Source organism: Pseudomonas sp. FYR_2 (genome assembly GCF_043106425.1).
Classification (GTDB): domain Bacteria; phylum Pseudomonadota; class Gammaproteobacteria; order Pseudomonadales; family Pseudomonadaceae; genus Aquipseudomonas; species Aquipseudomonas monteilii.
Map to the genome: position 1 here is coordinate 57,672 of NZ_JBICMM010000020.1, position 55,910 is coordinate 113,581.

Below are 55,910 nucleotides of genomic sequence, written 5' to 3' on the forward strand. Positions count from 1 at the left end.
TGTAGATTTTCGAGCCGTTGTCGTTCATCACGAAGAAGCCGTTGCCATCGATGGCCATGTCCAGCGCCTGGCCGGTGCCATTGATGTTGCCGGGGGTGAACAGCTGCGACACGGCGGCAGTCTTCACACCTGTACCCACTACGTTCTTGCCGGCACTGGTGCCGCGAATGGAGTTGGAGTACTGGTCGGCGAACTCGGCACGCGACGACTTGAAGCCGGTGGTGGCGACGTTGGCAATGTTGTTGCCGGTAACGTTCAGGGCCTTGTTTGCTGCATAGAGGCCGCTAAGGCCGATATTGAAAGACATGTGTAACTCCTGTCGTTTTGCTCAGGCCCTAGATGCCGATGCTTTGGATTTTGGAAAGTGCGACACTGCCCAGCCCAGCCAGGTTGAGTGTCATCTCCGAACCGTTGGTACCCATGGTCACACTGGTAACCGAGGCCGGCAGATTGGTGGTCATGGCCGTGGCCTTGCCGTCGATCGAAGCGGTAGCCTTGAAGGTGTAGGTACCTGCCGCCGCCACTTCGCCGTCTTCGTTCTTGCCATCCCAGGTAAAGTCGATCTTGCCGGCTTTCTGAGTACCCAGGTCGAGGGTGCGTACCAGCTTGTCGTCCTTGTCGTAGATGCCCACCGAGGTTGAGGTGCTGGACGACGTCAGGTTGACCGTGCCTTTCATATCCTTGCTGGTGTCGACCACAGCCTTGTCGGTCTGGACAATCACATTGCGCCCGACCAGTGATGAAGCCTGCAGGGCCTGGGAGGACTGCAGCCCTGCCGCGATATAGGTCACCGAATCATTCAGCGATTGCATGCTCTCGAGACTGCTGAACTGTGCCAGCTGGGCGACGAACTCGCCGTTTTCCTGCGGATCGAGCGGGTTCTGGTTTTTCATCTGGGTAACCAGCAACTGCAGGAAAGCATCCTTGCCCAGTGCACTGCCTGCAGCGCCGGTGCTGCTGTCGGTCTTCGACGTCTGCTTCTGCAGCGAGGTCAGGTACGCACTGCTGACGTCAGAGGTGGAATTGGTAGTGGTCATGTAGGCTCCCTATCACTGCCCCAGGGTCAGGACTTTCTGCATCATGTTCTTGGCCGTATTCATCAGCTCGGCGTTGGTCTGGAACGCGCGACTGGCGGAGATCATGTCAGCCATCTCCTCGACCACATTGACATTCGGGTAGTAGACGTAGCCGTCCTTGTTCGCCGCCGGGTGGTTTGGCTCGTAACGTGCCTCGAGGGTGCTCTGGTCTTCGACGATGCCTTTTACCTGCACGCCCTGCCCTGCTTCACCCTGGTCTTCGAACAGCGACTGGCTGCTGCCGGCCTGTGCGTCCTGGAAGGTGGTAGCGAACACCGGATGGCGGGCGCGGTAGGTCTGGTCAATGCTCGAGGACACGGTCTCGGCGTTGGCGATGTTCGACGCCACGGTGTTCAGGCGCGTGTTCTGCGCGCTCATGCCGCTACCGGCAATGTTGAAAACACTGGAAAGGGACATGGTCATTCTCCCCGCAGGGCGGAAACCAGCCCTTTGAATTTACTGTTGAGCAACGTGAAGCTGGCCTGGAAGCCAATGGCGTTTTCGGTGTAGTTCGATTGCTCGATCTGCGCGTCCACGGTGTTCTGGTCGATCGACGGCTGCAGCGGCGTGCGGTACTTGAGGGTATCGTCAGCGGCGATGGCGAGGCCTTCGGCTTCGATGTGCCGGCTGTTGGTACGGTCCATGGCGAAGCGGCCGCTTTGCTGCTTGCTGGTTTCGGCGGCGAGCACCGAAGAAAAGTCCATGTCACGCGCCTTGTAGTTGGGCGTGTCGGCGTTGGCAATGTTGTTGGCCAGCACTTCGGCGCGCTGGGCGCGGAAGCCGAGTGCCTTTTCGTGAATGCCAAGCGCCTTGTCGAAACTGATGCTCATGTCGGGGAAACCTTCAGAGGTTGACCGGAATGTCGTTGAGCAAGATATAGCAAGGGCTATGCCAACGCGTGCAAAGCCCGGAAACACGGGCTTTCTGGGTAGGGTGGGGTCAGGGTAATGCCAGAAAAGCGGCAAAGGCCTTCCGCCTTGGGCGGCGAAAGCGGCAATTGGTGGGTGGCAAAAGCGGCAAAACAAAAAATTGACGTCAGGGCTTGGCGGTAGAGGTGTTGCGCCTGCGAGATCGAGCGCCGCCCGCGCGGCGCATCGCGAGCTGCGCTCGCTCCTACGTTTGTTTCGGGCCAATTATTCCTGGGGGATTTGCGCGCGGACGCCTTGGCGCATGGCTCGATATCGCGTCGTACAAACAAGACGGTCGCGTGCGTCTGCTACAGGAATACTGGCCCGAAACAAACGTAGGAGCGAGCGCAGCTCGCGATGCGCCGCGCGGGCGGCGCTCGATTTCACTGCCACCACAACCCTTAAGGCAAACCCTACTTGGCCTGGTAAATGATCCCCGGACTGCACTGCACCATCTGGTAATGGTCCGGCAACCCGTTCAGGGCTTCCGAGGCGCCGAGGAACAGGTAGCCACCCGGTTTCAGGGTGCTGTGAATGCGCAGCAGGATGTCCTTCTTCACCTGGGCCGAGAAGTAGATCAGCACGTTACGACAGAACACGATGTCGAACTTGCCCAGGCTGGCATAGCTGTCGAGCAGGTTGAACGAGCGGAACTCGACGCGACTGCGAATGGCCGGTTTCACCGCCCAGCGTCCTGGCCCCTTGGGGTCGAAGTAGCGCTGCAGGCGCTCCTGCGACAGGCCGCGGGCAATCGCCAGGCTATCGTACTCACCGGTCTTGCAGTTGGTGAGCATGGTGCCGGACAGATCAGTGGCCACAATCTGCGCGCCCATCTTCAGCTGGCCCAGGTTGCTGCGCTCGAACTCGTCGATGGCCATCGAGATGGAATACGGCTCCTGCCCCGACGAACACGCCGCCGACCACATGCGCAGGCGCTGGCCGGGGTTGTTGCGGATGAACTCGGGAATCACCTTGTTCTTCAGCACTTCGAACGGGTAGGTATCGCGAAACCACAGGGTCTCGTTGGTGGTCATGGCATCCACCACCTGCTCGCGCAAACCGCCGCGCGGCTGGGCCTGGATACGCTGCACCAGCTCGCCCAGGCTCTTGATGCCCTGTTGCTCCATCAGCTTGTTGAGACGGCTGGAAACCAGGTACTGCTTATTCTCGCCCAGCAGGATGCCACAGGCTTTCTCCAGGAATACCCGGAACTGTTCGAAATCCAAATTACCCGTAGACACTACTGCCGCCTCTTTTCAATCACTGGTGCCGGGGGGCTGCCCCCGGCTGCTTCAATGCGCTGCCTTGATCCGGTCGACCACCCGCTGGGCCAGGTCGTCCGGCTTGAACTTGGCCAGGAAGTCATCGGCGCCGACCTTCTTGACCATTGCCTGGTTGAACACCCCGGAAAGCGAAGTATGAAGGCAGATGTGCAATTTTTGCATGCGCGGGTCGCTGCGGATCTCTGCCGTTAGCGTATAGCCGTCCATTTCCGGCATTTCAATGTCCGAGATCATCATCAGGAACTCTTCTTCCGGCTTTTTGCCCTCGTCCACCAGCTGACGCAGGTAGTTCAAGGCCTGACGGCCATCATTGAGCGCCACCACTTCCACCCCCACGGTCTGCAGGCAACGGCTGACCTGCTTGCGCGCCACCGACGAATCGTCGACGGTCAGCACCCGCATCAGTACGGCCTTGTCCTGCACTTCGGCGTCGATCACCCCGGCCGATACCGATTCCGACGATGGCGACACTTCGGCCAGTACCTTCTCTACATCGATGATCTCGACCATCCGGTTGTCCACCCGGGTAACCGCCGTCAGGTAGTGGTCACGGCCAGTACCCTTGGGTGGCGGATGGATCTCTTCCCAGTTCATGTTGACGATGCGCTCCACCGAGTGCACCAGGAAGCCCTGGGTCTTGGTGTTGTACTCGGTGATGATCACGAAGCTGTTGCGCGTGTCTTCCTGCAGCGGCCGCAACCCGGTGGCCATCGACAGGTCGAGAATCGGGATGGTCGCCCCGCGAATGTTGGCAACGCCACGCACCACCGGGTGCGCCTTGGGCAGCAGGGTCAGCGCAGGGCACTGCAGCACTTCCCTGACCTTGAACACGTTGATGCCGTAAAGCTGCTCGCCATTGAGGCGAAACAGCAGCAATTCCAGGCGATTCTGCCCCACCAGCTGCGTGCGCTGGTTGACCGAATCCATAACACCCGCCATGCCAGACTCCTTAATCTTTCAGCCTTTCGTTGCAACTCGGGTAGCGAGTCGGCACGGGCTTTGCTTTTTTGAGCGTCATGCACACGAAAACGACATTTTTCCGACGATTGACGCGCCTGCTGACCGGCTTACTGGCCACGCTGTGCCTGCTGGCGCCCGGCGTTCGTACGTTAGCGGACGCGTTCACCTTGCCTGAACAACTTATCGGTGTCACCCAAGGGTTTCTTGAATTCACCGTAGAAGATTACCTGGCCACCACCCAGACAGCCGGCCGTTACGAAATCCAGGTCAACCCGCTGGACCCGCGCCTGCGCATGCCGCTGTGCAGCCAGCCACTGGACGCCTCGCTGGAAAGCCCCGCGCAGCCACTGGGACGGGTGACGGTGCGGGTTCGCTGCGACAGCGCAGCCCCGTGGACAGTGTTTGTGCCGGCCACCGTGCGGCTGTTCCGCGACGTGGTTGTGGTAACCCGCCCGCTCAAGCGTGACAACACGGTTGGCGAGGGCGACGTGGCCCTGCGCGAGCGCGATGTCGGCACCCTTGGCCAGGGCTTTCTGACCGAGCTGGACCAGGCAGTAGGCATGAAGATGCTGCGCCCCACGGTGATCGACCAGGTGCTCACCCCGCAACACCTGGAACAGGCCGAGGTGGTCCGCAAGGGTGACCAGGTGGTGATCATTGCCCGCAGCGGCAGCCTGAGCGTGCGCATGCCGGGCGAGGCCCTGAGCAAGGGCGGGCTGAGCGAGCAGATCCGGGTACGCAACCTCAATTCCAAACGGGTGGTCAAGGCCAGGGTGACCGGCCCCGGCCAGGTCGAGGTCAGTATGTAGGCCTGCCACCAGATTGCGCTGGCAGAGAGGAACCGCTTTTCCTAAACTGTGTCAGAAAACGGGTTCGCGAGCTTGCTGACAGGCGGCAATGCATTTGTGCCTAAAGTTTCTATCGGGTTGGCCGAAAACAAGGCAAGCGTCCAAATACCCAGAGGTTTCTGATCATGGTCATCGACTTCAGTCGTGTAAATAACTCTCCGTCCGTCACGGGCGGCGTGCGCGGCAACACCGCGTCCGGCAGCGCCGAAAAGCCGGCAGCCAGCCAGGAAGCAGCCAGCGCCACCAGCACCAGCGGAGAAGCGGTACACCTCAGCCAAGAGGCACAGCAGTTGCAGAAGATCAGCGACAAGCTGCGCGACGAGCCGGTGGTCAACAGCGCCCGTGTGGCCCAGTTGAAACAGGCGATCGCCGACGGCAGCTACCAGGTCGATGCCGGCCGGGTCGCCAGCAAACTGCTCGATTTCGAAGCCCAGCGCTGACCGTACGGCGCGCTGACTTCACGGACGCTAGAAAAGCCAAGAGTTAGCCATGCACGACACGACCTTGCTGCAACTGATCGAAGATGACATTGCCCCGATGCAGGAACTGCTCGACCTTCTGCACAAGGAGGCGATCGCCCTGCATGGCCGCGACATGCCGCTGCTGGAGCAAATCCTGGCGCGCAAACAGTCGTTGATCATCTTGCTCGAGCAGCACGGCCAGCGCCGCAGCCAGTTGCTTGGAAGCCTGGGCCTGAGTGCCGATCGTGCCGGCGTGCAAGCAGTGGCCGCCCAATCGCCCCACGGCGAGGTGATGCTTCAGCGGCTCGATATGCTGTCGCAACTGATGGACGAGAGCCAGCAGGTCAACCAGACCAATGGCCGGATCATCCAGGTGCAGCAACACGTCACCAACAACCAGATCAGGATCCTCATGGGCGGCGACTCGCCGTCGCTCTATGACAGCCGCGGCAGCACCTCGCCGCTGGCCAAGCCGCGGGCCCTCAGCCAAGTGTGATTTTTCTATCAAGGCACAGAACATACTGGCAAAATGCCGTTACTTGCGTGTGTCGCTTTTGCCTGGAGAACGATAAGCCGTGTTCAATGAATCCGATGCCCCGCAACCGCCAAAGGTGCTGAGCACCCCCTTGGAGATTGCGGCCAACTTGCGGCAGCTGCAGGAAAGCCACGACCCCCTCATCATCACCTTCCACGACCGTAGCCAGCGCTTCCAGAGCTATGTGGTGCACGTGGACCGTGAAAGCAACACCCTGGCCCTGGACGAAATGATCCCCCGCGACGGCGAGAAGTTCATCGAGAACGGCGAGCACTTCCGCATCGAAGGTTTCCACGATGGCGTGCGCATCGCCTGGGAATGCAACCACGCGCTGAAGATTACCGAAGTCGACGGCCACCGCTGCTACAGCGGCCCCCTGCCAGAAGAGATGACCTACCACCAGCGCCGCAATGCCTTCCGCGCCGCGCTGAAGTTGTCGCAGCTGGTCGATATCATCCTCGACGGTGCCCACCTGAAGGGCAACGGCGCCCTGCGCGGCAAACTGCTGGATATCTCGGCTACCGGCTGCAAACTGCGCTTCGACGGCAATGTCGAAGACCGCCTGCAACTGGGCCAGGTGTACGAGCGTTTCAAGGCGGGTAACCCGCTGGGCCTGGTGGACACCATGGTCGAACTGCGCCACCTGCACTATGAAGAGCGCATCAACACCACCTTTGCCGGCGTACGCTTCCATAACCTGAGCGGGCAGGCACAGCGCAAGATCGAGAGTTTTGTGTACCAGCTGCAGCGTGAGGCGCGGCGGTTCGACAAAGACGACTATTGATCGTCGGCTGAATGAAAAAACGCCACCTATTGAGGTGGCGTTTTCATTTGTGTTCTTCCTGTGCCGGCCTCTTCGCGGGTAAACCCGCGAAGAGGCCGGTACAGGCTTACACCGACTTGCTGACTTCTTCCGGCTCAGCGGGCTGTGGCTCAGCCCCCTTCCCTTCATCCTCGGTATCCTCAGCCGCCACCGGTGCCTGCATCACCTCCTGCACGGTCTGCTCATCCACCCGCGGGTCCAGCGCCGCCGACAATGGCGAACCCGCCGCCGGCATCGCCACGTGGCCCAGCGGCGCATCCTGCACCTGATGCAGCCCGGTAACCGCTTTCGGCCGAATGCGCCACACCAGCACCAAGGCGAAGAACACAAAGAACGCATACAGCATCTGTGCGCCCAGCACATTCATCAGCACGCCCGCCGCCAGTGGCCCGATGCACGCACCCACACCGTAGGTCACCAGCAGCATGGCGGTCAGCGACACCCGCCGCTCGCTTTCCACATGGTCGTTGGAAAACGCCACCGCCAGCGGGTACAGACAGAACTGCAGCAACGAAATCAAAAAGCCGATACCGAACAGCAACTCAAGCGGCACACTGGGCAGTATTGCCAAGGGCGCAGCGGCCAACGCCAGGCCAATTGCCACGCTGCGGATCAGCACCGCCCGGTCGTAACGGTCAGACAACCAGCCCAGTGGCCACTGCACCAGCAGGCCAGCAAAAATACAGCTACCCATGAACAGACCGATCTGCTCGGTCGTCATCCCCTGGCTGGAGGCATACAAGGGCGCCAGGCCGTAGAACGAGCCGACGATCAATCCCGAACCCAACACCGTACTGAGCGATTGCGGCACACGCTTGATGAAGAACTTCGGCTCCATCGGCGCCGGGCGCAAGGGCGCCGGGTGAATGCGCCGGGTCATCGCCACCGGCACCAGGCACAAGGCAAAGCACATCGCCACCAGCATCAGCAGCTCCGGGCCGAGCGCGGGGTGCACCACCAGGATCAGCTGGCCAAGCACCAGCCCCAGGTACGATGCGATCATGTAGCCGCTGAACACCGCGCCACGGTGCTTCACGTCAGCCTGCTCGTTGAGCCAGCTCTCGATGACCATGTATTGGCACATCATGCCCAGGCCCACGATCATGCGCAGCCCGACCCAGGCCGGCAGCCAGCTGGTCAGGCCATGGCCGAGCACCGCCGCACCGACGATGCCGGCGCAGGTGGCGTAGGCGCGAATGTGCCCTACCCGGCCGATCAGCCGGTGGCCGACCTTGCCGCCCACCGCCAGGCCAAAATAGTTGGCCGCCATCAACGCCCCCACCCACAGGCTGTCGACGTGATCGGCCGCCAGGCGCAAGGCCAGGTAGGTACTGAGCAGGCCCGAACCGATCAACATCATCAGCGCGGCGAAATACAACGACTGAAACGGCTTCCATACATTTCGCATACGTCCCGCAATGCTCCCTGGTCAGGTGGCGGTAGGTGCTAGCAGCATAAGGGCAAACGACGATCCGTGCAGGCCCCCGACTGCAAAATGGTGCAACCGGGGCGTGTCCGGTGCAGGTCCTGTCGCGATCAGGCCTGTGCCGCCAGGACCCGGCGCTCCCACGGGGTGATTTCGTCGAAGAAGTCGGTCAGCTCCAGGGTCTTGCTGGCGATGTAGCCTTCGATGAACTCACTGCCGAACAGTTCCCGCGCCAGCGCGCTGCGCTTGAGCCGCTCCAGCGCCGCATGGAGGGTGCATGGCAAGCTCAAGTGCTCCGGCACTTCGAACTCGCCCTGGATGGCCGGCGAAGGTTGCAGGCGCTGCTCGATGCCGTGCAACCCCGCGGCCAGGCTGGCGGCGATGGCCAGGTAGGGGTTGGCGTCGGCGCCGGGCAAGCGGTTTTCCACCCGCCGCGCGACCGGCGCACTGGCCGGGATGCGCAGGCCCGCAGCGCGGTTATCCTCGGACCAGCAGGCGTTGTTCGGCGAAGCATAGGGGTGGCACAGCCGCTGGTACGAGTTGACGTTGGGCGCAAAGAGCGCAGTGAAGTCGGCCATGCATGCCTGCAGGCCGCCGATGAAATGGTGGAAGGTATCCGTTGGCTGCCCTTGCTCATCGCTAAACACGTTACGCCCGCTGCGGGTATCGACCAGGCTCTGGTGAATATGCATGGAACTGCCAGGCGTACGCGCCAGCGGTTTGGCCATGCACACCACGGTCAGCCCGTGCTTGAGTGCCACCTCCTTGAGCAGGTGTTTGAACAGGAAGGTATGGTCGGCCAGCAGCAGCGGGTCGCCGTGCAACAGGTTGATTTCGAACTGGCTGACACCCATTTCATGCATGAAGGTGTCGCGCGGCAGGCCGAGCGCGGCCATGCACTGGTACACCTCCTTGAAGAACGGGCGCAGGCCGTTGTTGGAACTGACACTGAATGCCGAGTGGCCAAGCTCACAGCGGCCATCGATGCCTACGGGTGGCTGGAACGGTTGCTGGGGGTCGCTGTTGGGGGCAAAGACGAAAAATTCGAGCTCGGTCGCCACCACTGGCGCCAGGCCCAGCGCCGCATAGCGGGCGATCACTGCCTTGAGCTGGCCACGGGTGGACAGCGCCGAGGAGCGACCATCCAGTTCATTGGCGTCGCAAATGGCCAGGGCGCGGCCGTCGTTGCTCCAGGGCAGGCGATGGACCTGGCTGGGTTCGGCGACCAGTGCCAGGTCGCCGTCGTCACTGCCGTAGAACTTCGCCGGCGGGTAACCGCCCATGATGCATTGCAGCAGCACCCCGCGTGCCATCTGCAGGCGGCGGCCTTCGAGGAAGCCCTCGGCGGTCATTACCTTGCCGCGCGGCACGCCGTTGAGGTCGGGGGTGACGCATTCGATTTCATCGATGCCCTGAAGCTGAGCGGTGCTCATGACGCTTGTCCTTGTTGTTGTGCGCTGACAACAACATAGGCTGGGGGTGTTTAAAATATCAAGCACCCTCTTTAGCACCTGTGCTGCCCGCTACTCCCGCAAGGTCATGCCATTGGCCGGCAAGGGCAAAGCAGTCTTGTACCGCACCTGCTTCAAGGCAAAACTCGACCGTATATTCGCCACCCCCGGCAACCGCGTGAGGTAATCGAGAAACCGCTCCAGCGCCTGGATGCTCGGCAGCAGCACCCGCAACAGGTAGTCCGGGTCGCCCGTCATCAGGTAGCACTCCATCACCTCGGGCCGTTCGGCAATTTCTTCCTCGAAGCGGTGCAACGACTGCTCTACCTGTTTTTCCAGGCTGACATGGATGAACACATTCACATCCAGCCCCAACGCTTCGGGCGACAACAAGGTCACCTGCTGGCGGATCACCCCCAGCTCTTCCATGGCCCGTACCCGGTTGAAACAGGGCGTAGGCGACAGGTTGACCGAGCGTGCCAGCTCGGCATTGGTGATGCGGGCGTTTTCCTGCAGGCTGTTGAGAATGCCGATATCGGTACGATCGAGTTTGCGCATGAGACAAAATCACCGGTTTTTTGTGTTTATGCGGAATGTTTATCTGCCCCGCTCGGCAAAGGCAATCAACTTGAGAGAAAAATTCTCCTGCCGGGCCACTAAGATGTAGGGGACGCTGACTTACCAGTCACAAGCCGGTACTCAGCGGCGGCCGCTTCAGAGCTCACAAAAACAAATACCCGAGCGAGCGTAAAAAGCATGAACGAGTACGCCCCCCTGCGTTTGCATGTGCCCGAGCCCACCGGCCGGCCAGGCTGCCAGACCGATTTTTCCTACCTGCGCCTGAACGATGCAGGTCAAGCCCGTAAACCCCCTGTCGATGTCGATGCTGCCGACACCGCCGACCTGTCCTACAGCCTGGTCCGCGTGCTCGACGAGCAAGGCGACGCCCAAGGCCCGTGGGCCGAAGACATCGACCCGCAGATCCTGCGCCAAGGCATGCGCGCCATGCTCAAGACGCGGATCTTCGACAGCCGCATGGTGGTTGCCCAGCGCCAGAAGAAGATGTCCTTCTACATGCAGAGCCTGGGCGAAGAAGCCATCGGCAGCGGCCAGGCGCTGGCGCTTAACCGCACCGACATGTGCTTCCCCACCTACCGTCAGCAAAGCATCCTGATGGCCCGCGATGTGTCGCTGGTGGAGATGATCTGCCAGTTGCTGTCCAACGAACGCGACCCCCTCAAGGGCCGCCAGCTGCCGATCATGTACTCGGTGCGCGAAGCCGGTTTCTTCACCATCAGCGGCAACCTGGCGACCCAGTTCGTACAGGCGGTCGGCTGGGCAATGGCCTCGGCCATCAAGGGCGATACCAAGATTGCCTCGGCCTGGATCGGTGACGGCGCCACCGCCGAGTCGGACTTCCACACCGCCCTCACATTTGCCCACGTTTACCGCGCCCCGGTGATCCTCAACGTGGTCAACAACCAGTGGGCCATCTCTACCTTCCAGGCCATTGCCGGTGGCGAGTCGACCACCTTCGCCGGCCGTGGCGTGGGCTGCGGCATCGCTTCGCTGCGGGTGGACGGCAACGACTTCGTCGCCGTTTACGCCGCTTCGCGCTGGGCTGCCGAGCGTGCCCGCCGTGGTTTGGGCCCGAGCCTGATCGAGTGGGTCACCTACCGTGCCGGTCCGCACTCGACCTCGGACGACCCGTCCAAGTACCGCCCTGCCGATGACTGGAGCCACTTCCCGCTGGGTGACCCGATCGCCCGCCTGAAGCAGCACCTAATCAAGATCGGCCACTGGTCCGAAGAAGAACACCAGGCCACCACGGCCGAGTTCGAAGCGGCCGTGATTGCTGCGCAAAAAGAAGCCGAGCAGTACGGCACCCTGGCCAACGGTCACATCCCGAGCGCCGCCTCGATGTTCGAGGACGTGTACAAGGAGATGCCCGACCACCTGCGCCGCCAACGCCAGGAACTGGGGGTTTGAGATGAACGACCACAACAACAGCATCAACCCGGAAACCGCCATGGCCACCACTACCATGACCATGATCCAGGCCCTGCGCTCGGCCATGGATGTCATGCTTGAGCGCGACGACAATGTGGTGGTGTACGGCCAGGACGTCGGCTACTTCGGCGGCGTGTTCCGCTGCACCGAAGGCCTGCAGACCAAGTACGGCAAGTCCCGCGTGTTCGACGCGCCCATCTCGGAAAGCGGCATCGTCGGCACCGCCGTGGGCATGGGTGCCTACGGCCTGCGCCCGGTGGTGGAAATCCAGTTCGCTGACTACTTCTACCCGGCCTCCGATCAGATCGTTTCTGAAATGGCCCGCCTGCGCTACCGTTCGGCCGGCGAGTTCATCGCCCCGCTGACCCTGCGCATGCCTTGCGGCGGCGGCATCTATGGCGGCCAGACCCACAGCCAGAGCCCGGAAGCGATGTTCACTCAGGTGTGCGGCCTGCGCACCGTGATGCCATCCAACCCGTACGACGCCAAAGGCCTGCTGATTGCCTCGATCGAATGCGACGACCCGGTAATCTTCCTGGAGCCCAAGCGCCTGTACAACGGCCCGTTCGACGGCCACCACGACCGCCCGGTTACGCCGTGGTCGAAACACCCGCACAGCGCCGTGCCCGATGGCTACTACACCGTGCCACTGGACAAGGCCGCCATCACCCGACCCGGCAATGACGTGACCGTGCTCACCTATGGCACCACCGTGTACGTGGCCCAGGTGGCCGCCGAAGAAAGTGGCGTGGACGCCGAAGTGATCGACCTGCGCAGCCTGTGGCCGCTAGACCTGGACACCATCGTCGAGTCGGTGAAAAAGACCGGCCGTTGCGTGGTGGTACACGAGGCCACCCGTACCTGTGGCTTTGGCGCAGAACTGGTGTCGCTGGTGCAGGAGCACTGCTTCCACCACCTGGAGGCGCCGATCGAGCGCGTCACCGGCTGGGACACCCCCTACCCCCACGCGCAGGAATGGGCTTACTTCCCAGGGCCCTCGCGGGTAGGTGCGGCATTGAAAAAGGTCATGGAGGTCTGAATGGGCACGCACGTCATCAAGATGCCGGACATTGGCGAAGGCATCGCGCAGGTCGAGTTGGTGGAATGGTTCGTCAAGGTCGGCGACATCATCGCCGAGGACCAGGTGGTAGCCGATGTCATGACCGACAAGGCCACCGTGGAAATCCCGTCGCCGGTCAGCGGCAAGGTACTGGCCCTGGGTGGCCAGCCTGGTGAAGTGATGGCGGTCGGCAGTGAGCTGATCCGCATCGAAGTGGAAGGCAGCGGCAACCATGTGGATGTGCCGCAAGCCAAGCCGGCCGAAGCGCTTGCGGCCCCGATAGCCGCTAAACCTGAACCACAGAAAGACGTTAAACCGGCGGCGTACCAGGCGCCTGCCAGCCACGAGGCAGCGCCTATCGTGCCGCGCCAGCCGGGCGACAAGCCACTGGCCTCGCCGGCAGTGCGCAAACGTGCGCTGGATGCCGGTATCGAACTGCGTTATGTGCATGGCAGCGGCCCGGCCGGGCGCATCCTGCACGAAGACCTCGACGCGTTCATGAGCAAACCGCAAAGCGCTGCCGGGCAAACCCTCAATGGCTATGCCAGGCGCACCGACAGTGAGCAGGTGCCGGTGATCGGCCTGCGCCGCAAGATCGCCCAGCGCATGCAGGACGCCAAGCGCCGGGTCGCGCACTTCAGCTATGTGGAAGAAATCGACGTCACCGCCCTGGAAGCCCTGCGCCAGCAGCTCAACAGCAAGCACGGCGACAGCCGCGGCAAGCTGACACTGCTGCCGTTTCTGGTGCGCGCCCTGGTCGTGGCGCTGCGTGACTTCCCGCAGATCAACGCCACCTACGATGACGAAGCGCAGATCATCACCCGCCATGGCGCGGTGCATGTGGGCATCGCCACCCAGGGTGACAACGGCCTGATGGTACCCGTGCTGCGCCACGCCGAAGCGGGCAGCCTGTGGACCAATGCCAGTGAGATTTCACGCCTGGCCAACGCTGCGCGCAACAACAAGGCCAGCCGCGAAGAGCTGTCCGGCTCGACCATCACCCTGACCAGCCTCGGCGCCCTGGGTGGCATCGTCAGCACGCCGGTGGTCAACACCCCGGAAGTGGCAATCGTCGGTGTCAACCGCATGGTTGAGCGGCCTGTGGTGATCGACGGCCAGATCGTCGTACGCAAGATGATGAACCTGTCCAGCTCGTTCGACCACCGCGTGGTCGATGGCATGGACGCCGCCCTGTTCATCCAGGCCGTGCGTGGCCTGCTCGAACAACCCGCCTGCCTGTTCGTGGAGTGAGCATGCAACAGACTATCCAGACAACCCTGTTGATCATCGGCGGCGGCCCTGGCGGCTATGTGGCTGCCATCCGCGCCGGGCAACTGGGCATCCCTACGGTGCTGGTGGAAGGCCAGGCGCTGGGCGGTACCTGCCTGAACATCGGTTGCATTCCATCCAAGGCGCTGATCCATGTGGCCGAGCAGTTCCACCAGGCCTCGCGCTTTACCGAAGCCTCGCCGCTGGGCATCAGCGTGGCTTCGCCGCGCCTGGACATCGGCCAGAGCGTGGCCTGGAAAGACGGCATCGTCGACCGCCTGACCACCGGTGTCGCCGCCCTGCTGAAAAAGCATGGGGTGAAGGTGGTGCACGGCTGGGCCAAGGTGCTTGATGGCAAGCAGGTCGAGGTGGATGGCCAGCGCATCCAGTGCGAGCACCTGTTGCTGGCCACGGGCTCCAGCAGTGTCGAACTGCCGATGCTGCCGCTGGGTGGGCCGGTGATTTCATCGACCGAGGCCCTGGCACCGAAAACCCTGCCGCAACACCTGGTGGTGGTGGGCGGTGGCTATATCGGCCTGGAGCTGGGCATCGCCTACCGCAAGCTCGGCGCCGAGGTCAGCGTGGTGGAAGCACGCGAGCGCATCCTGCCGACTTACGACAGCGAACTGACCGCCCCGGTGGCCGAGTCGCTGAAAAAGCTGGGTATCGCCCTGCACCTTGGCCACAGCGTCGAAGGTTACGAAAATGGCTGCCTGCTGGCCAACGATGGCAAGGGCGGACAACTGCGCCTGGAGGCCGACCAGGTGCTGGTGGCCGTGGGCCGCCGCCCACGCACCAAGGGCTTCAACCTGGAATGCCTGGACCTGAAGATGAATGGCGCCGCCATTGCCATCGACGAGCGCTGCCAGACCAGCATGCACAACGTCTGGGCCATCGGCGACGTGGCCGGCGAACCGATGCTGGCGCACCGGGCCATGGCCCAGGGCGAGATGGTGGCCGAGATCATCGCCGGCAAGGCACGCCGCTTCGAGCCCGCCGCGATAGCCGCCGTGTGCTTCACCGACCCGGAAGTGGTCGTGGTCGGCAAGACGCCGGAACAGGCCAGCCAGCAAGGCCTGGACTGCATCGTCGCGCAGTTTCCGTTCGCCGCCAACGGCCGCGCCATGAGCCTGGAGTCGAAAAGCGGTTTCGTGCGCGTGGTCGCGCGGCGTGACAACCACCTGATCCTGGGTTGGCAAGCGGTTGGCGTGGCGGTTTCCGAACTGTCCACGGCGTTTGCCCAGTCGCTGGAGATGGGTGCCTGCCTGGAGGATGTGGCCGGCACTATCCATGCCCACCCGACCCTGGGTGAAGCGGTACAGGAAGCGGCACTGCGCGCCCTGGGCCACGCCCTGCATATCTGACACTGAAGCGGCCGAGGCCGATTTGGCCCGCCGCGCCGAGAGGCGCTGCGGGTCTTTTTTCATTCATGCGGCCAGCACCGGTTACTCGGCAATGGCGTTCTTGCCAGCCCCCTTGGCCCGGTACAGCGCCTTGTCAGCCCGTGCCAGCAGTGCATGCTGGTCTTCCCCTTCCTGCCACTGCACCACGCCATAACTCATGGTCAGCCGGCAATCGCCCACCGGTTCCCGTTGCGCCATCACCTGACGCAAGCGCGCAGCCATTTCAAGCGACTCCCCCAACGTGGTCTGCGGCAGTACGATAACGAACTCATCCCCGCCCCAGCGCGCCAACAGGTCCAGTTCGCGCAGGCAGGTCCGCAGGCTGTCGACCACCCGCACCAGCGCTGCATCGCCCCGGGCATGCCCGTAGCGGTCGTTGATCGGTTTGAAATCATCCAGGTCCATGGCGATCAGCGACAACGGCTGGCGGAAACGCTGCGCCCGCTCACACTCCTGCTGCAGGGCTTTTTCCAACCGATAGCGGTTGGCAATACGGGTTAACGCATCGCGCTCGGCCAACTCACGGTTCTCGTCCAGTTGCCGCTGCAACTGCTGGTTCACCCAGGACAACTCACGGGTGCGCTCGGCCACTTGCCCTTCCAGCGACTGGTTCTTCTGCTCCAGCTGCGCTACCAGGCGTTTGCCGGCGTCGATGTTGCGGTGCGCACCGAGCATGCGCGCCACCGAACCGTCTTCGTTACGGTCGATGATGTAGCCGCTGTCCTCGATCCACAGGTAGCTGCCGTCGTGGCAACGGCAGCGGTATTCGATGAGGTAGCGCTCGTTGCGCTGGCTGATGTACGCCTCGAAATGCGCCATTACCCGTGGGTAGTCCTCCGGGTGAATCACGCTTTCCCAGGAGAGTACCGAGTTGGCCATGGAGTGGCTGGCGTAACCGAGCATCGCGTACCAGCCCGGGTTGCGGTAGACGTAGCCGGTGTTGGCATTCCAGTCCCAGATGCCATCGCTGATCAACTCGAACAATGTGTGCAACTGCTGTTCACTGAAGCCGGCGGGGGCCGGCCTGGTTTCCTGATTCATGGACGCTCTCCCTGATGCCCAGCAACTGCGCTCCGGTCAAGGGGCTGCCGACAATGTGTAATTTGCCGCAGGCGGCAAGGTCATGCCTCTGACGGGCAAGCATATGCCCGCCGTGTCACGACCGGAATAGCCCCAGCGCTCTATTTACGCGCCACCCCGGCTGGCATGGCATTTGCCCCTCCTCGCCTGCCACTCACATTTCCAAGGAGGATTTCATGACGATCGCCCTCAACGGCCTCGGCTGGCAGGCCGCAGTCCACCAGCAACAACGCACCAGCGGCGTCGACCCGGCGGCAGGCGATATGCTGCAGTTCCACCTACCGGTAGTGGCCAGCAACGCCACGGCGCAACAGGGTAGTGAGAATACCTCGCAGCAGGACGCCGAAGACGCCCGCGAAGAAGCGTTTGCCAAGCTCAAGCTGCAATTGCAGAACCCTGGCACCAGCATCGGCCCGTCCGCTGACGCAAGCACGGAAGTAACCAGCAGTGCTAGGCAGGCGTTTCACGACTTCATGTCCAAGTCGCCCGCTGAGATGATCAAGGAAAAGCTGTTGCGTGAACTGGGCCTGACCGAGGACGACTACAACGCCTTGCCACCTGAGAAGAAGGAGCTGGTCGACCAACAGATCGCCCAGCGCATGAAGGACGATGTCGAGGCCAAGACCCAGGCGAAGGTCGACGCCTTGGCCACCGGCAACGAGGAGGAAGCACTGACGACAAGCCAGGTGTAAACCACTGCAGGCACTGAGCTGCTTGCTCAAGAAGTAAGGCTCAAGCCAACTGCAACAGCGCCTCCTCCACCGCAGCCACCACCTGGTTGCCCTTGGCACCCGGCAGCCGCCACGCGGCAATGGTCATGCCCAAGGGCACCGCGCAGTCGATTGGCGCCACCAGTTCGCCGCTGTCCAGGTAGCGTTGCACCAGGCTTCTGCGCCCCATCAGTACACCCGCAGCGAGCAAGGCCTGCTGCAATGCAATCGAGTACAGGGAAAAACCCGGACCGCGAGCCACGAACTTGTGCCCGGGCATAGCTACGCCGGTCCACACCGCCCAGTCATTCCAGCCTACGTCAGCAATGCAACGGGCATTGGCAAGGTCCGCAGGGGTGATGATGCTCTCTGCCAGGGCCGGTACGCATACGGGCAGCACTTCTTCCGTGGCGATCCTGCGCTGCCAGCGCTCGGTTTTTTCGGTGTAGAACAGGCACAGGTCGAATGGGCTGCGTTTGAGGTTGGGCGGCTCATCCACCGCCGTAACCGAGATCTCGATGGGCGCCAACAAGCGGGTCAGTTCCGGCAGGCGTGGCCCTATCCACAACTGCGCCAGGGCCGGCGACGTCACAATGTGCACCCGCTGCGGCGCAGCCAGCCGCCGTAACGTGCGCGCGGCAGCTTCCACTGCATCGAACGCCTCGGTGAACTGGCTTTTCACGCTTTCACCCAAGGGCGTGAGGCGCACGCCCTTGGCATGGCGCTCGAACAACGCAGCGCCGTATTCGTTTTCCAGCGTCTTGACCAAAGCTGCGATGGCCCCTGGGGTGACCTTGAGTTCGAGTGCGGCACGTGCGAAACCACCCAGGCGCGCAGACGCCTCGAAGGCGCGCAAGGCATTGAGCTGGAGCGAGTGCCGGGTGGGGCTGTCGAGATACACGGTAGAAGACCTATATTTTTTAGGCCTACTATTCCAGAAATCTGACGTTGTGGCCAACTGTCAGGCGCATTAACGTGAGGGTGTCCATGCGCCTTCCGAACATATCCAAGGAACTCCCATGCAGTACCCAAGCGCGACCCAAGCATTCAAGCAGGGCGCACAAAGCGTTCTGCCGTTGACCTCCGGGATTGTGCCTTTTGGCCTGATCACCGGGGTTACGGCAATCGGCATGGGCCTGTCACCGGCCGACGCCATTGGCATGACCTTGCTGTTCTACTCCGGCTCTGCACAAATGGTGGTGATGCAGTTGATGCAAAACGCCGCCCTGCCAGTGACGATGGTGGTTACCGCACTGGTGATCAACCTGCGCTTTCTGATGTACAGCGCCAGCCTGGCCCCACACCTGGGCCACCTCCCGCGCCGCCACAAGTGGCCAATGGCGTTCATGCTCTCGGACCAGTCCTTTGCCCTGTGCACGCTGAAAATGGGCGCAGGCGGGCTAGGCCAGCAGGCCTACCCCTATTACGCCGGCACGGCGATCACCATGTGGTTCGGCTGGAACCTCTCGGTGCTGGCGGGCATGTACTTGGGCGCAGGCATTCCGGAAGACTGGTCATTGGGTTTTGCCATACCGTTGTCGTTCCTGGCCTTGCTGATACCCGGCATTCGCAATACCGCCATGCTCGGCGCCGCGCTGACCGGTGGCGTGCTTGCGGTGCTGGCCGTTGACCTGCCCTACAACCTTGGCCTGCTGACCGGCGCCGTGGGCGGGATCATTGCCGGGCTGGCCATCGAGAGCCGGCAAAAACAGCACGCCGTACCTGAAGCCCATACAGAGCAGAACGCATCATGAGCGAAACGACCCAGTGGATAACCTTCGTGCTGATTGGCCTGGGCACCTTCGCCATCCGGCTGTCGTTTATCGAACTGCACACGGTGTTGCGCATCCCGCCGCTGTTTCGCCGCGCACTGGCCTATGTGCCGGCCAGTGTACTGGCTGCGCTGGTTTTGCCGGCCGTGGTCTTCCCTGACCGACATGCCGGGTTCGACTGGACGAACCCGCAGCTACCCGCGGCAATACTGGCGGCGCTGGTAGCCTGGCGCACACGCAGCACGATGCTGACGCTGGTTGTGGGCATGGGAGTGTTGTGGGCGCTGAAGCACTGGGGGCTTTAGGGGAAAGTGTCAGCCACGCGGCATGAAGCGCAACAGCCCTTAGGAAAAATCCGCAGGATGTTGTGCACAGAATTCGTTTGAGGTCCTTGGCCTTATTGTCCATGGTGGCAGCCTGGTAGCTATTTGCCACGCGTGGACGCAGGCGCATGACAGTGCCTGCGTAGGGGGACGTTGTCGGCCCCCAATAATAAGAGAGGACAAGGAAATCCAATCCAACAGTTTGAAACAAAGCCTGAAGCAGCGGCACATCACCATGATTGCCCTGGGCGGGGTAATCGGTGCCGGGCTGTTCATGGGGTCTGGCGCGTTAATCGCCTCCGCGGGCCCTGCGGCCATCCTGTCGTACTTTATCGGGGGGTTGGTGGTCACCCTGGTCATGTTCATGCTCGGCGAAATGGCCTGCCGCAACCCGGATGCCGGTTCGTTCTCGACCTACGCCAACACCTACCTCGGTGACTGGGCCGGGTTTGCTGTCGGCTGGCTGTACTGGTTCAAGTCGATGATGACCATCACCCTCGAAGCCGTGCTGTTGGGCGCGATCCTGCATGACTTTCTACCTTGGTTGCCGATCTGGGCAGGCGCTTTCCTGATGCTGGTAACGCTGATGGCCAGCAACGCCTACTCGGTACGTTCCTTTGCCGAAGTGGAATACTGGCTGGCCGCGATGAAGGTCGCCACCATTGTCATCTTCATGCTGCTGGGCATTTCGATCCTGCTTGGCCTGCATAGCAACATTCCCTCCCCCGGGCTGGTCAACCTCACCGCCCATGACGGCTTCATGCCCAACGGCCTGTCACCGGTGATGGCCGGCGTGATCGTGGTGATCTTCTCGCTGGGCGGCAGCGAAATTGCCGCCGTGGCTGCAGGTGAGTCGGAAAACCCGCGACAGAACGTGATTCGCGCAATCAAGAGCGTGATCCTGCGGGTGATGCTGTTCTATGTAGGCTCGGTGTCGATCCTGATCCTTTGCCTGCCGTGGACCGACAAGGCCAACCTGGCTTCACCCTACGTTTCGCTGTTCAGCCTGGCCGGGTTCGGTGGTGCTGCGGTGGCCATGAAACTCGTGCTGTTCGTCTCGTTCATGTCGGTGATGAATTCGTTCATGTTCTCCAACTCGCGCATGCTGTTCTCCCTCAGCCAGCGCGGGCACGCACCCAAGCTGTTCTCGCGCACGAGCGCCAAAGGTGTGCCGATCAATGCATTGCTGCTTAGCCTGTCGATCTGCACGATGATCCTGACCGTTCACTTCATCAGCGGCGGCGACCTGTTCATGACCTTGGCCAAGAGCACCGGCAGCCTGGTGATGGTCGTATGGATCTTCATCATCATCGCCCACGTGGCCATGCGCTGGAAAACCCGCCACGAAGCGATCGACCCGACAGCCTTCCGGGCCTGGCTGTTCCCGTATGCCAACATCGTCGCGTTGTTCGCCTTGCTGGCGGTGATCGGCACCCAGGCATTCGAACCGGCGTCACGCTTCCAGTTCTGGTTCACAGTGCTCACAGTGGTACTGGTGGTGGCGGGGTACTTCGTGATGCGTCAGCGCCTGGCCGGTCGCAAGGCAGACGAACAACACCATCGCGCGTTGCAATGATGGAGGGCGGGCATGTGGGGAAACAGGAAATGGCGTCCCAGGCAGGAATTGAACCTGCAACCTTCCCCTTAGGAGGGGGATGCTCTATCCAATTGAGCTACTGAGACGCAAGCGCCGGCAGCGAGCGCTGCACAGCGGGACGGCCAGCATGTTAACCAGCATGCTGGCGTTTGTCATGCCTCTACCTGGCTTTTTCGCGTAATCCTTTTCTGGCACTGCTACACCGGCGGCAGCACCCCTTCATCGCGAAGCAGCCCGAACAGGGCCGCGACCGCTGCCTCCAGGCTTGTCGAGTTGTCCAGCACATGCACCGAAGGATCGGACAACACCTGCAAACGAGCACTGCGCGCCAACCGCTGCTCAACCTCTTCGACGCTTTCGCGGCCCCGGGCCAGCAAGCGCTGGCGCAGCACATCCGGCCTGACCTCAACCAGCACTGCCAGCATGCCCGGATAACGCTGACGCGCTTCGGGCAGGTAAGCCCGCGAGCCATTCACCAGCACCGCCTTGCCCGCCGCCAACCACTCATCCACCTGGCGGGGAATGCCATAGCCCAGGCCATTGGCCCGCCAGCACATGGCAAATGCGCCCTGCGCGCACAGGGTTTCAAACTGTTCCGCCGTGACCCCTTGGGCAGCTTCGCCCTTGGCTTCGGCGGAGCGGGTAATGACCCGACGGGCAACCTCTACCCCGGCGGCTGCCAGCCGCTCACGCGAAGCATCGATCAGGGAATCTTTTCCCGAACCTGACGGTCCTACCAGAAATATCAGCCGGCCTGTCCCTGATCGGCGGTCGCTTGCGTCATGTTGCATAGCCACTATGCTCTATGGAGGGAAACCGGCGCATTCTAGGGGTTTTCCTGTCCTTTTGCTGTGTTTTACCAGTTTTTGACGGCAAAAGACTGACGGTCAGGCAAGCCGGATCATGTAAAACTTTTCAAACCAGTGCTCATTTCTGATAATTGGTACTGGCATAAAGCCTTTATCCGGCTCACTATTTGTCACAGAATTGACGCCAAGGAAACGGCGACCATGAGGCAAGATGAACATCCATTTTTCACTGACGGTTGAACATTTTGTCGTCGCCACGGTCGTACTTCCACCCCGTGCGGCCAATTTGAGAACCGCTTCCCCTGAACCAAACTCCGGTCAATTTATATGCGCCCAATGAAACAGGCTATTTATTCGAGCCGCACCGCTGACAAGTTCGTCGTCCGCCTGCCAGACGGGATGCGTGAGCGCATTGCCGAGGTAGCGCGCAACCATCACCGCAGCATGAACTCCGAAATCATCGCGCGCCTGGAGCAGAGCCTTATCCAGGAAGGTGCGTTGGGTGACGAGCTGAGCATGCGCCTGGACAGCCCTGAGCTGTCCCTGCATGAGCGCGAGTTGCTGCAGCGCTTCCGCCAACTGTCTCACCGCCAGCAGAATGCCTTGGTCGCCCTCATCGCTCACGATGTGGAAATGGCCGCCGACGCCTCCTGAGGCCTGCAAGCGAGCACAAAAAAGCCAGCGTAAGCTGGCTTTTTTGTGGGTGGCTGGTTCTGCAAGAGACGCGAGCATTCGTAGGACCGTGTAAGTCACAAAGGCAGGATTACAGCAGGAACAGCGTGGCCAGACCGAGGAAGATGAAGAAGCCGCCACTGTCGGTCACGGCAGTGATCATCACACTCGCCCCCATCGCCGGGTCGCGCCCCAAGCGGGCCAATGTCATCGGGATGAGCACACCCATCAGCGCCGCCAGCAACAGGTTCAAGGTCATCGCGGCGGTCATCACCACGCCCAGCGACCAGCTGCCGTACAACCAGAAAGCCACGGCACCAATCACTCCGCCCCACACCAGGCCGTTGATCAGCGACACCGCCAGTTCCTTGCGCATCAGGCGGCTGGTATTGCCCGGCGATACCTGGTCCAGCGCCATGGCGCGGACAATCATGGTGATGGTCTGGTTACCCGAGTTGCCACCAATACCCGCAACGATCGGCATCAACGCGGCCAACGCCACCAGCTTTTCGATCGACCCCTCGAACACCCCGATCACTCGCGAAGCGAGGAACGCGGTAATCAGATTGATCGCCAGCCACGCCCAGCGGTTGCGGAACGAGCGCCAGACCGAAGCAAAGATATCTTCCTCTTCACGCAGACCCGCCATGTTGAGGACTTCGCTCTCGCTCTCCTCACGGATCAGGTCGACCATCTCGTCAATGGTCAAACGGCCGATCAGGCGCTCGCCCTTGTCTACGACAGGTGCCGATACCAGGTCGTAACGCTCGAAAGCCTGCGCCGCATCATAGGCATCTTCCTCGGGCTGGAAGGACACCGGGTCGGTCGCCATGACCTCCGCCACCTTCTTCTCCGGGTCGTTGACCAGCAGGCGCTTGATGGGCAACACACCCTTGAGGATGCCGTCGTAATCGACCACGAACAGTTTGTCGGTGTGGTTGGGCAGCTCTTTCAGGCGGCGCAGGTAGCGCAGCACCACTTCCAGGCTGACGTCTTCGCGGATGGTGACCATCTCGAAGTCCATCAGCGCACCGACCTGCTCCTCGTCGTAGCTCAGCGCCGAACGCACACGTTCGCGTTGCTGGGCATCGAGGGTTTCCATCAGCTCATGGATAACGTCGCGCGGCAGCTCTGGGGCCAGGTCGGCCAGCTCGTCGGCGTCCATTTCCTTGGCGGCGGCCAACAGCTCGTGATCGTCCATGTCAGCGATCAGCGATTGACGAACCGAGTCGGATACTTCCAGCAGGATGTCACCATCGCGATCCGAGCGCACCAACTGCCAGACCGTCAGGCGGTCTTCCAGAGGCAAGGCTTCGAGGATATAGGCGATGTCGGCGGGGTGCAGGTCATCAAGCTTACGCTGCAGCTCGACGAGGTTCTGGCGGTGGACGAGGTTTTCCACCAGGTCGTTGTGCGCGCCTTCCTGGCGGTGAGTCAGGTCTTCGACCACACGCTGGCGCTGCAGCAATTCGACCACCTGGGCCAGGCGATCCTGCAGGCTCTCTTGCGCTTTTTTTACTTCTACTTCCGTCATAGGCGAACTCCACTCCCAGCAGCGGAGCACGCCGGGAGAATCAATCGGTCAGATCTTTCTGTATGAATCGTGTTAGCGAGTAACTACTGGGTAAGTCCATGGTGGTTTTCCACAAGCCCCGGCGGGGCTGACGGGCGCAATCATACACTGCTAAAGCTGTCAGATCGCTTAAATTTTTGGCCAGAACAATCGTTTGCGTGATAAAGCTAGGACAACGCTCGAAGCTATCAGTGCGACGGTTGTTGTGGATGGGAAAGCACATTTGTCTGGGTTGCCGCACGGCGGCGCCAAGCTACACCACAATCATTACAGAAGAGCGTAGATCGACATCACCAACAATTCATTGGCGCAGAAAAACAAAAAGCCCGCTCAAAATGAGCGGGCTTCTTGATGGGGTATGGCGGACTCAGCAGGATTCGAACCTGCGACCGCTCGGTTCGTAGCCGAGTACTCTATCCAGCTGAGCTATGAGTCCGTGGTGGTAATTTTAGACCAGGTTACCACTGGTTGACTGAAACAGCTTTGCAAGCAGAGCCACTTCAAAAAGTGGCGGACTCAGCAGGATTCGAACCTGCGACCGCTCGGTTCGTAGCCGAGTACTCTATCCAGCTGAGCTATGAGTCCGCGATTGGCAGTTTTAGACCAGATTACCGCTGGTTGACTGAAGCAGCTTTGCAAGCAGAGCCACTTCAAGAAAGTGGCGGACTCAGCAGGATTCGAACCTGCGACCGCTCGGTTCGTAGCCGAGTACTCTATCCAGCTGAGCTATGAGTCCGCGATTGGCAGTTTTAGACCAGATACCGCTGGTTGATTGAAGCAGCCTTGCAAACAAAGCCACTTCAAAAGTGGCGGACTCAGCAGGATTCGAACCTGCGACCGCTCGGTTCGTAGCCGAGTACTCTATCCAGCTGAGCTATGAGTCCGTGTCTTGCCGCGCATTATAGGTCGCCGAAACATTTTTGCAAGAATGTTTTCGTTTAAAATCAACGACTTAGTATTCTTACCGTTTACAGCGCCCTACGCAAATAATGGCGGTGAAGGGGGGATTCGAACCCCCGATACCCTTATGAGGTATACTCCCTTAGCAGGGGAGCGCCTTCGGCCACTCGGCCACCTCACCGCAACACGAGGCGAATATTAAAGAACCTCTTTCACCTTTGCAACCCTTTTTTTGAAAAAAACTTCAAAAAAATTAAAGGCTTGGCTCTTCATCCTTCTCCTTCTTGATCCGCAGGTAGATTTCCTCGCGGTGAACAGCCACTTCTTTCGGGGCGCTGACGCCAATACGCACCTGGTTGCCTTTGACGCCAAGCACCGTCACGGTGATCTCGCCGTCTCCAATGATCAGGCTCTCGGCGCACCGACGAGTCAGAATCAACATAGCTTTCTCCTTACGCAAAACATTCAGGGGTAACAGTCTTGGGTATCAGGGCCAGTCGTGGACGACGACGGGACCCGGTTACGCGCCACACAGGGCAGGACAGGGCCTGCGTGGCGAGCAGAAACGCGAAGGGCGCGGCACCAGCCGCGCCCTTCCAGGCAGCGCCTTACTCGCCCTGTCGGGCAGGAGCGTCGAGCTCAAACGCGGTGTGCAGCGCGCGTACGGCCAGCTCCAGGTACTTCTCTTCGATCACGACCGAGACCTTGATCTCGGAGGTGGAGATCATCTGGATGTTGATGCTCTCCTTGGCCAGGGCTTCGAACATGCGGCTGGCCACACCGGCGTGCGAACGCATGCCGACGCCAACGATCGAGACCTTGGCGATCTTGGTGTCGCCAATCACTTCACGGGCACCGATTTCGCGGGCGGTGTTTTCCAGCACGCTTTGCGCCTTCTCGTACTCGTTGCGGTGTACGGTGAAGGTGAAGTCGGTGGTGTTATCGTGGGCAACGTTCTGCACGATCATGTCCACTTCGATGTTCGAAGCGCTGATCGGGCCGAGGATCTTGAAGGCCACGCCCGGGGTGTCCGGCACGCCGCGAATGGTCAGCTTGGCTTCATCACGGTTGAAGGCGATACCGGAAATGATCGGCTGTTCCATGGATTCCTCTTCATCAATGGTAATGAGGGTACCCGGACCCTCCTTGAAGCTGTGCAGCACGCGCAGCGGGACGTTGTACTTGCCGGCGAACTCCACCGAACGGATCTGCAGCACCTTGGAACCGAGGCTGGCCATTTCCAGCATCTCTTCGAAGGTGATCTTCTCCAGGCGCTGAGCCTGCGGCACGACGCGCGGGTCGGTGGTGTAGACGCCATCGACGTCGGTGTAGATCTGGCACTCGTCCGCCTTCAGCGCTGCCGCCAGGGCCACGCCGGTGGTGTCGGAGCCGCCACGGCCCAGGGTGGTGATGCTGCCGTGCTCGTCGACACCCTGGAAGCCCGCCACCACGACCACGCGGCCTTCCTTGAGGTCGGCGCGAATCTTCTGGTCGTCGATCTGCAGGATGCGCGCCTTGTTGTGCGCGCTGTCGGTAAGGATGCGCACCTGGTTGCCGGTGTACGACACCGCTGGCACACCGCGCTTGATCAAGGCCATGGTCAGCAGGGCGATGGTGACCTGCTCACCGGTCGACACGATCACGTCCAGTTCACGCGGAACCGGCTGATCGGTGATCTGCTTGGCCAGGTCGATCAGGCGATTGGTTTCACCGCTCATGGCCGACAATACAACCACCAGGTCGTCGCCCGCTTCACGGTGTTTCTTGACCTTTTCGGCTACCTGCTCGATCCGCTCGATGGAACCGACAGAGGTGCCGCCAAATTTCTGTACGATCAACGCCATTTCAATGGTGCCTCAGCCCATACAGGGCCCCAAAAAACAATCCAACATGAAGGGGCAAGTGACTAGACCACCCGCCCCTTCATCTCAAAGTCCCTGCTCTGCAAATGGCACGGCCAGCGCCAAGGCCTGGTCCAGTGCAGCGACGTCGACGCCACCACCCTGGGCCATGTCCGGACGGCCACCGCCCTTGCCACCCACCGCCGCAGCGGCTTGTTTCATCAGATCGCCAGCCTTGAGTTGGCTGGAGAGGTCCTTGGTTACGCCGGCCACCAGCACAACCTTGCCCTCATGCTCGCTGCCCAGCAGGATCACTGCGTGGCCGAGCTTGTTCTTCAGTTGATCGACCAGGGCCAGCAAAGCCTTGCCGTCCTGCCCATCCAGGCGGGCAGCAAGCACCTTGGCGCCCTTGACCTCAACGGCCGCATTGGAGAGATCGTCTCCGGCGGCGCTGGCGGCCTTGGCCTGCAGCTGTTCCAGCTGCTTCTCCAGCTGGCGGTTGCGCTCAAGCACAGCCGACAGCTTGTCGATCAGGTTGTCGCGATTACCTTTCACCAGTTGCGCGGCTTCCTTGACCTGCTCTTCGGCAGCGTTCAGGTAGGCCAGCGCTGCTGCGCCGGTAACGGCTTCGATACGGCGTACGCCAGAGGCCACGCCGCCTTCGCTGATGATCTTGAACAGGCTGATGTCACCGGTGCGCTTGGCGTGGATACCGCCGCACAGCTCAACCGAGAAATCACCGCCCATGCTCAGTACACGCACGGTGTCGCCGTACTTCTCGCCGAACAGCGCCATGGCGCCTTTGGCCTTGGCGGTTTCGATGTCGGTCAGTTCGGTTTCCACCGGGGTGTTCTTGCGCACTTCGCGGTTGACGATGTCTTCCAGGGCCTTGATCTGCTCCGGTTTCACCGCCTCGAAGTGGCTGAAGTCGAAACGCAGGCGTTGGCTGTCGACCAGCGAGCCCTTCTGCTGTACGTGCTCGCCCAGTACCTGGCGCAGCGCTTCGTGCAGCAGGTGGGTGGCGGAGTGGTTCAGCGAGGTGGCGTGCTGCACGTCGGCATCGACCTTGGCCTCGACCGGCGAGCCGATGACCAGCGCACCGCTGGCGACCACGCCGTGGTGCAGGAAGGCACCACCGGTCTTGGTGGTGTCGCGCACGTCGAAGCGCGCAGCGCCAGCCTGCAGGAAGCCGGTGTCACCCACCTGGCCACCGGATTCGGCATAGAACGGCGTACGGTCGAGCACGACCACGCCCTGCTCGCCTTCACCCAGCTGGTCAACGGACTGGCCGTCCTTGTACAGGGCGATGATCTTGCCCTGGCCTTCGGTGACGTCGTAGCCGAGAAACTCGGTGGCGGTGTCGACCTTGACCAGGCTGTTGTAGTCCATGCCGAAGGCGCTGGCGGAGCGGGCACGCTCACGCTGGGCGTCCATTTCGCGCTCGAAACCGGCTTCGTCGATGGTCAGCTCACGCTCACGGGCAATGTCGGCGGTCAGGTCCATCGGGAAGCCGTAGGTGTCGTACAGCTTGAACACCACGTCGCCCGGTACCACGTCGCCTTTAAGCTGAGCCAGGTCTTGCTCAAGAATACGCAGGCCCTGCTCCAGGGTCTTGGCAAACTGCTCTTCCTCGGCCTTGAGCACGCGCTCGATGTGCGCTTGCTGGCTCTTCAGCTCTGGGAAGGCCTCGCCCATTTCGGCGGCCAGTGCGGCGACGATCTGGTAGAAGAAGCTGCCCTTGGCACCCAGCTTGTTACCGTGACGGCAGGCGCGGCGGATGATGCGGCGCAGCACATAGCCACGGCCTTCGTTGGAAGGCAGCACGCCGTCGGCGATCAGGAAACCGCACGAACGGATATGATCGGCCACCACTTTCAGCGAGGCCTGGCCGTCGTTGCTGCAACCGATGGCCTTGGCAGCCGCCGCCAGCAGGTTCTGGAACAGGTCGATCTCGTAGTTCGAGTGCACGTGCTGCAGCACGGCGCTGACACGCTCCAGGCCCATGCCGGTGTCTACCGACGGCGCTGGCAGCGGGTGCAGCACGCCGTCGGCGGTGCGGTTGAACTGCATGAAAACGTTGTTCCAGATCTCGATGTAACGGTCGCCGTCTTCTTCTGGCGAGCCGGGTGGGCCGCCCCAGATGTCCGGGCCGTGGTCGTAGAAAATCTCGGTGCATGGGCCGCACGGGCCGGTGTCGCCCATGGTCCAGAAGTTGTCGGAGGCGTACGGGGCGCCTTTGTTGTCGCCGATGCGCACCATGCGCTCTTCCGGCACGCCGACTTCCTTCGTCCAGATGTCGTAGGCTTCGTCGTCAGTGGCGTAGACGGTGACCCAGAGCTTTTCCTTGGGCAGGTTCAGCCATTGCTCCGAGGTCAGGAAGGTCCAGGCGAAGGTGATCGCATCGCGCTTGAAGTAGTCGCCGAAGCTGAAGTTGCCCAGCATTTCGAAGAACGTATGGTGACGCGCGGTGTAACCGACGTTTTCCAGGTCGTTGTGCTTGCCACCGGCGCGCACGCACTTCTGGCTGCTGACGGCACGGGTGTAGGCACGCTTCTCCGCGCCGAGGAAGCAGTCCTTGAACTGGTTCATGCCGGCATTGGTGAACAGCAAGGTCGGGTCGTTGTTCGGGATCAGCGAACTGGAGGCGACTCGGGTATGGCCCTGCTCTTCGAAGAAGCGAAGGAAGGCTTCACGGATTTCTGCGCTTTTCATAGGTTCTTCCACGGAAACGGCGGCCCTGGTGGGCAAACACGTCGACGAAACGACGGCAAAGGGCCGCATTATATCGGTCCTGCAAGCTCGGTGCAGTGTGTTTATGCAAAAGAAAGCGTCGATCGGACGGCTTTTGGCGCCCTTGCAAACGAAACTGACATGACCGGATGCTAAATGCAGCCTTTCGCCACTGGCAAGCCAATTACCGCCCACGGGAAGGGAAAATGGAACAGGCGGTGAATTAAAAGGTTTTCATCCGAGACAGGATCCAAAACTCGACCTCACAGGCGCATGAAGATGCCAGCTGCATGCGCTAGATAATTACCGCGATGCTTCGCGTCACCACGCTTACCTTGCCTGCCGTGCCACCTTCATCACAGGCAGCCCAGTGCATTCGAGGTAACAATATGAATCCCAAACCGACCTATTTCATCTCCGGAAGAACCAGTGGTTACACCCAGCGCAAGGACACGGCCACGCCCGACAAGACCCTGCATCACCTTATCGAGTACAGCGACGACCAGCAGGAAATCTATCTCGAACAGGTCTTGCTCGACGGAAACCGGATCCCGGCCCGACACCATATGGTGATCGAGAGCCGTACCGCCGGTGCGAACATCGAGATCTCGACCTACGATTGCCACCTGCGCGCCGTGGTCAACGGCAAGCGCTTCATCCTCGCGCCAACGCCCCACCAAACACTCATCCTCAAGACGAAAGACGGCGGCACCAAAATCAGCGTTGCCGATGATGTGCAAATCCCCCTGATCATCCTGGCTGGAGCTGGCAGGAACACCATCAAGACAGGCGGTGGCGTCACGGAAGTGTTCACGGAATCAAACACTATCGACATTACCGTGGGCACAGGACTGACATTCATCAACAGTGCCTCGGCCGACCTCATCCTCACCGGCCATGTTCTGATCGGCAACCCTCACGGATCGGGCCTCTATGCGCGAGGAAAACCCGGCGACGAACGTTTCCAAGCCCCCCTTGCAGCGCCCTTGGACAGCCTGGCCAGTGCCACCTTCGAGATAAAAGGCAGCATCAGCTTCACCCAGGCAGTCAACAATCATCTCACCTTCCTGCGCCATACCGCTTGTGGCCAGCGATTACTGACCCAACTGGCCAGGCGCTCGTGGATACGGATCAGCGAAACCCGAACGGCCACCCGCTTTGAGGTACACGTTTCAGACCCCACCGAGAATGACCATTACCTGCAGCAAAACGAAAGGATGCAGTGGGTATCCGGCTGGCCCGCCGAGGGCGGCGACCTGGCGCTTAACCTTGCGCGCTCGGACAGCGAAAACCTGCCACTGCTGGACTTCTACCGCTGCTTGTGTGAAGCCTACAATGCTTTTAAAGGCACTACCGTACCGGGTAGCCAGACGATCGAGACCTTCGATTACAGGGAAGTTCAGGTAAACGCGGCGCAACTGCAAGCGATAGGCCTGGAGACTGGCGTTTTCTATGATTTCGACAACGACCCGGCAACACCGCCGACCGACACCAACCCCTCGCCGTTCACCGAGAACGCCCTACGGCTCGAGCTAGGCCTGCCACCACGCCTCTATTACTAGTACCAGGCTGATACGCATGGTGGTGATGCACTGCCATGCGCCCCAGCCCGGGCGGCCATTCATCCCAGGCGCTGCCCAGAATCCGGCACGATCAGAATACCTGCCCGCAAACCGTTCTTGACCCTGGGGTTGGGGAAAATGATGCGTGCCCCCTCCTCTTCGACCACCCAGCGCATCTCAGCCAGATCCTCGGCCAACAGATACCCCTTGCTCAGTTCGGAGAAGTTCTCGATGTCCGCCGGCAGGTGCAGGTGGAAGCTGTCGCTGTGCTTGATGATTTCGCGAGACACGCTGAACAGTTGCAGGCCATCCAGCGAACCCTCGCCCTCTGGCTCGGTAGCCTCGATGATGCGGATCAGCCGCTCTTCCAGCTTGTCGAGGTTGACTTGCTCGTTCTGGCCGAACGGGCGAGCCTTGCCAAGCTCCAGGGTGAAGGCTTCAGCATCCAGCTGTTCATAGGTGAAAGCACTGAAAGTGATGGAGGATTTGCTCTGCAGCAGCACCGCCTCCATGCCCGCTGCCGCCAGGCGCGCCAACTCACGACGAGAATGCTTGCGCCCCTCTTTATAAGGGTACAAGGCGAATTGCTCGATCTTCGAACCGCGAATGGCGGTATGCAGGTCGTAATGCAGGCGGCTGCGCCCCGGCTTGCTAAAGAACACCCGGGCGAACTGCTCAAGCTCCGCGGCACGCAAAGCCTCGAAACCACTGGAAAGCTCATGGCGGCCGTTGAACAGCCGGTTGATGTCCTGCTCGATAAAGCGCTCACCCTTGCGGATGGCCGCTGGGTTGCCGAACAGGAACAGCAACCGAGCCTTAGGCTTGATCTTGCCATTGGCCACGCCGTGCAGCAGCCGCTCGAGCAATTCGATCGGCGCCGTTTCGTTGCCATGAATACCGGCAGACAACAGCAAGTCCAGCCCGCAATCTTCGTTTTCGGGCGGGCGTACTTCCAGCGCGCCCTCCCCCAACCAGCGCAAACGCGCGCCCTTGGGTGTCACTTGGGTCTTCTCGGCCGGTTCGTGATCGGTGAGGGTCAGCTCAAGCAATTTGCCAAGGGCGAGCATAAGGGCTTCCTTAGTGGTGGTGTCCGCAGTCAGGGCCATGGACGTGATCGTCGTCTTCGCCAACCTCGGCCGGCTCCATTTCCAGCTGCAGGCTGACCAGATTGGTGGCCATCGGGCGCAGCAGCAGGTTGGCATACTCGGTGTCGTCTTCTTCGACATCCACACCGATCAGCAGCTGGCCACGGCCGTCCTGCTGAATCCACACTTCCTTGCCTTGCCAGACCACGGCAAAACGGGTGCAGGACGTTTCCAGCTGGGTGCCGTCTTCATCTTCGAGGATCAGGCGCAGGGCGTCGGTCATTGCAAAGTCTCTCTTCAAGGTTGGCGTTGGAACGGGTATACCGAGCCCAACTTCAGGATCTGGGTCAATTCATCCAGTGCTGTACGGCACTCCACCAGCAGTTGCGGGTCGGCCAAGTCCGCTTCGCCCAGGCGGTCGCGGTAGTGCTTGTCGACCCACTGCAGCAAGGTGTCGTACAGCGGGGCGGTCATGATAACGCCTTGGTTGACCGCTGCCAGTTCCGTTTCTTTCAACGCCACGCGCAAACGCAGGCAAGCCGGGCCACCGCCGTTTTGCATGCTCTGCTTGAGGTCGAACACCTTGACCTCCTTCACCGCGCCACCCTGGCTGGTCAGCTGGCCCAGGTAGGCCCAAACCCGCTCGTTGTTGCGGCACTCTTCCGGCACCACCAGCAGCATGGAACCGTCGTCGCGGCTGAGCAGCTGGCTGTTGAACAGGTAGGAACGCACCGCATCCTCAACCGTCACCGCCGCCCGTGGCACACAGATAGACTGGAAGTTGCCACCCTTGCTGGCCAGTTTAGCTCGCAGCTGGCCAAGCACCGTGTCGGTCTCCAGGAAGGCGTCCTCGTGGTAGAACAGCACCTCGCCGTTACCCACCGAAATCACATCGTTGTGGAACACGCCCTGGTCGATCACCGACGGGTTCTGTTGAGCGTAGACCACACCACCATCACTCAGCCCATGCAGCCGGGCCACGGCCTGCGAGGCCTCCAGGGTTTGCCGGGCCGGGTACTTCTGCGGGGCCGGGTAGCGGCTGTCGAAGGCACTGCGGCCGTAAACGAAGAACTCAACGCCCGGCTCGCCATAGGCACGGCAGAAGCGCGTGTGGTTGGCCGCGCCCTCGTCACCGAACTGTGCCACGGCAGGCAATGCGGCGTGGTGGGCAAAGTGGTTCTCGTTGTTGAACATGGCGCCCAGCACACGGCTGGTGGTCGGGTGCTCGATGCTGCGGTGGTACTTGCAGTTCAGGTTGGCAGCGGTGAAATGCACGCGGCCATCCGCGGTGTCGGCACTGGGGCTGACCGTGGCCGCGTTGGCCACCCACATGCTCGATGCCGAGCAGCTGGCCACCAGCAGCGGCATCGCTTCTTTAGCCGCACGCTGGATCACTTCCGCATCGCTGCCGCTGAAGCCCAGGCGGCGCAGGGCGGCCACATCCGGGCGTTCCTGCGGCGCCAGCACGCCTTGCTTGAAGCCCAGGTCAGCCAGCGCCTTCATTTTCGCCAGGCCCTGGCGCGCGGCTTCACGCGGGTTGGAACCCTGCTGGCTGTTGCTTTGCGAAGCCACGTTGCCGTAGGACAGGCCGCCATAGTTGTGGGTAGGCCCCACCAGGCCATCAAAATTCACTTCATAGGATTTCATCGGCTAGGCTCCGTGACCTGTTGTTATAGGGTGACGCCCGGCGTCAACGTCGCCGGCAAGGCAAGGCTGGCGGTCTCCAGCGAAGCCACGGGGTAAGCGCAATAGTCAGCCGCGTAATAGGCGCTGGCGCGGTGGTTGCCACTGGCGCCCACACCGCCGAACGGCGCGCTGCTGGCGGCACCGGTCAGTTGCTTGTTCCAGTTGACGATGCCGGCACGGCTGCGCAGCCAGAAGTACTGGTAGCGGGCGCGGGAGTCGGACAACAACCCGGCGGCCAGGCCGTACTGGGTGTTGTTGGCTTCATCGATGGCCGCATCGAAGTCGGCATAACGGATGACTTGCAGCAGTGGGCCGAAGAACTCTTCGTCCGGTCGCCCGGCCACGCCAGTGACATCGACGATGCCCGGGGTCAGCAGCGCGGCATCGGCCTGCGGCTGGGTCATTTCCAGCAGCTTCACGCCACCGTTGGCAACCAGCTCGGCCTGCGCCGCCATCAGCGCCTGCGCCGCGTGCAGCGAGATCACCGAGCCCATGAACGGCGCCGGTTGCTCATCGAACGCACCTACCGTGATGGTTTTGCACACTTCGACCAGTCGCGCGATCAGCGCATCACCCCAGGCACCTTGCGGCACCAGCAGGCGCCGGGCACAGGTGCAGCGCTGGCCGGCAGAAATGAACGCCGACTGGATAATGGTGTACACCGCCGCGTCGATGTCCTTGACCTCGTCCACCACCAGCGGGTTGTTGCCCCCCATTTCCAGGGCCAGGATCTTGTCCGGGCGGCCGGCGAACTGCTGGTGCAGCAGGTTGCCGGTGCGGCTGGAGCCGGTGAAGAACAGGCCATCGATGCCTGGGTTGGCAGCCAGCGCTACACCGGTTTCGCGTGCGCCCTGCACCAGGTTCAGCACACCCGCCGGCAAGCCAGCGGCGATCCAGCAATTGACGGTCAGCTCGGCCACTTTGGGGGTCAGCTCACTGGGCTTGAACACCACGCAATTGCCTGCCAACAACGCCGGCACAATGTGGCCGTTAGGCAAGTGGCCGGGGAAGTTGTAAGGGCCGAAGACGGCCACCACGCCGTGGGGCTTGTGCCGCAACACCGCCGTGGCATCGGCCAGCGGGCCACTCTTTTCGCCGGTGCGCTCGCGGTAGCTTTGCACCGAAATCGCCACCTTGTTGATCATGCTGGTGACTTCGGTCGCCGATTCCCACAGCGGCTTGCCGGTTTCCTCGCCGATGCACTGGGCCATGGCTTCAGCGTGCGCTTTCAACTGCGCCGCGAACTTCTCCAGCACATCGATGCGCGCTTCCAGGCTCAATTGCGCCCAGGCCGGGAACGCCTGGCGCGCGGCCTGCACGGCGGCCTCCACCTGGCTGGCGTCGGCGCCCTGCCCTTGCCAGATCACGGCCTGGGTCACCGGGTTCAGCGACTGCAGGGCTTCGCCCTGGCCGGCCTGCCAATTGCCTGCGATTAAATGCGTGGTCATTTACTGGGCCTCCCGGCTAGCCGACAGCGGCACCGCACGCACATTGTCGCCAGCCCCCATGCGCAGGCGCTTGGCGGTCAGCGGGTCGACCACCAGGGTTCCGGCGGCCAACCGCGCAGGTGCAGCCGTGATACGGCAGTCGTCGCGCTTGCGGTTGTGGATGATGTAAGGGGTGGCGTCATCGCCCGGCGTACCGACCGCCAGCACCAGGGTCTGGCTCTCGCGCACGGCGCGGATCCTGGCGGTGTCGCATTCGATGGCCGGGCCAGCATCGAAGATGTCGACGTAGCCCTGGTAGTTGAAGCCTTCCTGCTTGAGCATGGCCAGCGCCGGCTCGGTGTCCTTGTGCACACGGCCGATCACATTGCGCGCCGCTTCGGACAGGAAGCAGGTGTACAGCGGGAACTTGGGCATCAGCTCGGCGATGAACGACTTGTTGCCCACACCAGTGAGGTAGTCCGCCTGGCTGAACTCCATCTTGAAGAAGTGCCGGCCCAGGCTTTCCCAGAACGGCGAACGCCCCTGCTCGTCCGACATGCCGCGCATTTCGGCAATGATCTTCTTGCCGAACAGCTCGGGGAACTCGGCAATGAACAGCATGCGCGCGCGTGACAGCAGGCGGCCATTCAGACCGGAGCGGTAGTCGCTGCGCAGGAACAACGAGCACAGCTCGGAGTTGCCGGTCAGGTCGTTGGCCAGGAACAGCGTGGGGATTTCGCGGTAGATCTTCAGCTCCTGCGAGGCACTGACGGTCAGGCCGACCCGGTAGTTGTACCAGGGCTCGCGCAGGCCGACAGCACCGGCAATGGCACTGATGCCCACCACCAGGCCTTCGTCGTTTTCCAGCACGAACAGGTAGTCAGTGTCGCCACGCTCGGCCTCGCCACGGAAGCTTTTTTCCGCCCAGCCAACGCGATGCCCCAGGCGCTCTTCGTTGGCCGGCAGCGTGGTCAGCCCGGTGGTACCGGTGCTGCGTGCCAATTCGATCAACGCAGGCAAATCGCTGCTGCGTACAGGACGAACGATCATGCTATCTCCTTGTGCGACGGCATCGGCCGGCGCGAAACTCTGCTAACGCATCAATCCCGAAACGTCTGTCGCCAGACCTCAGACCGCCACCAGGCGCACGCTGGCGCCCTCGCCCACACCCAGTGCATCGGCTGCCGCCACGCTCAGGCTTACCGGTTTGCCGGGTACCCAGTCGAGGTCCAGCAGCACCGCGCGGTAGTCCTGGAGCTGGCCGTTGCAGACCAGGTACGGGCGCCCGCCGTTGGCTGGCGCTTCTTCGATTTTCACCGGCACTACCCGGCTCTGAGCGATCGAGCGAATGCCCGAGGTACGCGCATGCAAGGTCGGGCCGCCGTCGAAGATGTCGATGTAGTGCTCGGTCTCGAAGCCTTCGCGCATGAGGATGTCGAAGGTGATCTGCGCGCGCGGGTGCACCTGGCCCATGGCTTCCTGCGCTTCATCAGGCAGCAGCGGCACATAGATGGGGTAGTGCGGCATCAGTTCGGCGAGGAAGGTGCGGCTTTTAAGGCCACACAGGCGCTCGGCGTCGGCATAGTTGAGGTCGAAGAAATTGCGGCCGATGGCATCCCAGAACGGCGATTCGCCCTGCTCGTCGCTGAAACCGACGATTTCGGTCACGACCGAGTCGGCGAAACGCTCCGGATGCGCGGCCATGAACAGCAGGCGACCGCGCGAATTAAGCTCGGCCCAGCCACTGTTCACCAGCTCTGGCAATACATAGAAGCTGGTCAGCAGGCTGTTGCCGGTCAGATCATGACACAGCGACAGCACGTGAATCTTGTTGTGAATCTTCAGCTCGCGCGAGGCATGCACGAACGTTTCGTTACGGAAGCTGTAGAACGGCTCGGAGTAGCCCGCTGACGCCACAATGGCCGAGCAGCCGGCCAGCTTGCCGGTTTCGCTGTCTTCGAGCACGAAGAAGTAGCTTTCTTCACCGTTGAAGATGACCTCGGCGGCGAAGGAAGTCTCGGAAGCGGCGATCTTGTCGCCCAGGCGAGCAGCGTCGTCCGGCAGCGAGGTGACACCAATGGGGCTGTCTGCAGCCATGCGCTGCACTTCGTTCAGATCAGCCATTTGCGCGGGGCGCATCACCAGCATGGTGTCACTCCTTTGGAATACGGGCCACTTACGGCGGCACGGAAAAACGGCAGGCACACGGGCCCCTGCACTGGAATCGGGTATCGCCGGCCCGGCTCAGCCATGGCTGGGGCCGGCGAAGTGGCCGCAGGCGGATCAGCCTTTGGTCAGGGTGGCCACGGCGCGCTCGAAGCGATCCAGGCCTTCATCGATGTCGGCGTCTTCAACCACCAGGCTTGGCGCGAAGCGGACCACGTCCGGGCCGGCCTGCAGCACCATCACGCCTTCTTTCTCGGCAGCGTTGAGTACGTCCTTGGCCTTGCCTTGCCAGGCTTCGGTCAGCACGCAGCCCAGCAGCAGGCCAACGCCCCGTACCTGGCTGAACAGGTTGTACTTCTGGCCAATCTGCTCCAGACGGGTCTTGAAGCGCTCATGCTTGGCCTTGATGCCGGCCAGGGTTTCCGGGGTGTTGACCACATCCAGCACGGCACAGGCAACAGCGCAGCCCAGCGGGTTGCCACCATAGGTGGTGCCGTGGGTGCCGACGGCCAGGTGTTTGGCCAGCTCGGTGGTGGTCAGCATGGCGCCGATCGGGAAGCCGCCGCCCAGGCTCTTGGCGCTGGTCAGGATGTCTGGCGTCACGCCGTAGTGCTGGTAGGCATACAGCGAACCGGTACGGCCCACGCCGGTCTGCACTTCGTCGAAGATCAGCAGGGCGTTGTGCTCGTCGCACAGCTTGCGCGCGCCTTCCAGGTAGGCCTTGTCGGCCGGCACCACGCCGCTCTCGCCCTGGATCGGCTCGATCACCACGGCGCAGGTCTTGTCGGAAATCTGTGCCTTCAGCGCTTCCAGGTCGTTGTAGGGCACGTGGCTGATGCCGGTGATCTTGGGGCCGAAGCCATCGGAGTACTTCGGCTGGCCACCAACGCTGACGGTAAACAGGGTACGACCGTGGAAGCTGTTCACGGTGGCGATGATTTCGTGCTTTTCCGGGCCGAAGCGGTCATGCGCAACGCGACGGGCCAGCTTGAAAGCGGCCTCGTTGGATTCGGCGCCAGAGTTGCAGAAGAACGCCCGGTCGGCAAAGGTGGCATCCACCAGTTTGTGGGCCAGGCGCAGGGCCGGCTCGTTGGTGAACACGTTGGATACGTGCCAGAGGGTGTTGGCCTGCTCGGTCAGGGCCTTGACCAGTGCCGGGTGGCAGTGACCCAGGGCGTTTACCGCGATGCCACCGGCAAAGTCGATCAGCTCGCGACCCGACTGATCCCAAACGCGGGAACCCTCGCCTCGCACAGGAATGAAGGCCGCCGGAGAATAGTTGGGGACCATGACCTGGTCGAAATCGGCACGTTGCACCGGGGCTTGCTCAACGGACATCTGAGTCTCCTGAAGAGGAACGCTGGCCTGGAAGTGGCGAGCGATGGGGGGATTGTAAGGACTGATCCGCGCCTGTCCTTGCGGCCAAGCGACAACTTGTTACAGCGCAAAACCCAGTTTTGGCAAGGTTTTCGGCAATGCGACAAACACTGTCGCAATCGCGCAGTGTACGGGAGAGAGGGGGCTGGGTGAACGGGTGTTCACATAGGTTTGTGAGGGGGTGTTTGACGATATTGATGGGGCGCATGCGAAATCGAGCGCCGCCCGCGCGGCGCATCGCGAGCTACGCTCGCTCCTACGTTTGTTTCGGGCCAGTAAAGCCAGTTGCGGGCGCGCGCGACCGCCTTGTTTTACGACGCAATATCGCGCCATGCGCAAAGGCGTTCGCGCGTAAATCCCACAGGATTAATTGGCCCGAAACAAACGTAGGAGCGAGCGTAGCTCGCGATGCGCCGCGCGGGCGGCGCTCGATTTCCGCCGCACCATCACCCCCAAGGCATACACCCCCGACCCCACCCAAAACCTCAGCCTTTTTCAGCCGGTGCCGAGCTGAGTTCGAACGGGCTGCTGCTACGCCGTTGATTACGGTCTTCCCGTGGCGTCGCACCAAAGAAGTTGCGATAGGCACTGGAAAAATGCGGCCCCGACGAAAAGCCACAAGACAACCCGATCTGGATGATCGACTTGCTGGTCTGCATGAGCATCTGCCGCGCCTTGTTCAGCCGCAGCTCTAGATAATATTGGCTCGGCACGCGATTCAGGTACTGCTTGAAGATGCGCTCCAGCTGCCGGCGCGACACGCACACATGCTGGGCAATTTCGTCGGTGGTCAGCGGCTCTTCGATGTTGGCTTCCATCAACAGCACCGCCTGGGTCAGCTTGGGGTGGCTGGAGCCCAGGCGGTTCTGCAGCGGAATGCGCTGGCGCTCACCACCCTCCCGGATGCGCTCTACCACCAACTCTTCCGAAACAGCCCCCGCCAGCTCCGCCCCATGATCGCGGGCCAGCACGGCCAGCAGCAGGTCGGTTACGGCCATGCCTCCACAGGCCGTCAGCCGGTCGCGGTCCCAGTCGAACAGGTGACTGGTGGCGATGACCTTAGGAAAGCGCTCGGCAAAATCATCCTGCCAGCGCCAGTGCACGGCAGCACGATAACCGTCGAGCAAGCCGAGCATCGCCAGAGGATAAACCCCGGCAGACAGGCCACCGATCATGCAACCGCTGCGCGCCTGCTGCTTGAGAGCAGCCGACAAGGCTGCCCCTACTCCCGCAGGCGGCTCGTCAGCAACCAGAAACAGCTTGTGGCACCCCTCCAGGCGGCCAGTCCACGGCTCGCCCGGCAGGCGCCAGCCACCCTCTTGCGCCGGCTCCGCCTGCAGGAAGGCCATTTCGTAGACCACATCCGGGTGCACCCGCTGCGCCACCAGCAACACTTCCTCGGCCAGCGCCAGGGTCAAGGGCCTGGTGCTGGGCCAAATGAGAAAACCGATTCGCTGGGTGGTCATAGGGTGCGGTCCGAAACCTGAGGTCGTTCGAGTCTGTGCGCCGGGTCAGGCTGCGCTCGCCGCGCAGCATGCCCTATTCTGGTGCAAAAATGCAGCTTTTACTTCAGGCTGCCGGAGAGGAACTGCTTCAGGCGCTCCGACTGCGGGTTGGCCAGCACTTCACGCGGGCAGCCGGTTTCTTCCACCAAGCCTTTGTGCAGGAACACCAACTGGTTGGACACCTCACGGGCAAAGCCCATTTCGTGGGTCACCACCACCATGGTGCGGCCTTCCTGGGCCAGCGCCTGCATCACCTTGAGGACATCGCCCACCAGCTCAGGGTCCAGTGCCGAGGTCGGTTCGTCGAACAGCATAACCTCCGGCTCCATGGCCAGTGCGCGGGCAATTGCCACACGTTGTTGCTCGCCCCCCGACATATGCCCGGGGAAGGCGTCCTTGCGGTGGGCAACACCCACCTTGGCCAGGTAATGCTCGGCCTTTTCCAGCGCTTCCTTCTTGTTCACACCCAACACATGCACCGGCGCTTCGATGATGTTTTCCAGTGCGGTCATGTGCGACCACAGGTTGAAGTGCTGGAACACCATCGACAGGCGCGAGCGCATGCGCTGCAACTGACGCGGGTCGGCAGCCTTCAGCGCGCCGTCCTTGCCGGCCACCAGCTTAAGCTCTTCGTTGTTGAGCAGGATCTTGCCCGCGTGCGGCTGCTCCAGCAGGTTGATGCAGCGCAGGAAGGTCGACTTGCCCGAACCACTGGAGCCGATGATGCTAATGACGTCGCCGGCCTTGGCCGCCAGCGATACGCCCTTGAGCACTTCGTGGCTGCCGTAACGCTTGTGCAGGTCTTGGACTTCGAGTTTGTACATGCTGTCGATTCTCACAGAGCGGTCAGTGCTTGCGCGGCGCCAGGTAGCCGAGCCAGCGGCGTTCGGCCATCTTGAACAGGCGCACCAGGATGAAGGTCAGGCACAGATAGAACACGCCCGCCGTGATGTAGGCCTCGAAAGGCAGGTAGTACTGGGCGTTGACCGTGCGTGCGGCACCGGTGATGTCGATCAGGGTGACGATCGACGCCAGGCTGGTGGTTTGCAGCATCATGATCACTTCGTTGCTGTACTGCGGCAGCGCCCGGCGCAAGGCCGAGGGCAGCAGGATGCGCCGGTACATTTTCATGCGCGACATGCCCATGGCCTTGGCCGCCTCGATCTCGCCATGGGGCGTGGCCTTGAGGCTGCCGGCAATGATTTCGGCGGTGTAGGCGCTGGTGTTGATGCCGAACGCCAGGCACGCGCAGAAGGTGGCGCTGGACAGCAGCGGCCAGAGGAAGCTTTCGCGCACCGCTTCGAACTGCGCCAGGCCGTAGTAGATCAGGAACAGCTGCACCAGCATGGGTGTGCCGCGGATCACGTAGGTGTACAGCCACGCAGTCAGGTTGATCGCCGGCTGTTTCGACACGCGCATCAGGCCCAGCGGAATGGCCGCCAGCAGCCCGAAGAACAGCGAAATCGCCAACAGCTTGAGGGTGGTCAGCAGGCCGCCGAAGTACATCGGCAAAGCATCCCAGACGACGTTGTAGTCGAAGATCATAGTTCAGCCACCTTGACGCCCACCGAGTAGCGGCGCTCCAGATACTTCAGGGCCAGCAGCGAAACGCTGGTCAGCACCAGGTACAGTGCCGCCACCGCCAGGAAGAAGGTGAAAGGCTCGCGGGTGGCATCGGCCGCCTGCTTGGCCTTGAACATCATGTCCTGCAGGCCGACGACCGAGATCAGCGCGGTGGCCTTGGTGAGTACCAGCCAGTTGTTGGTGAAGCCCGGGATTGCCAGGCGAATCATTTGCGGCACCTGGATGCGGAAGAACACCTGGCGCGGGCTCATGCCATACGCCACGCCGGCCTCGGCCTGACCCTTGGGAATGCCCAGGAAAGCACCGCGGAAGGTTTCCGAGAGGTAGGCGCCAAAAATGAAGCCCAGCGTGCCGATACCGGCAACCAACGGATTCAGGTCGATGTAGTCTTCGTAGCCGAGCAGCGGTGCCACCCGGTTGATGATGTCTTGCCCGCCGTAGAAGATCAGCAGGATCAGGACCAGGTCCGGAATACCACGGATCACCGTGGAATACAGGTCGCCCAGCCAGGCCAGCCAGCGCACCGGCGACAAGCGCAGCGCCACACCGATCAGGCCGAGCACGATGGCCAGGGCCATCGACGACAGGGCGAGCTGAAGCGTCAGCCACGCCCCGTCGAGGATGACTGCCCCGTAGCCTTTCAACATGATGAGGTCCTCGACCTAAAGAATGAAAAATGGTGCAAACCTCAGAGCCTCTGCTGTTTGCACCATTGCACAGGTGAAACCCGACGTCTTAGTTCGAGTCTGGACCGTAGATGTCGAAGTTGAAGTACTTCTTCTCGATTTCTTTGTACTTGCCGTTGGCACGGATGGCGTCGATGGCCGCGTTGATGCGGTCGACGTTGGCCTTGTCACCTTTGCGCACAGCAATACCGATACCGTCACCGAAGTACTTGGCATCGGTGAAGGACGGGCCTACGAAGGCGAAGCCTTTACCCGCGTCGGTCTTGAGGAAGCCGTCTTCCAGCAGGGTGGCGTCGGCCACGGTGCCGTCCAGGCGGCCAGCGGCTACATCCAGGTAGATTTCGTTCTGGGTGCCGTAAGGCACCACGGTGGCACCTTTGGCGCCCAGTACTTCCTTGGCGAAGCGGTCATGGATCGAGCCACGCTGCACGCCGATCTTCTTGCCTTTCAGCTCATCCAGGCTTTCGCTGACCGTGGTGCCTTCCTTCATCACCAGGCGCGCCGGCGTGAGGTAGTAACGCTTGGTGAAGTCGACCGACTTCTTGCGGTCCTCGGTGATCGACATGGACGACAGGATGGCGTCGATCTTGCGCACTTTCAGCGCCGGGATCAGGCCGTCGAACTCCTGCTCGACCCAAGTGCACTTGGCTTTCATCTCTTCGCACAGGGCGTTGCCGATGTCGTAGTCGAAACCGGCGATGCTGCCATCGGGCTGCTTGAAGGCGAAGGGTGGGTAGGCGGCTTCAATGCCGATTTTCAGCGGTTTTTCATCGGCCTGCGACACCAGGGAAAATACGGATAGCGCCAGGGCGCCAAGCAGTGCGAGCTTCTTCATCAGGTAACTCCATCGGTACGGGGCAATACAAGGCAGGTAACGGCTGCCCGATATGCGAATGGGTACAACGCGAGCCGCGCAGGGTTCGACCAAGGTCGCAGACCACGAGCGAGTGAGTGGCATTTTAGCGACAGCCCAGTAGTCGATATTTCTTCAAAGCGACAACTACTTACAGAAGCGCCTGAAACCGCTGCGGGCGATGTTGACGACCAGCGCAAAATATGCGAAGGCACAAGAAATAGAACCAATAGACCTAGCAATTCCTGGGCCTATTATTGGCAAAGCCTTGTACTACGGCAAGTGGAGCGTGCCGCGTTGAAGAAAATGGCTGCGTGAACGCACCGAAACAGGTCCGCGTTGTTTCCTCGCGCCCCGAACATGTGCAAGGCCGGTGACAGAACAGTTACCGATGAATGTCGGGTAACAGTCAAGCAAAAACCCCGCCCGGTTGCCCGGGCGGGGTTTTCTGTTCACACAGCCCTGCTTCACTGTCAGGCCGAAGCGAGGCTCATTGCCTTGTGGGTATCGATCAGGTGTTGCACCACGCCCGGGTCGGCCAGGGTCGAGATATCGCCCAACGCATCGTACTCACCGGTGGCAATCTTGCGCAGGATACGGCGCATGATCTTGCCCGAACGGGTTTTCGGCAGCCCCGGTGCCCACTGGATCACATCCGGCGAGGCGATCGGGCCGATTTCCTTGCGCACCCAGTTCTTCAGTTCCAGGCGCAGTTGCTCGCTGGCCTCGATACCGGCATTGAGGGTGACATACACATAGATGCCCTGCCCTTTGATGTCGTGCGGCACGCCAACCACTGCAGCCTCGGCCACCTTCGCGTGGGCCACCATGGCACTTTCGATCTCGGCGGTACCCATGCGGTGCCCGGATACGTTGAGCACGTCATCCACACGGCCCGTGATCCAGTAATAGCCATCCTCGTCACGGCGCGCACCGTCACCGGTGAAGTACATGCCACGGAAGGTTTTGAAGTAGGTGTCGACGAAGCGATCGTGGTCGCCGAACAGCGAACGCGACTGGCCCGGCCAGGAGTCGAGGATCACCAGGTTGCCCTCGGCAGCACCGTCGATCAGGTTGCCCAGGTTGTCCACCAGCGCTGGCACCACCCCGAAGAACGGACGGGTAGCCGAACCCGGCTTCAGGCCGGTAGCGCCCGGCAGCGGGCTGATCAGGATGCCACCGGTCTCGGTCTGCCACCAGGTATCGACGATCGGGCAACGCTCCTTGCCCACGGTCTTGTAGTACCAGTTCCAGGCTTCGGGGTTGATCGGCTCGCCCACCGAGCCGAGCAGGCGCAGGCTGGAGCCGTCGGCACCTTCAACAGCCGCCTGCCCTTCGGCCATCATCGCGCGGATGGCAGTGGGCGCGGTATAGAGGATATTGACCTTGTGCTTGTCGACGATCTTCGACACGCGGGTGATGTCAGGATAGTTCGGCACACCCTCGAACAGCAGGGTAGTGGCGCCATTGGCCAGCGGGCCATACACGATGTAGCTGTGGCCGGTGACCCAGCCCACGTCGGCAGTGCACCAGTACACTTCACCTGGGCGGTAGTCGAATACCCGCTCATGGGTCAGTGCGGCATACACCAGGTAACCGCCGGTGGTGTGCAGCACACCTTTCGGCTTGCCGGTTGAGCCGGAGGTGTAGAGGATGAACAGCGCTTCCTCGGCCCCCATTTCTTTCGGCGCGCAGTGGCTGGAGGCCACTTTCATCAGGTCTTCGTACCAGATGTCGCGGTGCTGGTGCCAGGCAATGTCGCCACCGGTACGCTTGCACACGATGATCTTCTGCACGCTGTTGGTTTCAGGGTTGGTCAGCGCCAGGTCGACGTTGGCCTTGAGCGGGGTGCGGCGGCCGCCACGCAGGCCCTCGTCGGCAGTGATCACCACCTTGGACTTGCAGTCGATGATACGGCCAGCCAGCGCCTCGGGCGAGAAACCACCGAACACCACCGAGTGGATCGCACCGATGCGGGCGCAGGCCAGCATGGCGACCACGGCTTCGGGGATCATCGGCATATAGATGGTGACCACATCACCCCGGTGCACGTCCTGGCCACGCAGGGCGTTGGCGAACTTGCACACCTGCTCGTGCAGCTCGCGGTAGGTGATGTTGCGGTGCTCGGAAGGGTCGTCGCCTTCCCAGATGATGGCCAGCTGGTCGCCGCGCTCTTCAAGGTGGCGATCCAGGCAGTTGGAGGAAACGTTCAGAGTGCCGTCGGCGAACCATTTGATATCGACGTGATGGTCGTCGAAGGAGGTCTGCTTGACCTTGGTGAACGGCTTGATCCAGTCGATTCGCTGGGCCTGCTCGCGCCAGAAGCCGTCCGGGTTGATCACCGATTGCTGGTACATGGCCTTGTAGGTGGCCTCGTCGGTCAGGGTAGTGGCCGCAACCTCGGGACGAACGGGATACAGTGGAGCCGCACTCATCTGTGTTACCTCGGTGTAATAGTTGTTTTTGTATGGAACCGTTTGTAACTGTACCAGAGCGACAAAAGCCATTCGACGTTGGTAGTAATTTGGTACGACCGTTCCGCCAACGTGCTCTGGCACGCGGATTACAGCCCTGACCACGAAAAAACGGGGGGCTTTACCAGAGGATTATTACAGATTCTGTCAAAACACTTTATCAAAAGACCCACTGTTTCGGCCTTGGCCACAACCCTAAAATTCACCTCGCCAGCAACGGCAAGGCGATTAACAACTGGTAACAGCCCCCACGAAGGCAAACGTTAATCTCCCTCTAATCCCGATAGTTAAAACTAGCAATACTCGCGGCGCCATAAGCGCCGCGTGCCCCCTCACGACCTTAGACAGGTAAATAGAAAATGAAAGCTTTACTGGTATTGGTACTTGGCAGTCTTTGCGGCGCGGCAATGGCCGGCGAAGCCAAAGATGCCGAGCAGATTCCGGTTGAACAGTACAGTTACTCGCAGCACCTGGACATTGCCCGCGTCATCTCCATGAGCGAAGTGCCCAACGTATGCGAAGTCGTGCCAGCCCGCATGACCTACGAGGACTCCAAGGGCCAGAAGCACATTCTCGAATACCGCGTGATGGGGAACGGCTGCTCTAACGGCTGATACCTTCTGAATCAGGGGCCCTGCGGGCCCCTTTCACCATTTGCAAAGCCCAACTAATCGGCAGACTTGCCAAGCGAATAGTCCCTTAACTTGTTGGCGATTGTTGTATGCGAAACGCCCAGCCTTTTCCCTAAAGCCCGGCTACTCGAAAACTCCCCCATCAAACTTTCCAGCACCGCTTTTTCAAAGCGCCCGACAATCTGCGAAAGATCACCCTCCAGCGAAAACTCACCCAGCGGTTGCCGCGCGCCATAATCCGGCAAACGTATATGCTCGCTTTTAACCACGCCGCCTTCACATAAAGAAACCGCCTGGAACAATACGTTTTCCAACTGCCTTACATTGCCCGGCCAATGGTATTGCCCAAGTTTGTCCATCGCCGCCGGCGCAAGCCGCGGCATGGCACAGCCGATTTGTCGGCTGGCCTGGTCGAGAAAGTGTTGCACCAGCCCTTCCAGCCCATCCATGCATTCGCGCAAAGGCGGAATGTGCAGCGACAACACGTTCAGGCGGTGATAAAGGTCCTGACGAAACTCGCCGCGCGCGCACAACTCGGACAAATCCACCTGGGTCGCGCAGATCACCCGCACATCCAGGTATACCTCTTCATCGCTGCCCACCCGGCGAAAGCAACCGTCCTGCAAAAAGCGCAGCAACTTCACTTGCAGGCGCGGGCTCATCTCCCCTACCCCGTCAAGGAACAGCGTGCCGCCTGCGGTCAGTTCAAGTAGCCCCAGCTTACCCTCTGCCCGCGCCCCTTCGAATGCCCCGGGGCCGTAACCGAACAGCTCGGTTTCGGCCATCGACTCGGGCAAGCCGGCGCAATTGAGCGCCATCAGCGGCGACTGCCCACGGGGGCTGGCCAGGTGGCAGGCGCGTGCCAGCAGCTCCTTGCCGGTGCCGGTCTCACCCTCGATCAGCAGCGGCGCATCCAGCGGCGCCATGCGGCGGGCCTCGCGCACCACGGCGGCCATCACCCGCGAGCTTTGGAAGATGCTATCGAAGCCTCGCAGTTCCTGCTTGCGCACGTTGTAGATGCGTTCGCCAATGCGGTCGGCACGGTGCAGGGTGAGCACGGCGCCAGCCAACGCCTCGCTGTCATCGTGCTCGGACTGCAGCGGTGCGATATCCGCCAGGAACACATCACCTTTGACCTTGATACGCAGGCCATTGATGCGCGACTTGTTGGCCCGCACCAACTCCGGCAGATCGAAGTCTTCCACATAGCGCGCCAGCGGCATGCCCGGCACCTCATCCACGCGCACCCCCAGCAACTGCGCTGCCGTGCGGTTGGCGGCGACGATGCTGCCGCCCATGTCGATCGACAGCACCGGGAAGTCCAGCGCCCCGAGCAAGGCGTTCAGCTCCATGTGCCGGCGTTCGCTGGGCATCAGGCCCACGCGCTTGACGCCAAATACCCCGGCAATTGCCTCGAACTTCGGCCGCAAGGCCTGGAACTGCAGGTTGATCAGGTTCGGGCAGTGCAGGTAGATGGCATTGCCATGGTCACCGCCCACCTCGCCCCGCAGCACGTTGATGCCGTACTCCACCAGCAGGTTGAGGATGTCGCGCAGGATGCCAATGCGGTTCTGGCAGTGCACTTTGATACGCATGAGGGCTCTCGAAGCGCCAATGTTTTTCAACATCGCGCGGAAAAGTCGTAAAGATAAGCTGACAAAAACCGTGAAACCATCAGCCGTATGCCCCGAATTTTCCGACACCCAGGCTCTTTTGTAAAATTATCGTTACGAAATCCACCTCACCCGCTGGCGCGGCAGCGGCTTGCACCCGTGCAAAACGGGCAGTGAAGGGATATTCCTTAGGCATGTCCTGCACATAACAAGAAAAGCCCTCACCAGGAGAGCCTCATGAAACAGACGCACTACGTGGCACGCGAGCCCGATGCGCATGGTTTTATCGATTACCCGCAGCAAGAGCATGCGGTATGGAACACCCTGATCACCCGTCAGCTGAAAGTGATCGAAGGCCGCGCGTGCCAGGAATACCTGGACGGCATCGACCAGCTCAAGCTGCCCCATGACCGTATCCCGCAACTGGGCGAGATCAACAAGGTGCTGGGTGCCACCACCGGCTGGCAGGTTGCCCGGGTTCCGGCGCTGATTCCCTTCCAGACCTTCTTCGAATTGCTGGCCAGCAAACGCTTCCCGGTCGCCACGTTCATCCGCACCCCGGAAGAGCTGGACTACCTGCAAGAGCCCGACATCTTCCACGAGATCTTCGGGCACTGCCCGCTGCTGACCAACCCATGGTTCGCCGAATTCACCCACACCTACGGCAAGCTCGGCCTGGCGGCAACCAAGGAACAACGCGTGTACCTGGCACGCCTGTACTGGATGACCATCGAGTTTGGCCTGATGGAAACCGCCCAAGGCCGCAAGATCTATGGCGGCGGCATCCTCTCGTCACCGAAAGAGACCGTCTACAGTTTGTCTGGCGAGCCTGAACACCAGGCCTTCGACCCGATCGAAGCCATGCGTACCCCGTACCGTATCGACATCCTGCAGCCGCTGTATTTCGTGCTGCCGAACATGAAGTGCCTGTTCGACCTGGCCCACGAAGACATCATGGGCATGGTCCACAAGGCCATGCAGCTGGGCCTGCACGCACCGAAGTTTCCACCCAAGGTCGCTGCCTGAGCGACCTTGCCGATAACAACTCGAACTGGAAAACACCCATGAATGCCTTGAACCAAGCCCATTGCGAAGCCTGCCGCGCCGACGCGCCAAAAGTCACCGACGAAGAGCTGGCGGAGCTGATTCGCGAAATCCCGGACTGGAACATCGAAGTACGTGACGGCCATATGGAGCTGGAACGCGTGTTCCTGTTCAAGAACTTCAAGCACGCCCTGGCGTTCACCAACGCCGTAGGCGAAATCGCCGAGACCGAAGGCCACCACCCCGGGCTGCTGACCGAGTGGGGCAAGGTTACCGTGACCTGGTGGAGCCACTCGATCAAAGGCCTGCACCGCAATGACTTCATCATGTGCGCACGGACTGACAAAGTGGCGGAAACGGCCGAAGGCCGTAAGTAATCGCTGAAAAACGGGGCCGCAATCGGCCCCGTTTTTTTATGAAGCCTGTGCGCTGTTCGCCCGCGAAACCGACAAACGAACGGTAAAAAAACCAAACTGTCATCCAGACTTGTGTATCCTGCCCCAGCTTTGCGAAGCTTCAACCGCGCCTGGCGCAGACTTTTCACTCACACTTGCGAGGAACGACGAGATGCACGAAATCCCGAATCTTCCCTTCCCAAGCCTGAACCCAGAAGAGCCATCCGTGACCGTTCACGCCGAACCGGCAGCTGCCGCCGAGCAGGATGGTGACGATCAATCCAGCGCTGACCAGGAATAAATCGCGCAACTTCCAACAGTGTGAAAACGGCTGACCTGCGGGCTACCCCCGTCATCACGTTTTCACACTGTCCAGAACCTGTGTAGGCCCCATGCCCGACTCACCGCGCCCCCTTGCGGTCACCCTGCAAGTCGTCTCTATCGTCCTCTTCACCTTCATCGGCTACCTCAACATCGGCATCCCGCTGGCCGTGTTGCCCGGCTATGTGCACAACGACCTCGGCTTCAGCGCCGTGGTCGCGGGCCTTGTGATCAGCGTGCAGTACCTCGCCACGCTGCTCAGCCGCCCTACTGCCAGCCGCATCATCGACAACCACGGCAGCAAGAAGGCGGTCATGTATGGCCTTGTAGGCTGCGGGCTTAGCGGGGTGTTCATGCTCGCCTGCGCCTTCCTCCCCCATCTGCCCTGGCTGAGCCTGACTTGCCTGCTGGTCGGCCGGCTAGCACTGGGCAGCGCCGAAAGCCTGGTAGGTGCGGGCGCGATTGGCTGGGGCATCGGCCGGGTGGGCGCTGAAAACACCGCCAAGGTCATCTCCTGGAACGGCATCGCCAGCTATGGCGCACTGGCCGTCGGTGCACCGCTGGGCGTGCTGATGGTCAAGAGCCTGGGGCTGTGGAGCATGGGCGTCAGCATTATCCTGCTGTGCACACTCGGCCTGCTGCTGGCCTGGCCGAAACAGGCCGCCCCTATCGTCAGTGGCGTACGCCTGCCGTTCCTGCGCGTGCTGGGCAAGGTGTTCCCGCATGGTTCGGGGCTGGCCTTGGGCTCGATCGGCTTTGGCACCATCGCCACGTTCATCACCTTGTACTACGCCAGCCGTGGCTGGACCAATGCCGCGCTGACCTTGACCCTGTTCGGCGCCAGCTTCATCAGTGCGCGGCTGCTGTTTGGCAACCTGATCAACCGCATTGGCGGGTTCCGGGTGGCAATTGCCTGCCTGTCGGTGGAAACACTGGGGTTGTTGATGCTGTGGCTGGCGCCCAGCGCCGAGCTGGCCTTGGCAGGGGCAGCGCTTAGCGGGTTTGGCTTCTCGCTGGTGTTCCCGGCGCTGGGTGTGGAGGCGGTGAATCAGGTGTCGGCGGCCAACCGCGGCGCGGCGGTGGGGGCGTATTCGCTGTTCATTGATTTGTCACTGGGGGTGACCGGGCCACTGGTGGGCGCGGTGGCGGCGGGGTTCGGGTTTGCTTCGATGTTTCTGTTTGCGGCGGGTGCGGCGGGTTGTGGGCTGGTGTTGAGCCTGTATCTGTACAGGCAGGTGCGGCGGCATCGAGATCATTGAAGGCTGGGGGCTGCCTGGCAGCCCCCGAAGCCCTGAACGTTAGCGCTGGGCGTACTGCAACACCACTTCCAGCGGGTGGCGCATCTTGCGCTCGGTCATGCGCTTGACCTGGCTGCGGCACGAGTAACCGGTCGCCAGCGGCTCTCCTTCCTTGTCCAGCTTGGTTGCCCAGCTTTGCTCGAAGATGGTCCGCGAAGTCGCTTGGTTACGCGCCTCGTGGCCGTAGGTCCCCGACATACCGCAGCAACCCGTCGCCTCGGTCACCAGCTTCAGGCCCAGGCGGGCAAACACCTGCTCCCACTGCTTGGTACTGGCCGGCACGTTGGTCTTCTCGGTACAGTGCGCCATCAGGCGGAAGTTGCCCGGTGCGGTCGGTGCCTGCTCAGGCAGCACGTCCATCAACCATTCCTGCGGCAACAGCACCTTCGGGCAACCGTCCAGCCCCGGCACTTTCTGGTACTCCTGGCGGTACACCAGGGTCATCGCCGGGTCCAGCCCCACCAGAGGCACGCCACAGTCAGCCAGGGCCTTGAGCTGGGTAGCGTTACGGATCGCCGCCTTGGCGAACGCCCCCAGGAAGCCCTGTACATGCAAAGGCTTGCCGTTGGCACTGTAAGGCGCCAGGAATACCCGGTGGCCCAGGCGGTGAGCCAGGTCGATGAAGGCTGAGAGCAGCGGGGTCTCGAAGTAACGGGTGAACGCATCCTGCACCAACACGATGCTGCGCTCGCGCTGGGCCGGGGTCAGTTCACGCAGGGCCGGCACGCTGGCCACGCCGACACGGCAACGGGTCAGCGTGGCCTGGAAGTTGAAGCGGCTGATCAACGGGCTGTCGACCATGCCAATGTTGTCGGACAGCAGCTTGCTGACCCACTTCGAGCCCATGACCGCGTTGTACAGGCCCGGCGCATGGGCCAGGTACGGGATGGTGAACTCCAGCGAGCCGATCAGGTAGTCACGCAGCGGGCGCTGATAGCGGCCGTGGTACAGCTCAAGGAAGCGCGAACGGAAGTCCGGCACGTTGACCTTGATCGGGCACTGCCCGGCGCACGACTTGCACGCCAGGCAACCGGCCATGGCGTCGTATACTTCGTGGGAGAAGTCTTCCTGCCCCTGGCTGCGCGCGCGGTTGTTGCGCAGGCGTGCCGGCAGGCCCTTGAGCCACGACACCTGGTTGCGGGCTGCGGCCAACACGTCGATGTTCGCTTCGCCCTGCAGGCGCAGCCACTCGCGCATCAGCGAGGCGCGACCCTTGGGCGAATGCTGGCGTTCACGGGTGGCCTTCCACGACGGGCACATGGCGTCGTTGGGGTCGTAGTTGTAGCAGGCGCCGTTGCCGTTGCAATGCACGGCACTGGGGAAGTCCTGCCACACACGCTCATCGATGGTGCGGTCAAGGTCGCCGCGCAGGGTTACGCCATCGACCGGGGTCAGGCCCTCGGCACTGCCCAGCGGTGTGCAGATCTTGCCGGGGTTGAGCTGGTTGTGTGGGTCGAAGGCACCTTTCAGGCGCTGCAGCGCCGGGTACAGCGCACCGAAGTACTCCGGCACGTATTCCGAACGCAGGCCTTTGCCGTGCTCGCCCCACAGCAGGCCGCCATAGCTTTTGGTCAGCGCGGCCACGGCGTCGGAAATCGGCTTCACCAGCGCGGCCTGGGCCGGGTCCTTCATGTCCAGGGCCGGGCGCACGTGCAGTACACCAGCATCGACGTGGCCGAACATGCCGTAGGCCAGGCCGTAACCGTCCAGCAGGGCGCGGAAGTCGGCGATGTAGTCGGCCAGTTGCTCTGGCGGTACCGCCGTGTCTTCCACGAACGGCTGCGGACGTACCTCACCCTCGACGTTACCCAGCAAGCCCACCGAACGCTTGCGCATCACGTAGACGCGGGTCACCGCCTCGGCGCCTTCAGCCAGTGTATGCCCCAGGCGCTCGACACTGGTATCCGCCTGCAAGTGCTCGACGAAGGCTTGCACCCGGGCGTTGACTTCAGACGGCTCATCGCCGCAGAACTCCACCAGGTTGATACCCAGGGTCGAGCGGTCGGGGTCGGCCGGGAAGTATTCGGCAACACTGTGCCAGACGATGTCCTTCATCGCCAGCATCAGCACCTTGGAGTCGACGGTCTCGATCGACAGCGGCTTGTGCGCCATCAGCGCATTGGCATCACGCAGGGCATCCATGAAACTGGTGTAGCGCACGTTCACCAGCACCGCATATTTGGGGATCGGCAGCACGTTGAGCTTGGCCTCCACCACATAGCCCAGCGAACCTTCGGCACCGCACAGCACACTGTTGAGGTTGAAGCGGCCCTGCTCGTCGCGCAGGTGCGCCAGGTCATAGCCGGTGAGGCAGCGGTTCAGCTTGGGGAAGGTGGTTTCGATCAGTTCGGCCTGGGTTTCCTGGATCTCCCGGGCCATGCGGTACACCTCGCCGACCCGGCCGGGCGCGGCACAGGCCTGTTCCAGCGCGGCATCGTCGATTGGCAGGCTGTGCAGGCGCTCGCCGCCGAGCAGCACGCTGTGCAGCTCCAGCACATGGTCACGGGTTTTGCCGTAGGTGCAGCTGCCTTGCCCACTAGCGTCGGTGTTGATCATGCCGCCGACAGTGGCACGGTTGGAGGTGGACAGCTCAGGGGCGAAGAACAGCCCGTGCGGCTTGAGCGCGGCATTGAGCTGGTCCTTGACCGTACCGGCCTGCACCCGTACCCAACGTTCCTCGACGTTGATTTCGAGGATCTTGTTCATATGGCGCGACAGGTCGACGACGATGCCGTCGGTCAGCGACTGGCCATTGGTGCCGGTGCCACCGCCGCGCGGGGTCAGCTTGACGCCCTGGAACCGCGCCTCGCCCATCAGGGTGGCAACCCGCGCCACATCGTCGGCGTCCAGCGGGAACACTGCGGCCTGGGGCAAGCGCTGGTAAATCGAGTTGTCGGTGGCCAACACCGTGCGGGTGCCGTAGTCGGCACTGATCTGGCCACGGAAGCCGCTGCTGCGCAGGGCTTCGAGGAATTCGGGGTAGTTGGCGCTCGGTGCAACGGTCGGCAGCTGGGCGATCATCGAAGGATGGCCTCTTGATATTGGCTAATTCACGGGATTCCTGTCGCTCCGGCATGGGTTGATGCATGCAGGGATGACGTATAGGCCAATGTTCCTGTAGTTTCGCTTCAGGGGCAAACGGATAATCCTGCCGCTATCAATGACTTTTATGAATGAATTACCGCCACCTGACACCGTCCATGTCGCTGCTGCTGGCATTCGAGGCCGCCGCCCGGCATGAAAGCTACACCCGCGCCGCCGCCGAACTGTCGCTGACGCAAAGCGCGGTCAGCCGCCAGGTGCAGGCGCTGGAACAGCAACTGGGCCTCACCTTGTTCCGGCGCGAAGGCCGCCAGGTACAGCTGACGGATGTCGGTCGCCTGTACCAGCGCGAGCTCAGCGAGGCGCTGGGGCGCATCCGCAGTGCCACCTTGCAGGCGCTGGCGTATCAGTCGGGGGTCGGCACCTTGCGCCTGGCCACCCTGCCAACGTTCGGCTCGAAATGGCTGCTGCCACGGCTGCATGCGTTCTACAGCGCCTACCCGGGCATGCTGGTGCACATTCATTCACGTATCGAAGCCATCAACTTCGACACCAGCGAAATCGACGCCGCCATCGGCGTGGCCAGCCACGACCTGCCGGGGCTGATCTGCCATCGCCTGCATGCCGAGGAACTGGTGGTGATCCTGCCACCGGAGGCCGGGGCCGACAGCCAGGGCTGGAGCCCCGCACGGATCAGTGAAGAGGTGCTGTTGAATGTAGCCAACAACCCGCATGCCTGGGGCGAATGGTTCTCGCACCATGGCCTGCCGCACCGGGCAATGCGCTTGGGGCCGAGCTTCGAGCTGACCTCGCACCTGATCCAGGCGGTGCGGGCCGGGATTGGTATCGGGCTGGTGCCGCGCATACTGGTGGAGGAAGAACTGGCCAAGGGTGAGCTGTACAGCCCGGGGGTGGCGTTTGCCAGCCAGCGTAGTTATTACCTGATCTACCCGCCCAGGAATGAGGCCTTGCCGTCGTTGCGGGCATTCAGGGGGTGGTTGCTGGAGCAGATCTGAATTGTTGCCTGTGCTTGCGAAGAGGCCGGCACAGGCAACAAAAAACCCGAAGCCAGTCACCTGCCTTCGGGTTTCTTCATACTGCTTTAAGTCACTTACTTGGCTACATGACCCGCAGCCCCACCGGCGTTCACCCGGCGGCGTGGCTTGACCATGTAGACCACAAACATCCCCAACAGCCAAACCGGCATGACGTACACCGAAACCTGAATACCCGGAATCATCAGCATGATACCGAGGATCAGCACCACGAAGGCCAGCACGATGTAGTTGCCGTACGGGTACCACAGCGCCTTGAACAGCGGTTTCTGACCGGTACGGTCCAGGTGCTGGCGGAACTTCAGGTGCGAATAGCTGATCATCGCCCAGTTGATCACCAGGGTAGCCACCACCAGCGACATCAGCAGCTCCAGGGCATTCTGCGGCATCAGGTAGTTAAGCAGTACGGCCACGAAGGTAACGGCAGCCGACGCCAGGATCGAACGCACAGGCACGCCACGCTTGTCGACCTTGGCCAGCGACGCCGGGGCATCGCCCTGTTCGGCCATGCCCAGCAGCATGCGCGCGTTGCAGTAGGTGCCGCTGTTGTACACCGACAGTGCGGCTGTCAGGACCACGAAGTTC

Annotated in this window: 53 protein-coding genes and 6 tRNA genes (2 of these 59 cut by a window edge); 20 read left to right on the plus strand and 39 right to left on the minus strand. The window is 61.7% G+C overall.

Annotated elements, in window-relative coordinates:
- From flgE to ACF8R4_RS10365, 6 genes are all read right to left on the minus strand, one after another.
- On the minus strand, positions 1–307 hold the start of the coding sequence (flgE, locus tag ACF8R4_RS10340) for a flagellar hook protein FlgE (RefSeq protein ID WP_019099726.1). Its footprint begins 1,016 nt before the window's first position; only the first 307 of its 1,323 coding nucleotides appear in the window; it begins with the start codon at positions 305–307; its stop codon lies off the left edge, out of view.
- A gap of 28 nt (positions 308–335) precedes the next feature.
- Positions 336–1,037, minus strand: a complete 702-nt coding sequence (gene flgD, locus ACF8R4_RS10345; protein WP_019099727.1) for a flagellar hook assembly protein FlgD — start codon at positions 1,035–1,037, stop codon at positions 336–338.
- Positions 1,038–1,049: 12 nt separating this feature from the next.
- Positions 1,050–1,493, minus strand: a complete 444-nt coding sequence (gene flgC, locus ACF8R4_RS10350; protein WP_026020520.1) for a flagellar basal body rod protein FlgC — start codon at positions 1,491–1,493, stop codon at positions 1,050–1,052.
- A gap of 2 nt (positions 1,494–1,495) precedes the next feature.
- On the minus strand, positions 1,496–1,906 hold the full coding sequence (gene flgB, locus ACF8R4_RS10355; RefSeq protein ID WP_016711821.1) for a flagellar basal body rod protein FlgB: 411 nt from the start codon (positions 1,904–1,906) through the stop codon (positions 1,496–1,498).
- 491 nt (positions 1,907–2,397) lie between these two features.
- Positions 2,398–3,225 carry a protein-glutamate O-methyltransferase CheR gene (gene cheR, locus ACF8R4_RS10360; RefSeq protein ID WP_004575768.1) on the minus strand — a complete coding sequence of 276 codons (828 nt, stop codon included), beginning with the start codon at positions 3,223–3,225 and terminating at the stop codon, positions 2,398–2,400.
- Positions 3,226–3,276: 51 nt separating this feature from the next.
- Positions 3,277–4,206, minus strand: coding sequence for a chemotaxis protein CheV (locus ACF8R4_RS10365; protein ID WP_010955104.1), 930 nt, complete (start codon positions 4,204–4,206; stop codon positions 3,277–3,279).
- A 77-nt stretch (positions 4,207–4,283) separates the two neighbouring features.
- On the opposite strand from ACF8R4_RS10365, the gene flgA reads away from it, so the two are divergent.
- The 4 genes from flgA (at position 4,284) to ACF8R4_RS10385 (ending at position 6,855) form a co-directional block, all read left to right on the plus strand.
- Positions 4,284–5,036, plus strand: coding sequence for a flagellar basal body P-ring formation chaperone FlgA (gene flgA, locus ACF8R4_RS10370; RefSeq protein WP_016711822.1), 753 nt, complete (start codon positions 4,284–4,286; stop codon positions 5,034–5,036).
- Between the two features lie 164 nt (positions 5,037–5,200).
- Positions 5,201–5,515, plus strand: a complete 315-nt coding sequence (gene flgM, locus ACF8R4_RS10375) for a flagellar biosynthesis anti-sigma factor FlgM (protein ID WP_104834208.1) — start codon at positions 5,201–5,203, stop codon at positions 5,513–5,515.
- Between the two features lie 49 nt (positions 5,516–5,564).
- Complete coding sequence (locus ACF8R4_RS10380; RefSeq protein ID WP_104834207.1) at positions 5,565–6,032, plus strand: flagella synthesis protein FlgN; 468 nt, start codon at positions 5,565–5,567, stop codon at positions 6,030–6,032.
- A gap of 79 nt (positions 6,033–6,111) precedes the next feature.
- Positions 6,112–6,855, plus strand: a complete 744-nt coding sequence (locus ACF8R4_RS10385; RefSeq protein WP_060500726.1) for a flagellar brake protein — start codon at positions 6,112–6,114, stop codon at positions 6,853–6,855.
- Positions 6,856–6,961: 106 nt separating this feature from the next.
- Here the strand turns inward: ACF8R4_RS10385 and ACF8R4_RS10390 are convergent, their stop codons facing one another.
- The 3 genes from ACF8R4_RS10390 to bkdR all read right to left on the minus strand — a co-directional run bounded on the left by ACF8R4_RS10390 (position 6,962) and on the right by bkdR (position 10,329).
- Positions 6,962–8,302: an MFS transporter gene (locus ACF8R4_RS10390; RefSeq protein ID WP_104834206.1), complete on the minus strand. Its 1,341-nt coding sequence runs from the start codon at positions 8,300–8,302 to the stop codon at positions 6,962–6,964.
- Between the two features lie 128 nt (positions 8,303–8,430).
- Positions 8,431–9,672, minus strand: a complete 1,242-nt coding sequence (locus tag ACF8R4_RS10395) for a glutamine synthetase family protein (protein WP_177337131.1) — start codon at positions 9,670–9,672, stop codon at positions 8,431–8,433.
- A gap of 171 nt (positions 9,673–9,843) precedes the next feature.
- Positions 9,844–10,329, minus strand: a complete 486-nt coding sequence (gene bkdR, locus ACF8R4_RS10400; RefSeq protein WP_012273540.1) for a Bkd operon transcriptional regulator BkdR — start codon at positions 10,327–10,329, stop codon at positions 9,844–9,846.
- A 198-nt stretch (positions 10,330–10,527) separates the two neighbouring features.
- Between bkdR and ACF8R4_RS10405 the strand changes: the two genes are divergently transcribed.
- The 4 genes from ACF8R4_RS10405 to lpdA are packed head-to-tail and all read left to right on the plus strand — an operon-like array spanning position 10,528 to position 15,474.
- The gene (locus ACF8R4_RS10405) at positions 10,528–11,760 is read left to right on the plus strand and encodes a 3-methyl-2-oxobutanoate dehydrogenase (2-methylpropanoyl-transferring) subunit alpha (protein WP_019099583.1); all 1,233 of its coding nucleotides are present in this window, start codon (positions 10,528–10,530) and stop codon (positions 11,758–11,760) included.
- A gap of 1 nt (position 11,761) precedes the next feature.
- Entirely contained in the window at positions 11,762–12,820 is a 1,059-nt protein-coding gene (locus ACF8R4_RS10410; protein WP_012273542.1) for an alpha-ketoacid dehydrogenase subunit beta, read from the plus strand.
- Positions 12,821–14,092 carry a dihydrolipoamide acetyltransferase family protein gene (locus ACF8R4_RS10415; RefSeq protein WP_060500719.1) on the plus strand — a complete coding sequence of 424 codons (1,272 nt, stop codon included), beginning with the start codon at positions 12,821–12,823 and terminating at the stop codon, positions 14,090–14,092.
- Between the two features lie 2 nt (positions 14,093–14,094).
- The gene (lpdA, locus tag ACF8R4_RS10420) at positions 14,095–15,474 is read left to right on the plus strand and encodes a dihydrolipoyl dehydrogenase (protein ID WP_104834204.1); all 1,380 of its coding nucleotides are present in this window, start codon (positions 14,095–14,097) and stop codon (positions 15,472–15,474) included.
- Positions 15,475–15,555: 81 nt separating this feature from the next.
- Here lpdA and ACF8R4_RS10425 read toward each other — a convergent pair whose 3' ends face one another.
- The gene (locus tag ACF8R4_RS10425) at positions 15,556–16,554 is read right to left on the minus strand and encodes a sensor domain-containing diguanylate cyclase (protein WP_060500717.1); all 999 of its coding nucleotides are present in this window, start codon (positions 16,552–16,554) and stop codon (positions 15,556–15,558) included.
- 215 nt (positions 16,555–16,769) lie between these two features.
- Here ACF8R4_RS10425 and ACF8R4_RS10430 point away from each other — a divergent pair, with 215 nt between their 5' ends.
- Positions 16,770–17,285, plus strand: coding sequence for a hypothetical protein (locus ACF8R4_RS10430; RefSeq protein WP_156867604.1), 516 nt, complete (start codon positions 16,770–16,772; stop codon positions 17,283–17,285).
- 40 nt (positions 17,286–17,325) lie between these two features.
- Here the strand turns inward: ACF8R4_RS10430 and ACF8R4_RS10435 are convergent, their stop codons facing one another.
- Positions 17,326–18,204, minus strand: a complete 879-nt coding sequence (locus ACF8R4_RS10435) for a LysR family transcriptional regulator (protein WP_060500712.1) — start codon at positions 18,202–18,204, stop codon at positions 17,326–17,328.
- Between the two features lie 118 nt (positions 18,205–18,322).
- Between ACF8R4_RS10435 and ACF8R4_RS10440 the strand changes: the two genes are divergently transcribed.
- From ACF8R4_RS10440 to ACF8R4_RS10450, 3 genes are all read left to right on the plus strand, one after another.
- Entirely contained in the window at positions 18,323–19,057 is a 735-nt protein-coding gene (locus ACF8R4_RS10440; RefSeq protein WP_060500710.1) for an AzlC family ABC transporter permease, read from the plus strand.
- A complete protein-coding gene (locus ACF8R4_RS10445) occupies positions 19,054–19,380 on the plus strand; it encodes an AzlD domain-containing protein (RefSeq protein WP_060500708.1) in 327 nt (108 codons plus the stop codon). The genes ACF8R4_RS10440 and ACF8R4_RS10445 overlap by 4 nt, the downstream gene beginning before the upstream one ends.
- A 205-nt stretch (positions 19,381–19,585) precedes the next feature.
- Positions 19,586–20,974, plus strand: a complete 1,389-nt coding sequence (locus ACF8R4_RS10450) for an amino acid permease (RefSeq protein ID WP_060500707.1) — start codon at positions 19,586–19,588, stop codon at positions 20,972–20,974.
- A gap of 30 nt (positions 20,975–21,004) precedes the next feature.
- Here ACF8R4_RS10450 and ACF8R4_RS10455 read toward each other — a convergent pair.
- The 3 genes from ACF8R4_RS10455 to ACF8R4_RS10465 form a co-directional block, all read right to left on the minus strand.
- Positions 21,005–21,081 (minus strand) — tRNA-Arg (locus ACF8R4_RS10455).
- A 111-nt stretch (positions 21,082–21,192) separates the two neighbouring features.
- Positions 21,193–21,786, minus strand: coding sequence for a phosphonate metabolism protein/1,5-bisphosphokinase (PRPP-forming) PhnN (gene phnN / locus ACF8R4_RS10460; RefSeq protein ID WP_104834201.1), 594 nt, complete (start codon positions 21,784–21,786; stop codon positions 21,193–21,195).
- A 96-nt stretch (positions 21,787–21,882) separates the two neighbouring features.
- Positions 21,883–22,062 carry a hypothetical protein gene (locus ACF8R4_RS10465; protein ID WP_156867601.1) on the minus strand — a complete coding sequence of 60 codons (180 nt, stop codon included), beginning with the start codon at positions 22,060–22,062 and terminating at the stop codon, positions 21,883–21,885.
- Positions 22,063–22,131: 69 nt separating this feature from the next.
- Between ACF8R4_RS10465 and ACF8R4_RS10470 the strand changes: the two genes are divergently transcribed.
- Positions 22,132–22,458 carry an Arc family DNA-binding protein gene (locus ACF8R4_RS10470; protein ID WP_003254499.1) on the plus strand — a complete coding sequence of 109 codons (327 nt, stop codon included), beginning with the start codon at positions 22,132–22,134 and terminating at the stop codon, positions 22,456–22,458.
- A 109-nt stretch (positions 22,459–22,567) separates the two neighbouring features.
- Here the strand turns inward: ACF8R4_RS10470 and mgtE are convergent, their stop codons facing one another.
- From mgtE to alaS, 9 genes are all read right to left on the minus strand, one after another.
- Positions 22,568–24,010 carry a magnesium transporter gene (gene mgtE / locus ACF8R4_RS10475; RefSeq protein WP_016711838.1) on the minus strand — a complete coding sequence of 481 codons (1,443 nt, stop codon included), beginning with the start codon at positions 24,008–24,010 and terminating at the stop codon, positions 22,568–22,570.
- A 398-nt stretch (positions 24,011–24,408) separates the two neighbouring features.
- Positions 24,409–24,485, minus strand: a tRNA-Arg gene (locus tag ACF8R4_RS10480).
- Positions 24,486–24,557: 72 nt separating this feature from the next.
- Positions 24,558–24,634, minus strand: a tRNA-Arg gene (locus ACF8R4_RS10485).
- 74 nt (positions 24,635–24,708) lie between these two features.
- Positions 24,709–24,785, minus strand: a tRNA-Arg gene (locus ACF8R4_RS10490).
- 71 nt (positions 24,786–24,856) lie between these two features.
- Positions 24,857–24,933, minus strand: a tRNA-Arg gene (locus ACF8R4_RS10495).
- Positions 24,934–25,039: 106 nt separating this feature from the next.
- Positions 25,040–25,130: transfer RNA gene (locus ACF8R4_RS10500), tRNA-Ser, on the minus strand.
- Between the two features lie 72 nt (positions 25,131–25,202).
- Positions 25,203–25,391, minus strand: a complete 189-nt coding sequence (gene csrA / locus ACF8R4_RS10505; protein ID WP_003254503.1) for a carbon storage regulator CsrA — start codon at positions 25,389–25,391, stop codon at positions 25,203–25,205.
- Between the two features lie 166 nt (positions 25,392–25,557).
- Positions 25,558–26,793 (minus strand): aspartate kinase, encoded by a 1,236-nt coding sequence (locus ACF8R4_RS10510; RefSeq protein WP_019099135.1) that lies wholly within the window; start codon positions 26,791–26,793, stop codon positions 25,558–25,560.
- An 84-nt stretch (positions 26,794–26,877) separates the two neighbouring features.
- A complete protein-coding gene (alaS, locus tag ACF8R4_RS10515; protein WP_151458234.1) occupies positions 26,878–29,502 on the minus strand; it encodes an alanine--tRNA ligase in 2,625 nt (874 codons plus the stop codon).
- 407 nt (positions 29,503–29,909) lie between these two features.
- On the opposite strand from alaS, the gene ACF8R4_RS10520 reads away from it, so the two are divergent.
- The gene (locus ACF8R4_RS10520; protein WP_060500701.1) at positions 29,910–31,082 is read left to right on the plus strand and encodes a M91 family zinc metallopeptidase; all 1,173 of its coding nucleotides are present in this window, start codon (positions 29,910–29,912) and stop codon (positions 31,080–31,082) included.
- 59 nt (positions 31,083–31,141) lie between these two features.
- Here ACF8R4_RS10520 and astE read toward each other — a convergent pair whose 3' ends face one another.
- The 13 genes from astE to acs all read right to left on the minus strand — a co-directional run bounded on the left by astE (position 31,142) and on the right by acs (position 45,886).
- Positions 31,142–32,149 (minus strand): succinylglutamate desuccinylase, encoded by a 1,008-nt coding sequence (gene astE / locus ACF8R4_RS10525; protein ID WP_060500699.1) that lies wholly within the window; start codon positions 32,147–32,149, stop codon positions 31,142–31,144.
- A gap of 10 nt (positions 32,150–32,159) precedes the next feature.
- Entirely contained in the window at positions 32,160–32,450 is a 291-nt protein-coding gene (locus tag ACF8R4_RS10530; protein ID WP_003256592.1) for a topoisomerase II, read from the minus strand.
- A 14-nt stretch (positions 32,451–32,464) separates the two neighbouring features.
- Complete coding sequence (gene astB, locus ACF8R4_RS10535) at positions 32,465–33,814, minus strand: N-succinylarginine dihydrolase (RefSeq protein ID WP_060500698.1); 1,350 nt, start codon at positions 33,812–33,814, stop codon at positions 32,465–32,467.
- Positions 33,815–33,837: 23 nt separating this feature from the next.
- Positions 33,838–35,301 (minus strand): succinylglutamate-semialdehyde dehydrogenase, encoded by a 1,464-nt coding sequence (gene astD, locus ACF8R4_RS10540; RefSeq protein WP_060500696.1) that lies wholly within the window; start codon positions 35,299–35,301, stop codon positions 33,838–33,840.
- Complete coding sequence (astA, locus tag ACF8R4_RS10545; RefSeq protein ID WP_060500694.1) at positions 35,302–36,330, minus strand: arginine N-succinyltransferase; 1,029 nt, start codon at positions 36,328–36,330, stop codon at positions 35,302–35,304.
- Between the two features lie 78 nt (positions 36,331–36,408).
- Positions 36,409–37,428, minus strand: a complete 1,020-nt coding sequence (gene aruF / locus ACF8R4_RS10550) for an arginine/ornithine succinyltransferase subunit alpha (RefSeq protein ID WP_060500691.1) — start codon at positions 37,426–37,428, stop codon at positions 36,409–36,411.
- 135 nt (positions 37,429–37,563) lie between these two features.
- Entirely contained in the window at positions 37,564–38,784 is a 1,221-nt protein-coding gene (locus ACF8R4_RS10555; protein ID WP_019099128.1) for an aspartate aminotransferase family protein, read from the minus strand.
- A gap of 524 nt (positions 38,785–39,308) precedes the next feature.
- Entirely contained in the window at positions 39,309–40,289 is a 981-nt protein-coding gene (gene argR / locus ACF8R4_RS10560) for a transcriptional regulator ArgR (RefSeq protein WP_060500689.1), read from the minus strand.
- 98 nt (positions 40,290–40,387) lie between these two features.
- Positions 40,388–41,152, minus strand: a complete 765-nt coding sequence (locus ACF8R4_RS10565; RefSeq protein ID WP_016711851.1) for an ABC transporter ATP-binding protein — start codon at positions 41,150–41,152, stop codon at positions 40,388–40,390.
- Between the two features lie 22 nt (positions 41,153–41,174).
- Positions 41,175–41,873 carry an ABC transporter permease gene (locus ACF8R4_RS10570; RefSeq protein ID WP_060500687.1) on the minus strand — a complete coding sequence of 233 codons (699 nt, stop codon included), beginning with the start codon at positions 41,871–41,873 and terminating at the stop codon, positions 41,175–41,177.
- Positions 41,870–42,559: an ABC transporter permease gene (locus ACF8R4_RS10575; RefSeq protein ID WP_014861201.1), complete on the minus strand. Its 690-nt coding sequence runs from the start codon at positions 42,557–42,559 to the stop codon at positions 41,870–41,872. Before ACF8R4_RS10575 ends, ACF8R4_RS10570 begins: the two co-directional genes overlap by 4 nt.
- An 88-nt stretch (positions 42,560–42,647) precedes the next feature.
- A complete protein-coding gene (locus tag ACF8R4_RS10580; protein WP_060500683.1) occupies positions 42,648–43,433 on the minus strand; it encodes an ABC transporter substrate-binding protein in 786 nt (261 codons plus the stop codon).
- Between the two features lie 491 nt (positions 43,434–43,924).
- Positions 43,925–45,886 (minus strand): acetate--CoA ligase, encoded by a 1,962-nt coding sequence (gene acs / locus ACF8R4_RS10585; protein WP_060500681.1) that lies wholly within the window; start codon positions 45,884–45,886, stop codon positions 43,925–43,927.
- A gap of 398 nt (positions 45,887–46,284) precedes the next feature.
- Here acs and ACF8R4_RS10590 point away from each other — a divergent pair, with 398 nt between their 5' ends.
- Entirely contained in the window at positions 46,285–46,539 is a 255-nt protein-coding gene (locus ACF8R4_RS10590; RefSeq protein ID WP_003260110.1) for a DUF2790 domain-containing protein, read from the plus strand.
- A gap of 53 nt (positions 46,540–46,592) precedes the next feature.
- Here the strand turns inward: ACF8R4_RS10590 and ACF8R4_RS10595 are convergent, their stop codons facing one another.
- Positions 46,593–48,152 carry a sigma-54-dependent transcriptional regulator gene (locus tag ACF8R4_RS10595; RefSeq protein WP_060500677.1) on the minus strand — a complete coding sequence of 520 codons (1,560 nt, stop codon included), beginning with the start codon at positions 48,150–48,152 and terminating at the stop codon, positions 46,593–46,595.
- A gap of 255 nt (positions 48,153–48,407) precedes the next feature.
- Here ACF8R4_RS10595 and phhA point away from each other — a divergent pair, with 255 nt between their 5' ends.
- The 4 genes from phhA (at position 48,408) to ACF8R4_RS10615 (ending at position 51,189) form a co-directional block, all read left to right on the plus strand.
- A complete protein-coding gene (gene phhA, locus ACF8R4_RS10600) occupies positions 48,408–49,196 on the plus strand; it encodes a phenylalanine 4-monooxygenase (protein WP_025753872.1) in 789 nt (262 codons plus the stop codon).
- 38 nt (positions 49,197–49,234) lie between these two features.
- Positions 49,235–49,591 carry a 4a-hydroxytetrahydrobiopterin dehydratase gene (locus ACF8R4_RS10605; protein WP_060500675.1) on the plus strand — a complete coding sequence of 119 codons (357 nt, stop codon included), beginning with the start codon at positions 49,235–49,237 and terminating at the stop codon, positions 49,589–49,591.
- A 190-nt stretch (positions 49,592–49,781) separates the two neighbouring features.
- The gene (locus ACF8R4_RS10610) at positions 49,782–49,910 is read left to right on the plus strand and encodes a hypothetical protein (protein WP_003254533.1); all 129 of its coding nucleotides are present in this window, start codon (positions 49,782–49,784) and stop codon (positions 49,908–49,910) included.
- Between the two features lie 91 nt (positions 49,911–50,001).
- Positions 50,002–51,189, plus strand: a complete 1,188-nt coding sequence (locus ACF8R4_RS10615) for an MFS transporter (protein WP_392492334.1) — start codon at positions 50,002–50,004, stop codon at positions 51,187–51,189.
- A 39-nt stretch (positions 51,190–51,228) separates the two neighbouring features.
- Here ACF8R4_RS10615 and ACF8R4_RS10620 read toward each other — a convergent pair whose 3' ends face one another.
- Complete coding sequence (locus ACF8R4_RS10620) at positions 51,229–54,249, minus strand: FAD-binding and (Fe-S)-binding domain-containing protein (RefSeq protein WP_060500671.1); 3,021 nt, start codon at positions 54,247–54,249, stop codon at positions 51,229–51,231.
- Positions 54,250–54,401: 152 nt separating this feature from the next.
- On the opposite strand from ACF8R4_RS10620, the gene ACF8R4_RS10625 reads away from it, so the two are divergent.
- Entirely contained in the window at positions 54,402–55,286 is an 885-nt protein-coding gene (locus ACF8R4_RS10625) for a LysR substrate-binding domain-containing protein (protein WP_060500670.1), read from the plus strand.
- Positions 55,287–55,381: 95 nt separating this feature from the next.
- Here the strand turns inward: ACF8R4_RS10625 and ACF8R4_RS10630 are convergent, their stop codons facing one another.
- A protein-coding gene (locus ACF8R4_RS10630; protein WP_164524918.1) for an amino acid permease crosses the window boundary here: on the minus strand, positions 55,382–55,910 show its 3' end. 890 nt of this gene lie beyond the right edge of the window; 529 of the gene's 1,419 nt are visible here — the last part of the coding sequence; its start codon lies off the right edge, out of view; it ends in the stop codon at positions 55,382–55,384.

Bases quoted from the DNA above. Each gene is read 5' to 3' on its own strand.
- flgD (WP_019099727.1), bottom strand. From the start codon at position 1,037: ATGACCACTACCAATTCCACCTCTGACGTCAGCAGTGCGTACCTGACC.
- flgC (WP_026020520.1), bottom strand. From the start codon at position 1,493: ATGTCCCTTTCCAGTGTTTTCAACATTGCCGGTAGCGGCATGAGCGCG.
- flgB (WP_016711821.1), bottom strand. From the start codon at position 1,906: ATGAGCATCAGTTTCGACAAGGCGCTTGGCATTCACGAAAAGGCACTC.
- ACF8R4_RS10365 (WP_010955104.1), bottom strand. From the start codon at position 4,206: ATGGCGGGTGTTATGGATTCGGTCAACCAGCGCACGCAGCTGGTGGGG.
- flgA (WP_016711822.1), top strand. From the start codon at position 4,284: ATGCACACGAAAACGACATTTTTCCGACGATTGACGCGCCTGCTGACC.
- flgM (WP_104834208.1), top strand. From the start codon at position 5,201: ATGGTCATCGACTTCAGTCGTGTAAATAACTCTCCGTCCGTCACGGGC.
- ACF8R4_RS10380 (WP_104834207.1), top strand. From the start codon at position 5,565: ATGCACGACACGACCTTGCTGCAACTGATCGAAGATGACATTGCCCCG.
- ACF8R4_RS10390 (WP_104834206.1), bottom strand. From the start codon at position 8,302: ATGCGAAATGTATGGAAGCCGTTTCAGTCGTTGTATTTCGCCGCGCTG.
- ACF8R4_RS10395 (WP_177337131.1), bottom strand. From the start codon at position 9,672: ATGACCGCCGAGGGCTTCCTCGAAGGCCGCCGCCTGCAGATGGCACGC.
- bkdR (WP_012273540.1), bottom strand. From the start codon at position 10,329: ATGCGCAAACTCGATCGTACCGATATCGGCATTCTCAACAGCCTGCAG.
- ACF8R4_RS10405 (WP_019099583.1), top strand. From the start codon at position 10,528: ATGAACGAGTACGCCCCCCTGCGTTTGCATGTGCCCGAGCCCACCGGC.
- ACF8R4_RS10410 (WP_012273542.1), top strand. From the start codon at position 11,762: ATGAACGACCACAACAACAGCATCAACCCGGAAACCGCCATGGCCACC.
- ACF8R4_RS10415 (WP_060500719.1), top strand. From the start codon at position 12,821: ATGGGCACGCACGTCATCAAGATGCCGGACATTGGCGAAGGCATCGCG.
- lpdA (WP_104834204.1), top strand. From the start codon at position 14,095: ATGCAACAGACTATCCAGACAACCCTGTTGATCATCGGCGGCGGCCCT.
- ACF8R4_RS10425 (WP_060500717.1), bottom strand. From the start codon at position 16,554: ATGAATCAGGAAACCAGGCCGGCCCCCGCCGGCTTCAGTGAACAGCAG.
- ACF8R4_RS10430 (WP_156867604.1), top strand. From the start codon at position 16,770: ATGACGATCGCCCTCAACGGCCTCGGCTGGCAGGCCGCAGTCCACCAG.
- ACF8R4_RS10440 (WP_060500710.1), top strand. From the start codon at position 18,323: ATGCAGTACCCAAGCGCGACCCAAGCATTCAAGCAGGGCGCACAAAGC.
- ACF8R4_RS10445 (WP_060500708.1), top strand. From the start codon at position 19,054: ATGAGCGAAACGACCCAGTGGATAACCTTCGTGCTGATTGGCCTGGGC.
- phnN (WP_104834201.1), bottom strand. From the start codon at position 21,786: ATGCAACATGACGCAAGCGACCGCCGATCAGGGACAGGCCGGCTGATA.
- ACF8R4_RS10470 (WP_003254499.1), top strand. From the start codon at position 22,132: ATGCGCCCAATGAAACAGGCTATTTATTCGAGCCGCACCGCTGACAAG.
- mgtE (WP_016711838.1), bottom strand. From the start codon at position 24,010: ATGACGGAAGTAGAAGTAAAAAAAGCGCAAGAGAGCCTGCAGGATCGC.
- csrA (WP_003254503.1), bottom strand. From the start codon at position 25,391: ATGTTGATTCTGACTCGTCGGTGCGCCGAGAGCCTGATCATTGGAGAC.
- ACF8R4_RS10510 (WP_019099135.1), bottom strand. From the start codon at position 26,793: ATGGCGTTGATCGTACAGAAATTTGGCGGCACCTCTGTCGGTTCCATC.
- alaS (WP_151458234.1), bottom strand. From the start codon at position 29,502: ATGAAAAGCGCAGAAATCCGTGAAGCCTTCCTTCGCTTCTTCGAAGAG.
- ACF8R4_RS10520 (WP_060500701.1), top strand. From the start codon at position 29,910: ATGAATCCCAAACCGACCTATTTCATCTCCGGAAGAACCAGTGGTTAC.
- astE (WP_060500699.1), bottom strand. From the start codon at position 32,149: ATGCTCGCCCTTGGCAAATTGCTTGAGCTGACCCTCACCGATCACGAA.
- ACF8R4_RS10530 (WP_003256592.1), bottom strand. From the start codon at position 32,450: ATGACCGACGCCCTGCGCCTGATCCTCGAAGATGAAGACGGCACCCAG.
- astB (WP_060500698.1), bottom strand. From the start codon at position 33,814: ATGAAATCCTATGAAGTGAATTTTGATGGCCTGGTGGGGCCTACCCAC.
- astD (WP_060500696.1), bottom strand. From the start codon at position 35,301: ATGACCACGCATTTAATCGCAGGCAATTGGCAGGCCGGCCAGGGCGAA.
- astA (WP_060500694.1), bottom strand. From the start codon at position 36,330: ATGATCGTTCGTCCTGTACGCAGCAGCGATTTGCCTGCGTTGATCGAA.
- aruF (WP_060500691.1), bottom strand. From the start codon at position 37,428: ATGCTGGTGATGCGCCCCGCGCAAATGGCTGATCTGAACGAAGTGCAG.
- ACF8R4_RS10555 (WP_019099128.1), bottom strand. From the start codon at position 38,784: ATGTCCGTTGAGCAAGCCCCGGTGCAACGTGCCGATTTCGACCAGGTC.
- argR (WP_060500689.1), bottom strand. From the start codon at position 40,289: ATGACCACCCAGCGAATCGGTTTTCTCATTTGGCCCAGCACCAGGCCC.
- ACF8R4_RS10565 (WP_016711851.1), bottom strand. From the start codon at position 41,152: ATGTACAAACTCGAAGTCCAAGACCTGCACAAGCGTTACGGCAGCCAC.
- ACF8R4_RS10570 (WP_060500687.1), bottom strand. From the start codon at position 41,873: ATGATCTTCGACTACAACGTCGTCTGGGATGCTTTGCCGATGTACTTC.
- ACF8R4_RS10575 (WP_014861201.1), bottom strand. From the start codon at position 42,559: ATGTTGAAAGGCTACGGGGCAGTCATCCTCGACGGGGCGTGGCTGACG.
- ACF8R4_RS10580 (WP_060500683.1), bottom strand. From the start codon at position 43,433: ATGAAGAAGCTCGCACTGCTTGGCGCCCTGGCGCTATCCGTATTTTCC.
- acs (WP_060500681.1), bottom strand. From the start codon at position 45,886: ATGAGTGCGGCTCCACTGTATCCCGTTCGTCCCGAGGTTGCGGCCACT.
- ACF8R4_RS10590 (WP_003260110.1), top strand. From the start codon at position 46,285: ATGAAAGCTTTACTGGTATTGGTACTTGGCAGTCTTTGCGGCGCGGCA.
- ACF8R4_RS10595 (WP_060500677.1), bottom strand. From the start codon at position 48,152: ATGCGTATCAAAGTGCACTGCCAGAACCGCATTGGCATCCTGCGCGAC.
- phhA (WP_025753872.1), top strand. From the start codon at position 48,408: ATGAAACAGACGCACTACGTGGCACGCGAGCCCGATGCGCATGGTTTT.
- ACF8R4_RS10605 (WP_060500675.1), top strand. From the start codon at position 49,235: ATGAATGCCTTGAACCAAGCCCATTGCGAAGCCTGCCGCGCCGACGCG.
- ACF8R4_RS10610 (WP_003254533.1), top strand. From the start codon at position 49,782: ATGCACGAAATCCCGAATCTTCCCTTCCCAAGCCTGAACCCAGAAGAG.
- ACF8R4_RS10615 (WP_392492334.1), top strand. From the start codon at position 50,002: ATGCCCGACTCACCGCGCCCCCTTGCGGTCACCCTGCAAGTCGTCTCT.
- ACF8R4_RS10620 (WP_060500671.1), bottom strand. From the start codon at position 54,249: ATGATCGCCCAGCTGCCGACCGTTGCACCGAGCGCCAACTACCCCGAA.
- ACF8R4_RS10625 (WP_060500670.1), top strand. From the start codon at position 54,402: ATGAATTACCGCCACCTGACACCGTCCATGTCGCTGCTGCTGGCATTC.